We start from the raw sequence: 57,671 nt of genomic DNA, 5'->3' as shown, positions 1-57,671 counted from the left end.
CCGGGCTCGGGAACCACGGCGGTGATGATCGGCGCACTGACCCTGTACAACATCACACCGGGCCCGCTGCTGTTCGAGCAACAACCGGACATCGTCTGGGGTCTGATCGCCTCGCTGTTCGTCGCCAACATCATGCTGGTGATCCTGAACATCCCGATGATCCGCCTCTTCACCCGCATCCTCGCAGTACCGAACTGGGCACTGGTGCCGGTGATCGCGATCATCACCGCGATCGGCGTATACGCCGTGCACGCCACCACCTTCGACCTGTTCCTGATGGTCGGCATCGGCATCATGGGCTACATCCTGCGCAAGCTGGACTTCCCGCTTTCGCCGATCCTGCTCGGGTTCATCCTCGGCGGCCTGATGGAGCAAAACCTGCGCCGCGCGCTGTCGATCTCCAACGGTGAACTGGGCATCCTCTGGTCGAGCCCCATCAGCATGGGTGTGTGGGTACTGGTGGTGTGCATGTTGGCCCTGCCGCTGGTGCGCATCTGGCGTAAACGCAGCCTGCAGCGTCGGGCCATGGCCGATGCCTGATCGGCAGTTCCCTCTGTTCTGGGCAACCGGGCTGGTCGGGCTTGCTGGTGGCTTTCTCGCCAGCACGATCGGCTGGCCTTTGCCATGGATGGTCGGCTCGTTGCTGGCGATCATCCTGGTGCGCTGCCTGACGCCCTGGCAGCTCGCGGAAATCCCTAATGGCCGCAAGGGCGGGCAATGCATCATCGGCATCGGCATCGGCCTGCACTTCACGCCGGCGGTGGTCGAGCAGGTCAGCAGCCATTTTGCCTTGATCTTCTTCGGCGCACTGCTCACCACGCTGTCCAGCGTGATTGGGGTCTGGATGCTGCGCCGCACCGGCGAGGACCGGGCGACGGCGTTCTTCGCCAGTATGCCGGGCGGCTCCGGGGAAATGGTCAACCTCGGCGCACGCAACGGAGCCGTGCTCAGCCAGGTCGCTGCGGCGCAGAGCCTGCGGGTGCTGGCCGTGGTGCTGGTGGTGCCGGCGCTGTTCAAGTTCCTGCAGGGGGATGGCATACCGCTCAATCATGCCGGCAGCGTGAGCTGGAGTTGGCTGGCCCTGATCGTGCCACTGAGCATCTTGGCAGGCCTGGCCTGGCAGCGCTTACGTCAACCTAACCCCTGGTTGTTCGGGCCATTGTTGGTCGCGGCAACAGTCAGCCTGGCGGGCAATCTGCAAATCGCCCTGCCCAACGGCGCCAGTCAGATCGGCCAATGGCTGATCGGCAGCGGCCTGGCTTGCCACTTCAACCGTGCGTTCTTCCGCCGGGCACCGTCGTTTCTCGGACGCACATTGATTGCCACGGCGCTGTGCATGCTTATTGCCGGAAGTGCGGCGTGGGCCTTGAGCGTGATGACCGGGCTGGATTTGCGGTCATTGACGCTGGGGATGATGCCCGGTGGGATTGCCGAGATGAGCTTGACGGCCGAGACCTTGCAGCTGTCGGTGCCACTGGTGACGGCCTTGCAGGTGATGCGCCTGCTGATGGTGCTGTTCCTGGCAGAGCCGTTGTTCAGATTGTGGAAGACTTGAGCGCGCCCGGGCCTCATCGCCGGCAAGCCGGCTCCTGTGCGGAGCGCGTCGCCTCTGTAGCAGCCGGCGATGACCCTGTTCAAAGTGGCGGCAATGCCCAGTTGATCGGCACCAACCCCCGCTGCTCGAGGAAGCTGTTGGCCCGACTGAAATGCCCACACCCAAAGAAACCGCGATAGGCCGACAACGGCGACGGATGCACCGACTTGAGCACCAGATGCTTGGTACCGTCGATCAGCTTCTGCTTGCTCTGGGCATGCGCGCCCCACAGCAGGAACACCACATTCGGGCACTGCTCGCTCACCACCTGAATGATGCGGTCGGTGAAGAACTCCCAGCCTTTCTTGGCATGCGAAGCCGCGTTCGCACGCTCCACGGTCATGGTGGTGTTGAGCAGCAGCACGCCCTGCTCGGCCCAGCTTTGCAGATAGCCGTGATCAGGGATGGCGATGTTCAGGTCGCGTTGCAGTTCCTTGTAGATGTTGACCAGTGACGGTGGTGTCGGCACGCCCGGCTGCACCGAGAAACACAGACCATGGGCCTGGCCTGGGCCGTGGTAAGGATCCTGGCCGAGAATGACCACTTTGACCTGCTCCAGCGGGGTGGAGTTGAGCGCATTGAAGATCAGCGGCCCCGGTGGGTAGATTTCCTTGCCGGCCGCGTACTCCTGGCGCAGGAACTCGCGCAGCTGGTGCATGTAGGGCTGGTCGAATTCGCCACGCAATGCGGCTTTCCAGCTGGGTTCGAGTTTGATGCGATCGTCGTCAGTCATGGGGCCATCCGTAAACAATGGCGCGACACTAGGTAAGCCGCCCCCCCTTGTCAATCAGTCCGACCGGCGACCGGCATGATCGGCAAGGCAAGCCATACTTGTGCGATGACCTGTACGAGGTAGCACATGTCCATTCATTGCGAGGTACTCACCGGCGCCGACGGCGCCCGTATCGGCATTGCCACGCTGGATGCCCCCAAGGCGCTCAATGCCCTCAATCTACCGATGATCGAGGTGTTGGCTGAACACCTGCATGCCTGGGCCCACGACCCTGGCGTAGTCTGCGTATTGCTGCGCGGCAGCGGGCCCAAGGCGTTCTGCGCAGGAGGCGACGTGCGGGCGCTGGCCCAAGCCTGCCGCGAACACCCAGGCAGCGTCCCACCACTGGCAGCGACCTTCTTCGCCGCCGAGTACAGCCTCGACTACATGCTGCACACCTACCCCAAACCCCTGCTGTGCTGGGGCCACGGCCATGTGCTCGGCGGCGGCATGGGGCTGCTGCAGGGCGCCGGGGTACGTATCGTGACACCCAGCAGCCGCCTGGCGATGCCGGAAATCAGCATCGGGCTTTATCCGGATGTCGGCGCCAGCTGGTTCCTCGCCCGTCTGCCGGGCAGGTTGGGGCTGTTCCTGGGGCTGACCGGCGCACCGATCAACGCCCGCGACGCGATTGACCTGGGGTTGGCCGACCGCTTCTTGGGCGAACACCAGCAAGAAGCCTTGATCGAGGAGCTGCTGCAACTGAATTGGCAGGAACAGACCGAACTGCAACTGAACAGTCTGCTCAAGGCCGAACAGCATCGAGCCTGTGCCGAGTTACCCGAGGCGCAGTGGTTGCCGCGCCGACGAATGATCGACGAGTTGCTCGACGTGGCCGACCCCGCGAGTGCCTGGCGTGCGCTTGAGGGTCTGAAACAGCATTCGGACCCACTGCTGGCCGAAGCAGGCCAACGCCTGCACGAAGGCTGCCCGCTGACCGCGCATCTGGTGTGGGAACAAATTCGGCGCGCGCGGCATCTTTCCTTGGCCCAGGTTTTCCAGATGGAATACACCATGAGCCTCAACTGCTGCCGGCACCCAGAGTTCAGCGAAGGCGTACGTGCCCGTCTGCTGGACAAGGACAACCAGCCACACTGGCACTGGCCAGACATCGCACAGGTGCCCTTGGCGGTGGTCGAGGCACATTTCGCCAAAGTGTGGGAAGGCCGGCATCCATTGGCCGACCTGGCCTAGCACCCTGGTGTTCGGGGCTGCAGTGCAGCCCCTGCAGCAAGCGATGGAGCTGAATCACCGTTGCCAGTTGCGGTCCCCTCCGCGGCCACGGTCCGGCCGCCGGTCACGGTCACCGTGTCCGTTCGAATGCCACCGCTCGTTCTGGTAACGCTTGCTGTCATTGCGGTAGTCGTGACGATCGCGGTCACGCCCATCGTCATAGCGCTGGCGATGGCCATAGTCGAAGCGAGGGTTACCATGCCACTGGTTCACACCCGGACGGGGATGAGGCCTGTAGTACGGTGCAGGCGCTGGCCGGTAATAGCGTGGCGCTGGCTGATAGTAGTAGCGCGGTTGTGGCGTTACATAGTAGCGGTCATAACGGTAGTACCCCGGCGACACGTAGCGATCGGAGGAGTAGTAATCCGAGCGGTAATAGCCCCCACTCTCGTAGTAGGGCACGCAGGCGGACGTCATCAGGCCCAGCAGGGCGATCAGCAGAATTCGATAGGACATGGCGGCCTCCTGGACCGCAGGGGTGCCCGAACAGCGGCGCTGGCGAGCGTCGACGAGAAGCGATCGTCGACAACCAATAAGACCGTCCAGTCGGGGTGCAGTGCCATTTTCGCAACAAATTGAAACAGGTCCGAGTACCCCCAAAAAAGATGCAGTCATTTCTCGGGCATCTCACTAGAATGGGCAGCTCGGCACACATCACGGGACGATCATGCCTCCACGCTCCGCCCTGTTTTCACAGCGCTCGCTGATCCTCACCCTGCTGGTGCTGCTGGCCTGCGGCTTCCTGGCCACCTCGCTGCTCAGCTACTACTCCTCGCGTAGCGCCATCCATGACGGAATCGTCCATACCGAACTGCCGCTGACGTCCGACACGGTCTACTCGGAAATCCAGAAAGACCTCATTCGCCCTGTACTGATCGCCTCGATGATGGCCCAGGACACCTTCCTGCGCGACTGGGTGCTGGCCGGCGAACAGGACACCCGGCGCATCACCCGTTACCTGGGCGAAGTCATGGGCAAGCAGGACACCTGCACCTCGTTCTTCGTCTCCGACCGCAGCCTCACTTACTACCAGGCCAAAGGCGTACTCAAGCAAGTCCAGCCCGGCACCTGGCGCGATGAATGGTATTTCCGCCTGCGCGAGCTCAAGGCCCCTTACGAGATCAACGTCGACCTGGACATGGCCAACCAGGACAGCCTGACGGTGTTCATCAACTATCGCGTGCTGGACTACCAGCAACGCTTCATCGGCGCGGCAGGTGTGGGGCTCAGCGTGGCGTCGGTGGTCAAGCTGATCGACAACTACCAACGGCGCTATCAGCGCTCGGTGTTCTTCACCGATGCCCAAGGCAAGATCCTGCTGACCGGCTCCGATGGCGGTCCTCATGGCTTGCGCGTCGGACAGATGCTCGGCGACAGCGGCGACTTCGCCGCGCTGCTGGCGCAAGCCGCGGTGCCTGACGAAGGCAGCCACGAATATCAGGATGGCGCTGGACACAGTCACTTCCTCAACGTGCGCAAACTGCCTGAGCTGGACTGGTACCTCCTGGTGGACAAGCGCGAGACCGGCACGCTGGACCGCGTCCGCCATGCTCTTTACCTGAATTTGGCGATCTGCGCGATGATCACCCTGGTGGTGCTGTCGTTGCTCAATGCAATGCTCCAGCGGCACCAGGCCAGCACGACCGCGTTGGCCACGCTCGACAGCCTTACCGGCCTGCCCAATCGACGCAGTTTCGACCTACTGGCCGCCCAGGCATTGCTGGAAGCCCAGCGTGACCGGGCGCCACTGGTGGCGCTGCTGATCGACCTGGACCACTTCAAGGCGCTCAACGACACCCACGGCCACCTGGCAGGCGACGAAGTGTTGCGCCAGTTCGCCCAGGTGCTGCAAGGCAGCCTGCGCCAGTCGGATATAATCTGCCGCTGGGGCGGTGAGGAGTTCATCGTGTTGCTGCGCGAGGCCAACGGTCGCCAAGCCATCGAAGTGGCCGAGAAGATCCGCCGACGCACCGAACAATTGACGTTCACCTACGAAGACCAACCGCTACGCCTGACCACCAGTATCGGCCTGGGCAACCTTCAGCCGGGCGACACCGTCCATACCCTGCTGACCCGCGCCGACCGAGCGCTTTACCGTGCCAAGCAGGCCGGTCGCAACCGCGTCTGCACTGAAATCCCCGGATCCGACCATGAATGACAAGCAGCACTGCCCCGCCTGTGGCGCCCCCAACCAGTGCACCTTGGCCGATCCACGCAGCGCCACCCAGGCTTGCTGGTGCTTTGGCGTGGCCATCGACCCCGCCGTGCTCCAGGCCCTGCCCGCCGAGCTGCGCGACAAGGCCTGCCTGTGTCCACGCTGTGCCGGTGTTCTGGCACAACTCGAAGCAGCGCCCGACTCGCCAACGCGCTAGACTGCCCCCCCGCTGTTATCCCTGCCGTGCCTCATGCGACTTGACCGTTTCCTCGCCAATCTCCCCGACTACAACCGTCAGCAGGTGCGACGACTGCTGGCACAACGACGTGTGCGAGTGAATGGCGAGGTGGCGCATGACCCACTGCTGGAAGTGAACGACTTCAGCCGCATCGAAGTGGACGACAAGTTGCTTCAGGCAGGCTACCCGGCTCGCTACCTGATGCTGCACAAGCCCACCGGTTGCGTCAGCGCCACACAGGACCCTCGGCACCGCACGGTGCTGGACCTGCTACCCGCCGAGCAGCGAGACGGCCTGCACATCGCCGGACGCCTGGACTACAACACCACCGGCCTGATGATCCTGACCAATGACGGCCAATGGTCGAGACGACTCACCCAGCCCAGGACCAAACTGCCCAAACGCTACCTGGTCGAGACCGAGGACGAGATCGGCGACCACTATGTCGCCAGGTTCCGGGAAGGCTTCTACTTCGCCTTCGAAAACCTCACCACCCTGCCTGCCCAACTGGACATCCTCGGCCCGCGGCAGGCCCGGCTGGCAATCGTCGAAGGACGTTACCACCAGGTCAAGCGCATGTTCGGGCACTTCGACAACAAGGTCGTGGGGCTGCACCGGGAAAGCATGGGCCCGATTCAACTGGACCCAGCCCTTGAGCCAGGGGCGTTCAGGGCGCTGACAGCCGAGGAAATCGCCTCGGTCTAGCTCACCTTCCAGGGCCACGAAAAGCGGCGAAGGCGGGAGCCGGCGTGCCGACCAAGGCCCCCCGGCAGGCGGCAGATGATCGACACACGACCGTCCAGCGGCCAACGTCACATTTTTCCCTGAACGGCACTTGCGGGATCCCGCACCTGCTGCTTGAATCCAAATCGTCAGTCTGCATGTGACTTGCTAGTCACACACGCAGTCCAAGACGCCTTTTGCCGGCCACCCAGGGCCTCGATGCCTTGGGGCACGGCGAATCGCCCGCGAAAAACAATACCGTCGACACACGTGCCAAGGATCGACACAGGGCCCCCGGTTTCTCTTCAGGCGTATGCCTACCTGTCATAAAGAACGTGCACCCTAGGTGACGCGAATACCCTTTTTGCGCCAGGAGTCGAAGACATGAGGCCAGAAATTGCTGTACTTGATATTCAAGGTCAGTATCGGGTTTACACGGAGTTCTATCGCGCGGAAGCGGCCGAAAAAACGATCATCCTGATCAACGGGTCGCTGGCCACTACGGCCTCGTTCGCCCAGACGGTGCGCAACCTGCACCCGCAATTCAACGTGGTGCTGTACGACCAGCCCTATGCAGGCAAGTCCAAGCCCCACAACCGCCAGGAGCGCCTGATCACCAAGGAGACCGAAGCGCACATTCTTCTTGAGCTGATCGAGCACTTCCGCGCCGACCACGTAATGTCGTTCTCCTGGGGTGGCGCCTGTACCCTGCTGGCGCTGGCGCACCAGCCGCGACTGGTGAAGAAAGCGGTGGTCAGCTCGTTCTCGCCAATCATCAACGAAGCGATGCGCGACTACCTGGAGCGCGGATGCCAGTACCTGGCTGCCTGCGACCGCTACCAGGTGGGCAACCTGGTCAACGACACCATTGGCAAGCACCTGCCGTCGCTGTTCAAGCGCTTCAACTACCGGCATGTCAGCAGCCTGGACAGCCACGAGTACGCACAGATGCACTTCCACATCAATCAAGTGCTGCAACACGACCTGGAGCGTGCACTGAAAGCTGCGGTCAACATCGACATTCCGGTGCTGTTCATCAACGGTGATCGCGACGAGTACACCACCGCCGAGGATGCCCGGCACTTCAGCCAGCACGTTGGCAAGAGCCACTTCAGCGTGATCCGCGATGCTGGCCACTTCCTCGACATGGAGCACAAGGCCGCCTGCGAGGAAACCCGTGATGTCGTGCTGGGCTTCCTCAAGCCAACCGTGCGTGAAACCCGTCAACGCTTCAACTTCGTCCCGGGGCAACATGCACTGGCCATCTGAGCGCATCGGCGTCCCGTAGCCGTTCACCCGCAGGCTATGGGTCGCCGACAGCTTTTTTATAACTTGGGCTTCTCAAGGAAGGAGGGTTCTGGTAAAAAGTCGACCGTCTACGCGGGTATAGTTTAATGGTAGAACAGTAGCTTCCCAAGCTTCCGACGAGGGTTCGATTCCCTCTACCCGCTCCACATCGCATTCCCGCATGACGTTCCAGCAACGTCATCGCTGTCAGAAGGAGCCTCGGCTCCTTTTTTCGTTTCTGCCTTTTCCTTGATCTGGCCCTATGGCCATGTGCCACCCATTCGGCTTGAATTCCCGCCGCACTATTCACTTGCCGGCAAAGCAATTTGCCAGGCATATGTTCCATGGACTCGTGAAACATTTCGAAAGGACCGCGTATGTTTCTTTCCCGCTGGTTGCCGGGCCTGGCCAACCTGCTGCATTACCGCCGTGACTGGTTCCACGCCGACCTGCAGGCAGGCCTGTCCGTGGCGGCGATCCAGATTCCCATCGCCATTGCCTACGCGCAAATCGTCGGCCTGCCCCCCCAATACGGTCTGTATGCCTGCGTACTGCCAATGATGGTCTATGCCCTGGTCGGCAGCTCGCGCCAACTGATGGTCGGCCCCGATGCTGCCACCTGCGCAATGATCGCAGGCGCCGTGGCGCCGTTGGCGATGGGTGATCCGCAACGCATCGCCGAACTTTCGGTGATCGTTACGGTGCTGGTGGGGGTCATGCTGATCGGCGCAGGGCTTGCCCGGGCCGGATTCATCGCCAGCTTCTTCTCCCGGCCCATTCTGATCGGCTACCTCAACGGCATCGGCCTGAGCCTGATCGCTGGGCAAATGTCGAAGGTGGTTGGCTTCAAGATCGAAGGTGACGGTTTCATTCTCAGCCTGATCAACTTTGCCCAGCGCTTGGGCGAGATCCATTGGCTGACGCTGATCATTGGCATCGCCGCCTTGGGCCTGTTGGTGTGGCTGCCAAGACGCCACCCGCGCCTACCGGCGGCACTGGTCACCGTTGCACTGTTCACCTTGGTGGTCGGCCTGTTCGGTCTGGACCGCTTCGGGGTGGCCATCCTCGGTCCGGTGCCGGCCGGCATTCCCCAGTTGGCCTGGCCACAGAGCAACCTGGCGGAAACCAAAAGCTTGCTGCGCGACGCCCTGGGTATCGCCACCGTCAGCTTCTGCAGCGCCATGCTCACCGCACGCAGTTTCGCCGCACGCCACGGCTACGCGATCAACGCCAACCATGAGTTCGTGGCCCTTGGCGTGAGCAACCTGGCCGCTGGTATTTCCCAAGGCTTTGCCATCAGCGGCGCGGACTCGCGTACGGCGGTCAATGACATGGTCGGTGGCAAGAGCCAACTGGTGGGCATCATCGCCGCCCTGGTGATTGCGCTGATACTGCTGTTTTTCACCGCCCCCATGGCCTGGATTCCACAGGCCGCGCTCGGAGCCGTGCTGCTGATGGCCGGCTGGGGGCTGATCGACATCAAGTCCCTTGAGCATATCAAACGCCTGAGCCGCTTCGAGTTCTGGTTGTGTTTGTTGACCACCGTCGGCGTACTGAGCCTGGGCGTACTGCCAGGCATCGTCTTCGCAGTGACCCTTGCGATCCTGCGCTTGCTGTACAGCATCTACCAACCCACCGACGCCGTGCTGGGCTGGCTGCCAGGAACAGAAGGCCAGGTCGACATCCGCCTCCACAAGGAAGCCCGCACCGTGCCGGGCCTGGTGGTGTACCGTTTCGATGACGCGATCCTGTTCTTCAACGCCGACTACTTCAAGATGCGCCTGCTCGAAGCGGTGCAAAGCCAGGCCGAGCCCAAGGCCGTACTGTTCGACGCCGAAGCGGTGACCCGTATCGATGTCAGCGGCATCGCCGCCCTGCGCGAAGTGCGCGATACCCTCTCGGCCCAGGGCATCCACTTCGCCATCGCCCGTGCCCGTGGCACGTTCCTGCGCATGCTGGTGCGCTCCGGTATGGCGCGGGAAATGGAAGACAAGCTGCTGTTCGGCTCGGTTCGCGCGGGGATAAGGGCGTATCGGTTATGGCGCAACAGGAGCCGGAACCCGCAACGGAACCCTGCTCCCGAGTGATTGCCAGCAGGCCACAGGCGGGGGTCGCTACTTCATGGCTGGGGCGGCGTCCAGAGGGCGAGCAAGCTGTGTGGCGTGTGCCCTTTGGGTAGCCAGCCACCCTCGCCTTGCCCGACATGCTAAAGTCGCCCCGCCCCGCTCCACCGAATGGACCTTCGCATGCCTGCACTCGACGCCCACCTCGCCACCTGGCCCGACCTCCACCAACGCCACCGCTGCGACGCCCTGCTGCTGGGCAATGGTGCCAGCCGTGCACTGTGGAAACCGTTCGGCTACTTTTCGCTGTTCGAACAAGCCCAGCGTGCCGGACGCAAGAAAGGCCTTGCTGTCAGCGACCAAGCCCTGTTCAAGTCCCTGGGCACGGAGATGTTCGAGACGGTACTCAGCACCCTCAACCATACCGTACGTGCCAATGCTGCGTTGGCGATCAACTCCACTGCCCCCCTGAACCGCTATTACTCGATCAAGGAAGCACTGATCCACGCCGTGCGCACCGTGCACCTGCCCTGGTCGCTGATGCCGGCGAGCACATTGACAACCATCAACCAGGCCTTGCGACAGTACCGCAGCGTCTATACCAGCAACTACGACCTGATTCTGCCGTGGGCTCTGCAGCACGCCCCACAGGGATTCGCCACGCTGTTCGACGAACAAGGCTTCTTCGACCTGCGCCGCACCCGCTGCGAAGGCACCCGGGTCATGCACCTGCACGGCGGGATGCACCTGCTCAAGCTGCCTGACGGCTCCACCCGCCAGCGCAGTGCCGAATGCGCTGAACTGCTCGATGGCTTCGCCGTGAACATTCCGGGGGAGGTGCCACTGTTCGTCAATGAAGAACGCAGCGACGAAAAACTGCGCGCCATCCGCAACTCCGACTACCTCGGCTGGTGCCTGACGCAGCTGGCGCAGGAAAGCCAGGGCCTGTGCCTGTTCGGACAACACCTGGACAGCACAGACGGGCATTTGCTCGAAGCCATTCGCCATGCCCGACCGGCCTACCTGGCGATCGCCATCCGACCATTGAGTGACGCTTCGGTAATCAACCAGAAGCAACACTTCATGGACAGGTTCGGTGACTTGCCTGGAACGGGAGTGCACTTCTTCGATGCGAGCAGCCACCCGTTGGGGCTGGCGGAGTTGGCCATCGAGGTACCGAGCGGGCGCAGTTGAGGGGTCAGCGAGCGATCAGGCCGTCGGCGGCGAGCAACGTCTCCAGGCAATGCTCCTGCACCCCATAGAACGCCTTGAGCTGCGAGATTTTCTCCAGCAATGCGCCATTGTCCACCGGCTGTCGACGCTTGACCGCCAGAATCATCTTGTTCTTGTTGGTGTGCTCCAGCGAAATGAATTCGAACACCTTGGTTTCATAGCCGCAGGCTTCCAGGTACAGCGCGCGCAGGCTGTCGGTCAGCATCTCGGCCTGCTGCCCCAGGTGCAGGCCGTATTGCAGCATCGGCTGTAGCAGCCCTGGACTGTGCAACTGTGGGCGGATCTGCTTGTGGCAGCATGGCGAGCACATGATGATCGCGGCGTTGCAGCGAATACCGGTGTGGATGGCGTAGTCAGTGGCGATGTCGCAAGCATGCAGGGCAATCATTACTTCGATGGCCTCTGGCACCACACTGCGAACATCACCACACTGGAACTCAAGGCCAGGATGCTCCAGGCGCGAAGCCGCTGCATTGCACAGGTCGACCATGTCCTGACGCAACTCGACGCCCGTCACCTGGGCTTCACGGCCAAGCGTGTTGCGCAGGTAATCATGCATGGCGAAGGTCAGGTAGCCCTTCCCCGAACCGAAGTCGGCCACCCGCAGCACTTGCTCGGCCGGCACCGGGGCATTGGCCAGCGCATGGTCGAAAACTTCGATGAACTTGTTGATCTGCTTCCATTTGCGCGACATGGAAGGGATCAGCGCACCCTGTGCATCAGTTACCCCCAGATCACGCAGAAACGGCCGGGACAGCTCCAGGTAACGCTTCTTCTCGCGGTCGTGCCCCGTGCTCACTGACGTTTCGCGGAGGGCTTGGGCGCCATGGCGCTGCAACATTGGCTTGCCCTTCTTGCTGAAGGTCAGCTGCACTTCGCCGTCAGCGTCGAACAGATGGGCATTGCGAAAACTCTCCGGCAGCAGCTCGGCGACCAGCGTCAGGGCCTGGTCCAATGACAGGTTGCGGGTGATATCGCGGGTCTGGTGGCGGTACACCAGCGACAGGTTGGGCTGCCCTTTGACTTGCACTGGCTTGGCCATGATCCGCTGCAAGGTCTGGTCGGCCCCCACATGGCGGGCCAGCACCAGCTTGACCAGGGTATTGCCGTGCATGGCAGCGCCCAGCAGCTCAAGGAACTGGGCACGCGCATCCGGCGCGGGTGAAGCGAAAGTACGAGCAGACATGGAAAACGGGTGCCTCGAATAGCGGGAAGCGCGCAGCGCAATGCGCGCATTCTACCGTGCCACGACAACCCAGTGGGAGCCGATCAGTCGAGGACCACCAAGCGGTTGGGCAGCTCGTTGCGGGCGTGGGTCGATGGCAGGTGTTCGCTCAGCAATTCGCCACAAGCCTCGATGCACTCGACGAAGCCTTGCAAGGTATGCCCCTGGCGCACGTGTTCGGCAAAGCGGGCGACGATGGCAGCTCTGGCAGCAGCGTCCAGGTGCTGGCTGACGCCTCGATCGACCAGTATTTCGACATGCTGCTCGGCCTCGCTGACGAAAATCAGCACACCAGTGCCGCCCGCCGTGCGTTGCAGGTTCTGCTCGCGAAACTGCTGGCGAGCCAGGCGCGACGCCCGCCAGCGGCGCAGCGCCTGTGGAATCAACCATCCCGCCAGGCGTGGGCTGCGCAAGAGCAGGCACAAGCCGACGAAGAGCAACACATTGGCGACCAGGAGCCCGCGCATGCCCGGCCAGCCAGACAACCATTGCAGCAGGCCGGGCACGGCCAATGCCAGCACGGCGGCCCAGAATAGCGGTAGATAAGCGTAGTCATCGGCGCGGCGCGCCAGCACGGTGACCAGTTCGGCATCGGTGCGCTTTTCGGCACGGGCGATGGCCTCGGCGATTCGGCGCCGGTCATATTCGTTGAGGAGGGTCATGCCTTGGCGCTCTCGATCGTTCTTATAGTTGTCGTCCCGGCACATAGGTGCTCATCCGCGGCTTGCATATTCAGGCATAATTCGCCGCTGGACGTGATCCTTGCAAACTGTACAACAATAGCCGCCTGAAAACTTCGGCCGCGCGCGTATCGCCCCCTGGATACGGCAGAGGCCTCGACAATGGAATTGATGATGAAACTGTCTTTGCTGGGCCTGGCCTTGGGCCTTGCCAGTCAGGCGGCCCTCGCCGCCCCCACCGCTCCCCCCCTCGAGGACAAGCAGGCGTTCATCAACCATCTGATCAGCCAGATGACCGAAGCCGAAAAGATCGGCCAGCTGCGCCTGATCAGCATCGGCCCGGAAATGCCCCGCGACAAGATCCGCGAGGAGATCGCCGCCGGCCGTATCGGCGGTACCTTCAACTCCCGTACCGGCGCCGAGAACCGCCCGATGCAGGACGCGGCCATGCGCAGCCGCCTGAAGATCCCGATGTTCTTCGCCTACGACGTCATTCATGGCAACCGCACCATCTTCCCGATCGGCCTGGGCATGGCCGCGACCTGGGACATGGACGCCATAGCCAAGGTCGGCCGCACTTCGGCCATCGAAGCCTCGGCGGACGCCCTGGACATGACCTTCGCCCCAATGGTCGATATCGCCCGCGACCCACGCTGGGGACGCACCAGCGAGGGCTTTGGTGAAGACACCTACCTGACCTCGCGGATCGGCCAGGTAATGGTCCAGTCCTTCCAGGGCAACAGCCCGGCCAACCCCGACAGCATCATGGCCATCGTCAAGCACTTCGCCCTGTACGGTGCAGTGGAAGGCGGACGCGACTACAACACGGTCGATATGAGCCTGCCGAAGATGTACAACGACTACCTGCCCCCCTACCGTGCGGCACTGGATGCCGGCGCGGGCGGGGTGATGGTGGCGCTGAACTCGATCAACGGCGTGCCAGCCACTTCCAACACCTGGTTGATGAATGACCTGTTGCGCAAGGAGTGGGGCTTCAAGGGCGTGACCATCAGCGACCACGGTGCCATTCAGGAGTTGATCCGCCATGGCGTGGCCCGCGATGGCCGCGAGGCGGCGAAACTGGCGATCAAGGCCGGCATCGACATGAGCATGAACGACACGCTGTATGGCCAGGAGCTGCCCGGGCTGCTCAAGACGGGTGAAGTGACCCAGGCCGAACTGGACCAGGCGGTTCGCGAAGTGCTCGGGGCGAAGTACGACATGGGCCTGTTCAAGGACCCGTACGTGCGGATCGGCAAGGCAGAGAACGATCCCAAGGAACCCTACGCCGATGCGCGTCTGCATCGCGAGGCGGCCCGGGATGTCGCACGCCGCAGCCTGGTATTGCTGGAAAACCGCCACCAGACCCTGCCGCTGAAAAAGTCCGGCACCATCGCCCTGGTCGGGCCGTTGGCCGACGCCCCGATCGACATGATGGGCAGCTGGGCCGCCGACGGCAAACCGGTGCACTCGGTGACCGTACGCGAGGGCTTGCGCCGCGCCGTGGAAGGCAAGGCCAAACTGGTCTATGCCAAAGGTTCCAACGTCACCGGCGACAAGGCGATCTTCGACTACCTGAACTTCCTCAACTTCGATGCGCCAGAGATCGTCGACGACCCACGCCCTGCTGCCGTGCTGATCGATGAGGCCGTCAAGGCCGCCCAGCAGTCCGATGTGGTGGTTGCGGTGGTCGGCGAATCCCGCGGGATGTCCCACGAATCGTCGAGCCGCACCACCCTTGAAATCCCCGCCAGCCAGCGTGAGCTGATCAAGGCGCTCAAGGCCACCGGCAAACCGCTGGTGCTGGTGCTGATGAACGGTCGTCCGCTGTCGATTGGCTGGGAACGCGAACAGGCCGACGCCATTCTGGAAACCTGGTTCGCCGGAACCGAAGGCGGCAACGCCATCGCTGATGTGCTGTTCGGCGACTACAACCCGTCGGGCAAGCTGGCCATTACCTTCCCGCGTTCGGTCGGGCAGATTCCGATGCACTACAACCACACCCGCATTGGCCGGCCTTTCACGCCGGGCAAACCGGGCAACTACACCTCGCAGTACTTCGAGGAACCCAATGGCCCGCTGTACCCCTTCGGCTACGGTCTGAGCTACAGCAGCTTCGAGCTGTCCGGCTTTACCCTGTCGAAGAAAGACCTCAAGCGCGGCGACACGCTGGAAGCCAAGGTGACCGTGAAGAACACCGGCAAGCGCGACGGCGAAACGGTCGTGCAGCTGTACCTGCAGGATGTTTCGGCGTCCATGAGCCGACCGGTCAAGGAGCTGAAGAACTTCCAGAAACTGATGCTCAAGGCTGGTGAGTCGCGAACGCTCACCTTCCGCATCAGTGAAGACGACCTGAAGTTCTACAATGGCCAACTGCAGCGGGTCGCCGAGCCAGGGGAATTCAACGTCCAGGTCGGGCTCGATTCCGAGGCGGTGCAACAGAAGCGTTTCGAATTGCTGTAAGCAGCTTGCCCTATCGCCGGTAAACCGGCTCCTACAAGGACATGATAATCCCTGTAGGAGCCGGCTTGCCGGCGAGAAGGCCTCAACCATCGTTCACCGGACCGCCCCATGCCATTTTCCTTTCGCGCCCTGCGTCTGGGGCTGATCATCCTGCTGATTCTGGTGGGCACCTCGCTCAGCGCAGGCTGGGCCATGCACCAGGCCAAGCGCCAGGCAATGGAGGACGATGCCCGCCGCGCCAGCCAACAGTTGGGGCTCTACGCCAATGCCCTGCACACCCTGATCGAGCGCTATCGCGCCCTGCCCGCGGTACTGGCGCTGGACCCGGAGTTCGTCGAGGCCTTGCGCGGCCCGGTCGACGAGGCGAAGCAAAACGCCCTGAGCCGCAAGCTTGAGCGAATAAACGGCGCAGCCAACTCTTCGACACTGGAATTGCTGGACCGAACCGGCCTGGCCATCGCAGCCAGCAACTGGCGCCTGCCAACCACCTATGTCGGCTCCAACTATGCCTTTCGGCCCTACTTCAAACAGACCCGCAGCGAAGGCAGCGGCCGCTTCTACGCCGTTGGGGTGACCAGCGGCGTACCCGGGTACTTTCTTGCCAGCGCGGTGACCGACGAACACGGGCGCTTCCTCGGCGCCATGGTGGTCAAGCTCGAATTCCCCGAGCTGGAACGCGAATGGCGCCAGGGCAGCGACGTGTTGCTGGTCAGCGACGCCCGTGGCATCACATTCATCGCCAACCAGGACGGCTGGCGCTACCGCGAGCTGCAACCGCTCAGTGCCGCCGACCGTGCGGAGCTCGCCGAAACCCGCCAGTACGACAAGCAGCCCCTGGTGCCCTTGCAGCACCATGTACTCACCCGTTTCGCCAGCAATAGCCACCTGACCCGTGTACAAGGCCCGGACGGTCCGGCCGACTACCTGTGGGAAAGCCTGCCGCTGCAGAGCGAGGACTGGACCTTGCACCTGCTGCGCAAACCGCAGGTCGCCGCCGACGGCCGTAATGCAGCGTTGGGCGCCGCGGCGGTGTGGCTAAGCCTGGTGTTCGCCGCCTTGTTCGTCAGCCAGCGCTTGCGCCTGGCACGCCTGCGCCAGCGCAGCCGCGAAGAGCTAAAGCGCCTGGTCGAGGAGCGCACCCGTGAACTGCGCACGGCCCAGGAAGGCTTGGTGCAGTCGGCCAAGCTCGCCGCCCTGGGACAGATGTCGGCGGCCCTGGCCCACGAGATCAACCAGCCGCTGACCACCCAGCGCATGCAACTGGAAACCCTGCGCCTGCTGCTCGACCATGGCCGCTACGACGATGCCCGCAAGGCGCTGGAGCCGCTGGAACAGATGCTCACTCGCATGGCGGCGTTGACCAGCCACCTCAAGACCTTTGCCCGCAACAGCCCGGTCGGGCTGCGCGAGCGCCTGGACCTGGCCAATGTGGTCGACCAGGCGCTGCACCTGCTCGACACCCGCATCCGCAACGAAGGGGTCGAAGTCGCCTTGTACCTGGCGCGCCCGGCCTGGGTACGGGGCGATGCCATCCGCCTGGAGCAGGTGCTGATCAACCTGTTGCACAACGCCCTGGACGCCATGGCCGACAAGCGCTACAAACGCCTGGAGATCCGCATCGAAGCCGATGACGAGCAGTGGCGCCTGAGCGTTCTGGACTCTGGAGGCGGCATCGCAGAGGCTGACCTTGGCAAAGTCTTCGATCCCTTCTTCACCACCAAACCGGTCGGTGAAGGGCTGGGCCTTGGCCTGGCGATTTCCTACGGTATCGTGCATGAGGCCGGTGGCCAGTTGCAGGCCCAGAACCTGCCTGGCGGTGCCCGTCTCAGCCTCACCCTGCCCCGCGACCTGGAACCTGTATGTTGAATTCAGTGATCGTCGTCGATGATGAAGCCAGCATTCGCACGGCGGTAGAGCAATGGCTCAGCCTGTCCGGCTTCACCGTGCAGCTGTTCGCCCGCGCCGAAGACTGCCTGGCCCAGCTGCCAGCGCACTTTCCCGGCGTGATCATCAGCGATGTGCGCATGCCTGGCATGGATGGCCTGCAGTTGCTTGGCAATCTGCACGCGCAAGACCCCGACCTGCCGGTAATCCTGCTGACTGGCCATGGAGATGTGCCCATGGCCGTGGAGGCCATGCGCAACGGTGCCTACGACTTCCTGGAAAAACCCTTCACCCCGCAACACCTGCTGGGCAGCCTGCGCCGGGCCCTGGAAAAACGTCAGCTGGTTCTGGAAAACCGCCACCTGCACCTACAGGCTGACCTGAAGTTGCGCCTTGAGTCCACGTTGCTGGGCATGTCCCAGGGTCTGCAGCAGTTACGTCGGCAAGTGCTCGACTTGGCGAGTCTCCCGGTCAATGTGTTGATTCGCGGCGAAACCGGCAGCGGCAAGGAGCGCGTGGCGCGCTGCCTGCATGACTTCGGTCCGCGAGCGGACAAACCATTCGTCGCGCTCAACTGCGCGGCGATTCCCGAGTCGCTGTTCGAAGCGGAGCTGTTCGGCCATGAGAGCGGCGCCTTCACCGGGGCCCAAGGCAAACGCATCGGCAAACTGGAATACGCCAACGGCGGCACGGTATTCCTCGACGAAATCGAAAGCATGCCGTTGGCCCAGCAAGCCAAACTGCTGCGGGTGATCCAAGAGCAGAAGCTGGAACGCCTGGGAGCGAACAAGAGCATCGATGTCGACCTGCGCATCGTCGCCGCGACCAAGCCCGACCTGCTCGAAGAAGCCCGCGCCGGCCGTTTTCGCGAAGACCTCGCCTACCGCCTGAATGTGGCTGAACTGCGTCTGGCGCCGTTGCGTGAACGGCGTGAAGACCTACCGCTGCTGTTCGAGCATTTCGCCCGTGCGGCCGCTGAAAAATTGGGACGGACCGTGCCGCCGTTGTCGGGGCCTCAGTTGGCGCAGTTACTGTCCCATGACTGGCCGGGCAACGTGCGCGAACTGGCCAACGCAGCAGAACGCCATGCCCTGGGGTTGGGTTCAGCGAACATCGAAGTGAGTCCTGCCGGACAGTCGCTGGTCGAGCAGATGGAGGCTTTCGAGGCACAGTGCCTGCGCGCAGCGTTGCGCCAGCACAAGGGCGAAATCAAGGCGGTGATGGAGGCCTTGCAACTGCCACGGCGAACGCTGAACGAGAAGATGCAGCGGCATGGGTTGGTGCGCGAGGACTTTCTGCAATAGGCGGAAACTTGCCTAACCAGCGCTAGAGATAGGCGGAAATCCGCTTATCGGCATGTCCGGACTGCTCAGCTTTGCAGCCCATCGCCGGCACGCCAGCGCCTGCTGGGATTGCGGCAAGGCCAGTCTGCGCAAGGGCTGGCCGGTAGATGACAGGCATGCGGCGCCCTCGAATGGATCGTCCCGCACTCATTTGGCACACCTTCTGCAAAACCCTTCTCAAGCTGCGCTTTGGCGCGCTCCACAAAAACAACGAGAAGGTATCCCTGATGGATAACGCCACCTCCCTGCCCGCCGGGGCGGCCATTGCGCCCGCCGCGGAAAAAACCACCGCCAGCCGCCTGAAGTCGATCTTCAGTGGATCCATCGGCAACATGGTCGAATGGTACGACTGGTACGTCTACGCTGCATTCTCGCTGTACTTCGCCAAAGCCTTCTTCCCTGCTGGCGACTCCACCGCTCAATTGCTCAATACCGCTGCGATCTTCGCCGTGGGCTTCCTCATGCGCCCGATCGGCGGCTGGCTGATGGGGCTGTATGCAGACCGCAAAGGCCGCAAGGCCGCGCTGATGGCCTCGGTGCTGCTGATGTGCGCCGGCTCCCTGGTCATCGCCCTGACCCCCGGCTACGAAACCATCGGCGTCGCTGCACCGATCCTGCTGGTGATCGCCCGCCTCATGCAAGGCCTGTCGGTCGGTGGTGAATACGGCACCTCGGCCACCTACCTCAGCGAGATGGCCAGCAAGGACCGCCGTGGCTTCTTCTCCAGCTTCCAATACGTGACGCTGATTTCCGGCCAGCTGATTGCCCTGGCGGTGCTGATCGTCCTGCAACAGACCCTGACGACCGAGCAGCTGTATGCCTGGGGCTGGCGCGTACCGTTCGTGATCGGGGCGCTGTGCGCGGTGGTCGCGCTGTGGCTGCGCCGTGGCATGGAAGAAACCGCCTCTTTCAGCAAGAAGGAAAAGTCCAAGGAAAGCCTGATGCGCACCCTGATGCGCCACCCCAAGGAACTGATGACCGTGGTCGGCCTGACCATGGGCGGCACCCTGGCCTTCTACACCTATACCACCTACATGCAGAAGTACCTGGTCAACACCGTGGGCATGAGCATCAGTGATTCGACCACCATCTCGGCGGCCACCCTGTTCCTGTTCATGTGCCTGCAACCGGTGATCGGGGGCCTGTCCGACAAGATCGGCCGTCGTCCGATCCTGATCGCCTTCGGTGTCCTCGGCACCCTGTTCACCGTGCCGATCCTCAGCACCTTGCACACCATCCAGACTTGGTGGGGCGCGTTCTTCCTGATCATGGCCGCGCTGATCATCGTCAGCGGCTACACCTCGATCAACGCGGTGGTCAAGGCAGAGCTGTTCCCAACCGAAATCCGTGCCCTGGGTGTCGGCCTGCCCTACGCCCTGACCGTATCGGTATTCGGCGGTACCGCCGAATATGTCGCCCTGTGGTTCAAGAGCGTGGGCATGGAAACCGGCTTCTACTGGTATGTCACCGGCTGCATCGCATGCTCACTGCTGGTGTACGCAACCATGAAGGACACCCGCAAGCATTCGCGCATCACCACTGACTGATCCTGAGTTTGCGCCGTTGAGAAAGGGGCGCTCCGTTGCACGGAGCGCCCCTTCTTCATTGCGATCGACACTGCAATTGCGGGATAACAGACCGTTCAGGACATCTCCAACACCTGACGCGGCTCACGACGCTGGTAATAGGTCGCCATCAGCACCAGCACCAGCAGCAAACCGCCCAGCACAGCCGAAGAGCCAATGGTGCCAAAGTCCAGCCCACCCTTCTCGTAAGGTTTGGTCAGGAAGTCGCCAAGGGTCGCGCCGAACGGTCGAGTCAGGACGAAAGCGACCCAGAACAGCACCACGCCCGGGATACGCGTCCAGTAGCGCGCCAGCACCACCAGGCCGATGGTAGTGCCAATCAACAGAGCCCCCCCTGCAAAGCCCAACCCCGAATCATCGGCCAGGTAATCACCCAACGCGGTGCCCAAGGTGTTGGAAAACAGGATCGCCACCCAATAGAACAGCTCGCCAGCACGATTCCTGATGCGGGTAACGTCCAGCGGGTTTCCGCTCAAACGCCAGGCCAGGAAGGTCAACAGCAGAATGCCGATCAACAACGCTGAGCCGGCGGCATACCCCAGACCCAGAGTACGGTCCATGAAGTCGGACAGGGTGGTGCCAGCGGTGCTGGTGGAGAGGATCACCAACCAGTACAGCATCGGGTGGTAGCGGCGCGAGAACAACTGGCCCGACAGGGTCAGCAGGAACACGCAGATCAGCAACACCGAGCTGAGCGCGTAGCCGATGTTCAGAGTCATCGACAGCAGGTCGCCAGCGGTCTCGCCAAGGGTGGTGGCGCAGATCTTCATGACCCAGAAGGCCAAGGTGATTTGCGGAAGTTTATTCATTGTTTACCGCTCCAGATTGGGGTGCGGCGATGGTGATGAGCAAAGCCTGAAAAATCGGTTGGCGACGTATGAAAAAAGCGTTGGCCAGGCGATGGAGCGGAATTTTTTCTGTCTTAACCCCCCATTAATTTCACTCCCCCATGCTTTCCATAGCGCGAAAAGCCTCAGACGCCCGAGGAATTCCCCATATCTGAATGCTGAGACTTTGCATTGGGGCGGTCACTTAGGCGCACCAATACATCTATTAATTCGATTTTTATACGCTATTTTTTGCGCTTTTTAATCAAATTAATCGGAGTAGCATTAAACCCATAGAAACAAACAACCTCTCAAAACCCACGGAGCAACGATCATGAAAAACAAAATCATCCTGACCCTGGCCCTCAGCGTTTTCGCAGCAGGCGCCTTCGCCGAAGATGGCTACGACCGCACCAACAGCCACACCTTCGCCGCAGTACAGAGCCAGTCGGCTACTTATGCCGAAGACGGTTACGACCGCACCAACGCGCAACGCTTCGCCGAAGACGGCTTCGACCGCACCAACGGCCAACGCTTCGCCGAAGACGGCTTTGACCGCACCAACGGCCAACGCTTCGCCGAAGATGGCTTCGACCGCACCAACGGCCAACGCTTCGCCGAAGACGGCTTCGACCGCACCAACGGCCAACGCTTCGCCGAAGACGGCTTCGACCGCACCAACGGCCAACGCTTCGCCGAAGACGGCTTCGACCGCACCAACGGCCAACGCTTCGCCGAAGACGGTTACGACCGCACCAACGCTAACCGCATCAGCTGATACCTGATGTGAGCCAACCAGCCCGGCTTCGGCCGGGCTTGATCATTTTCAGGGGAGCAAAGGATTGGCACACTAGGACTCTCGTCCCCCCAGAGGTAGGGCCAGCAAGCCCACTACAGATGTATTACTACGAACCTAGCAAAGGCCACGGCCTGCCCCACGACCCGTTCAACGCCATCGTCGGCCCCCGCCCCATCGGCTGGATTTCCTCGCAAGACAGCGAAGGTCAGCTGAACCTGGCGCCCTATAGTTTCTTCAACGCCTTCAACTACATTCCGCCAATCATCGGTTTCTGCAGTGTCGGGCGCAAAGACAGCCTGAACAACATCGAGCAGACCGGGGAATTCGTCTGGAACCTCGCCACCCGCCCCCTGGCCGAAGCCATGAACCAGAGCTGCGCCGCGGTGCCCGCGCAAGTGAACGAGTTCGAATTGAGCAACCTCACAGCAGCGCCATCGCGCATCGTCAACGTGCCCCGGGTAGGCGAAAGCCCCGTGGCTTTCGAGTGCAAGGTCAGCCAGATCGTCCAGCTCAAACGAGCTGACCAGGAACGGGTGCCCAGCTGGTTGATTCTTGGCGAGGTGGTGGCGGTGCATATCGCCGAGCATTTGCTCAAGGATGGCATCTACGATACCGCTGCCGCCGAACCGATCCTGCGTGGCGGTGGCCCGGCGGACTACTTCGAGCTGGGCAACCTGTTCAAGATGGTCAGGCCCCAGGCAAACGGCTGATCACCAGATCAGTTCGCCTTCTTCGCTGACACCCTGCAGGCGCGCCAGCTCGGCGCAGGCGGCCTCATCGGCCGCCACGGCGCTCTTGAACACCTCGCCGTCCAGCACCTTATGAAAACGTGGGGCACCGCCCATGCCCAGGGCCTTGATGGCGATGGCGGCGTTGTAGCCACCGCCTTGCACCGGGACCATTGCCGAAACCGCTTCGAAATGCGGGAACTCTCTACGTGCCATGTTGCAATCCGCGTCGTTGATCGAAGGCCGGCATCTTACCTCAAGCTTGCCCACTTGAGCCCTGTCGCCCTCCGCCGGCTGCACACACCCTGCACAAGGTGGTTTACCGACGATCAGCCCGCGCACGATCAATCGAACGTATGCAAATCCAGGCTGCTGACCACCTGGGCCTGCACCAGTTCGCCGAACAATTCCAAGGTAGGCGAGGCAAAATACCCAGTCATCGCTTGTTGGTCCCGCCAACTGCCGCTGAGCAGCCACAGGTCGCCATCGGCCTGCGAACGCTGCACGGTGAAGCTCAAGCAGCCCGGTGCGCGCAGCGAAGGCTCGAGCAGATCACGCAGACGGGCGCCCAGCTCTGCCGAACGACCACTGCTTGCACGGATGAAAGCCAAATGGGTGACCGGTTGTCGTAGGGTCATTGCACGATCTCCTTGAAGCGGACAGACAAAAAAGCCAGGCTGCCAAGGTTAGGGCGTCGCACACGCGTCACGTTAGGCCATTACTGCACATCGATTGCCTGATCCTGCAGCGCGGCAGGATCAGGCAATCGATGTGCAGGTTTCGACTAGCGCCCGTCATTGCCCAAACCTATGCTGCGTCGGTCAGCAGAGGAAAGCCACCATGACCACCGCCACGTCCATCGACCCGACCTTGGAACTGCAACGTCAGGAACTGGCCGATCTGATCCGCCGCCACGCCGGCGACCCATATGGGCCGGCCTCGGCCATCGATGACCTGTACCTGGTCAGTTATCGGGAAAACATCCGCTCCGTGCCCACGTTGGCACAACCAGCGTTGTGCATTCTGGCGCAGGGCAGCAAGAGCCTGTTTCTGGGTGACGAGCAGTATGCCTACGACCCTCTGCATTACATGGTGGTGTCGGTGACCTTGCCGATCAGTGGCGTCAAGCTCGATGCGAGCCCGGAGAACCCTAGCCTGGGGTTGCGCCTTGACCTTGACCCGGCCGAGATCAGCCAGCTGATTGCCGAAAGCGGACCGATGCTGGTGCCCAACCTGCCTTCGGGCCGCGGCCTGTATGTGGAAAGGACCGATGCGCAGTTGCTCGATGCCTTGCTGCGGCTGGTCCGACTGCTGGACACACCGCGAGACATTGCCATGCTGGCCCCCTTGATCCGCCGCGAGATTCTCTACCGCCTGCTGCGAGGGCCACAGGGCTATCGGCTGTACGAGATTGCGCTGGCGAACAGCCAGACCCATCGGGTCTGCCAGGCGATCACCTGGCTCAACCAGAACTTCCAGTTGCCGCTGCGCATCGAGGATCTGGCCCGAGAGGTCAACCTCAGCACTTCGACCCTGCACCACCGGTTCAAGGCCGTGACCTCCATGAGCCCCTTGCAGTATCAGAAGCAACTGCGCCTGCAGGAGGCACGAAGGCTGATGCTCAACGATGGCCTGGAGGCGGCGGTGGCGGGGTACCGGGTGGGCTATGAAAGCCCATCCCAGTTCAGCCGGGAATACAGCCGCCTGTATGGCGCGCCACCGATCCGCGATGTGGCCCGGCTGCGTGCCAGTGCCGGTTGATTGCCGCTCCACAGGCGCCGTGGCTGTATAAAACTCAGCCGCGAACCGCCGACTGCCACTGGTTCTGATCCACCTGGATCAACGTCGGCCCCTGGCGCTCCACGGCATGCCCCAATGCCTCCTGCAGTTGGGCGACATCGGCCACATGCTCCGCCGCAGCGCCCAATGCCCGAGCCACACCCAGGAAATCCGGGGTGTGGATGTCCACGCCGACCGGTTCGATGGCACGGTTGACCATGTACTTCTTGATTTCCTCGTAGCCCTGATTGTTCCACAGCAGGACAATCAGCGGGACCTGGGCCTCCACCGCGCTGGCCAGTTCCGGCAAGGTGAACTGCAGCCCACCATCGCCGATCAGGCACACCGCCGGGGCGCGCTCAGCCACCGCTTCGGCGCTACCCAGCCATGCGCCCATGGCGGCCGGCAGGGCGTAACCGAGGGTGCCATAGCCGGTCGAGGCGTTGAACCAGCGACGTGGCTGGTCCATGTCCAGGGTCAGGTTGCCGGTGTACACCGGCTGGGTCGAATCCCCAACCAGAATGGCGTTGGGCAGCCGGTCCAGGATGCTACGCAGCAGCCGGGTCTGGCTCAAAGTCGGTTGGTCCCAGCCGGCCGACAGCGTTTGGCGCAGGCGCGCTACCCGCGCCACACCCCAGTCCTCGGCACGCGCCGGCTGCGGTTGTGCTTGCAAGGCGTTGAGCAGATCATGGGCCGCCAGCTCTGCATCGGCCACCAGCGCCAGCGCCGGCAGATAATTGCGCACGGTCTGGTCGGGGTCGATATCGATGCGCAGCAGGCAGCCAGGGATTTCGAAACCACCCTTGAACGTCACGTCGTAGTCGGTTTCGGCCAGCTCAGTACCAATGGCCAGCACCACGTCGGCCTCTGCCACCAGGGCGCGCGTCGCCACAAGCGACTGGGTCGAACCCATTTGCAGCGGATGGTCGGACGGCAACAGGCCCTTGGCATTGATGGTCAGCGCCACCGGAGCCTGCAGATGCTCGGCCAGACGCACCAGAACCGCACCCGCAGCCAAGGCGCCACCACCGGCCAGAATCAGCGGCCGGCGTGCATTGGCCAGGCGTTCGGCCATCGCCGCCACGGCTTGCGCAGCGGCGCCGGCCCGATGACTGCGTACCACGCGTGCGGGCAGCAAGTGATCGGCCGGCTCGACCAGAACGTCCAGGGGAATCTCGATATGCACGGGACGCGGACGCCCGCTGTCGAACACGGCAAACGCTCGGGCCAGCACGTGCGGCAGGTCATCGGCGCTCATCAGCGTGTGCGAGAAGGCCGCCACGCCCCCCACCAATGCTGCCTGGTTCGGCAACTCATGCAACTTGCCGCGCCCGCCGCCCAGTTGATCGCGCGATTGCACGCTGGAAATCACCAGCATCGGGATCGAGTCGGCATAGGCCTGGCCCATCGCGGTGGTGATGTTGGTCATGCCCGGGCCGGTGATGATGAAACACACCCCTGGCTTGCCGCGAGTACGGGCATAGCCATCAGCCATGAACCCAGCACCTTGCTCGTGCCGCGGGGTGACATGCCGGATGGTGGAGCCCGCCAAGCCCCGGTAAAGCTCCACGGTGTGGACGCCGGGTATGCCGAAGACATGGTCCACACCATAGCCTTCAAGGAGTTCGACCAGTACTTCGCCGCAGGTTGCCATGGAATTCACCTTGGATCTTGTTGGGTATCTGTGCCCATTGGACCCAAGCCATGGCTATCGCCACAAGGCAAAAAAACACATACTAGCCATGTCCTTTAATCATGGCTCGCCGCGATGAAACGCCTTCCGCCCCTGTCCGCCCTGCACACGTTCCTGGTGACAGCGCAGCACTGCAACTTCACCCGTGCGGCGCAACAGTTGCACATCACCCAAGGTGCCGTAAGCCGGCAGATTGCCGGGCTCGAGGAACATCTGGGCTATACCCTGTTCCAGCGCCAGGCCCGGGGGCTGAGCCTGACCCGTGAAGGCCAGGACTGGCTGCCACGGGTGCAGCAGGTATTCGCCCTGATCGAGCATGGCGTGCGCGAAGTGAGCGGGCGCAATGCCACGTTGCAGCTCAAGGCACCGACCTGCGTGATGCGCTGGCTACTGCCGCGCCTGATGGAATGGCAGGCCTTGCGCCCCGACATACCGGTGGAGTTGACCACGACCGTGCAACACGGGGTGGATTTCCGTCGCGAAGGCTTTGACGCCGCCGTGGTCTACGGCAGTCTGCCGAACCATGGGCTGCGGGTGCGCAAGCTGTTCGACGAGCAACTGACCCCGGTCTGCGCGCCATCGCTACTGGAAGGGCCCGTGCCGCTGCGCCAGATCGAAGACCTGGCGCGTCACATGCTGCTGCACCCTTCGCGCGACGAGCATGACTGGCGGCTATGGCTGCAGGCTGCCGGGGCAACCTTCGACCCACAAGGCCCGAAACAACATTTCGAGACGCTGGACATGGCGATGGCCATGGCCTCCCAGGGCACCGGCGTGGCCATTGGCGATTGGGCGCTGATTGGCGACGACCTGCGCAGCGGACGCCTGTGCATGCCATTCGGGGTCAAGGTCACGACCGGCAAAGGCTACTATCTGGTCAGCCAGGCCAAGAGCCTGCCAGCGGGCTTGATCGAATTGCTGGACTGGCTGGAGCAACGCGCCCATCAGTGAACCAGCCCCCCTGTAGAGGCCGGCTTGTCGGAACTCGAAGCCGACTCAATAGCCAACGGTGAACCGCTGCCGCGAATGCGCTGGTTTTTCCAATTCATCGATCAGGGCGATGGCGAAATCAGCGAAAGTGATCCAGCTCTTGCCGTCTTTGCCGATCAACAGATGATCCTTGCCAAGCGTGTAATGGCCCGTGCGCTCTCCTTCGACGAATTCCGCCGAAGGCGACAGGAAGGTCCAGTCCAGCGCTTGTTCCTGGCGCAAAGCATCCAGGAAACGAACCCCTGCACTGGCCTCGGCCTTGTACGCCTCGGGGAAGTCAGGACTGTCGATCACCCGCTGGCCGGACGGTAGCAGCAGACTGCCGGCGCCGCCTACCACCAGCAGTCGCTTTACCCCAGCGCGCTTGACCGGCTCGATAACCGCCTGCGGTTCGAGGGTCGAGAAGTGCGCTGCACTCAGCACTGCGTCCACGTCCGCAACGGCCGCCTGCAAGGCTGCGCTGTCCTTGGCATCCAACGCCTTGACCGTGACACCTGCACGCCCTTGCAAGCGCGAGGGGTCGCGGGCAATCGCGACGACGCTATGACCACGGCGCAGGGCTTCCTCCAGCAACTGGCCGCCAGCCCGGCCGGTGGCACCGATGATTGCGATCTTGCTCATGAACAACACTCCCTTCGTTAAGGTGTTTACCACTTCGATCGCCAAGGCAGCGGCGACAACATGCTCATCAGCTTAGTTGCCCGCTCCATTACGAAAAATGCGATGCTGGGACATAGTTTGTTTCTGAAATCGAGCAAATCATGGACCGTCTGAACGCCATGCGCGTCTTCGTCACCGTCGTCGACCTGGGAAGCCAATCGGCGGCGGCGGATCAGCTGCAATTATCGCGACCGGTGGTTTCGCGGTATCTGGCAGCGCTGGAGGACTGGGTCGGCGCGCGCCTCATGCAACGCACCACACGCAAGCTGAGCCTGACCGCCGCCGGCCAGCAAACCCTGCCCCGCTGTCGCCAATTGCTGGAGTTGGCCGGCGAGCTGGAAACAGCCGTGCGCCAGCCGGATGATGCACCGCGTGGTGAGCTGCGCGTCAGCGTCAGCACGTCGTTCGCACAGGCACAACTGGTGGCCGCGATCGCCGATTACGTGCAGCGCTACCCAGGGGTGAAGGTTGACCTGCAGGTACTGGACCGCACCGTGAATCTGGTCGATGAACGCATCGACCTGGCGATTCGTACCAGTAACGACCTTGACCCGAACCTGATCGCCCGACGCTTGACCGTGTGCCGTTCGGTGGTGTGCGCTTCACCAGCCTACTTGCGCCAGCACGGAACGCCACAGCGGGTCGAGGATTTGAGCCGGCACAACTGCCTGACCCACGCCTACTTCGGGCACGACCTGTGGCAATTCGATGTGCAGGGCCAACAGATCGCGGTCCCCGTCGCAGGCAATATCACCGCCAACGAGGCCATGACCCTGCAGACGGCGACGCTGGCCAACGCGGGTATCGCAATGTTGCCAAGCTACCTGGCTGCCGCGGCGCTGCGCAGTGGAGAGTTGGTTCGCGTGCTACCAGAGGCACAACCGCAAGCGCTGAGCCTGAACGCGGTGTACACCTCGCGCAAGCACATGCCAGCAACCTTGCGCAGCATGCTGGATTTTCTGTCTCAACGTTTTCAGGCGGAACCAGAATGGGACCAGGGCTGGCCCTGACAAGCCGTCCCGACTGACCTATGCTCAGGTGTATCACCTGTTGCCGGGACTGGAGGTGAGCATCATGGGCATCAAAACCAGAAGAATCGCCCTTGTGGTAATGCTGCTGGCCGTAGCGGGTGTTTACGGCTCGGCTTGCTGGCGGGTAGAGCTGCTTCGCAGCCAACCCCACTCAGCAGCCAGTTGCCAGCATGAGCACTGCGTGCCTCAGAGTGCAACCTTGAGCGCCGTGCGTTGACCTCGGCGCCACGCGCCGGTCACTCCTCGACGCTCATGTACTCCTTGGCCCAGCGGATGTAGTCCTCGGGCTGGGTGTAAGTGTGCGAGAGCTCGGTCGCACTGAGGTTCTCCGACTTGTTCTGTTGGCCCCGTTGCAGGCGCAAGCAGTCGTAGGTGGCCTTGATCGCGGCAAAGTAGGCGGCATGGCCATCGACCACCACACGCACGCCCAGGCGGGCCAGGCGCTCGTCGTCGCGCAGGTTCGGGTTGCCGTAGGTCACCAGCATCATCGGCACGTTCAGGTGCTCGCCAATCTGCTCGAGCTGCTCGAAGTCCTTCACGCCCACCATGCAAATGCCGTCGGCACCGGCCTTCTGGTAGCTCTGGGTGCGCACGATGATTTCTTCGGTGCTCAGCACCCCTGCGTTGGTACGGGCAATGATCGCCATCGACGAATCGACTCGGGCCTCAAGGGCCGCACGGATCTTGCCGACACCTTCCTCGACCGAGATCAGGTCGGTGGACTTGCGGCTGAACTGGGCCGGCAGCAAGGTGTCTTCGATGGTCAGGCCGGCGACACCGGCGCGCTCCAGTTCGATGACCGTACGCATGACATTGAGCGCGTTGCCGTAGCCATGGTCGGCATCGGCAAGCACCGGTAACTGGGCCACACGGCCAATACGGGTAGCTTGCTCGGCGAATTCGCTCAGGGTGATCAGGGCGAAGTCCGGGGCGGCCAGCACCTGGAGCGAGGCCACCGAGCCACCGAGAATGCCCACTTCGAAGCCCAGGTCAGCGGCAATGCGCGCCGACATCGGGTCGAACACGGACGCGGTGTGATAGCAGGAACCTGAAGCGAGCAGCTCGCGGAAGGCAATACGCAGATCTTTATGGGAAGCCTTGGGCATGATCACTCCGCAATAACGTGAAATTGAACGGTTGCTACCGACCCCTGAATCGGGTCTACCTGACCTGTTCCAACCGTCGCCATCTGGGCGGTCATGCTCGACATGCAGGCAGAGGAATAAAAGGTATGGGATACAGCGACGAGAAAATCCGGCATTTGCAGTTCGCACCAAGCTGGGGCAAGCCCCGGATTTCAGCCTCTGCGGCTCAGCCAAGATAGCACGCAGCCATGCAGCTCTGGATGAATGCGCCAATGCCGATCTTGCATAGGGGATGCAGATAGTACATAGGGAGCTACCTAACTCGGGTTACAATCCGGGAATTCGCACCCGCCCATCGCGGGCAACTCCGCTCTCACAGGAAACACGCCGCTTTCGCTGACGACGGCGCCCCTGTCACCGAGATAGAGCCACTGCCCAAAGCCAAGACAAGGTAAGCCCCGTGACCGCCGCCCTGCCCCCCGCCGTTTTGCGCAACGTACTCACCGCGTTGATGCTGGCCATCTTCCTCGGCGCCCTCGACCAGACCATCGTTGCCATCTCACTGCCTGCCATCTCGGCACAGTTCAACGACGTCGGCCTGTTGGCGTGGGTCATCTCCGGCTACATGGTGGCCATGACCGTGGCCGTACCGATCTACGGCAAGCTCGGCGACCTGTATGGGCGCCGCCGCATGATTCTGACCGGCATCGGCCTGTTCACCCTGGCCTCGGTCGCCTGTGCCCTGGCCCAGGACATGCAGCAACTGGTGCTCGCCCGGGTGCTGCAAGGGATCGGCGCCGGCGGCATGGTATCGGTGAGCCAGGCCATCATCGGCGACTTCGTGCCCCCTCGGGAGCGAGGTCGCTACCAGGGGTATTTCAGCAGCATGTACGCCCTGGCCAGCGTGGCCGGGCCCGTGGTCGGCGGCTGGCTCACCGAATACCTGTCCTGGCGCTGGGTGTTCTGGATCAACCTGCCGCTGGGCCTTTTCGCGCTATGGGCGATCCACCGCGCCCTGCGCGACATGCCGGTCAGGCGTCGCGAGGCGCGGGTCGATTATCTGGGCGCGGTGCTGTTGATTCTTGGCCTGGGCAGCCTGTTGCTGGGCATCACACTGGTCGGCCAGGGCGAGGGCTGGACAGCCGCTCCGGTACTGGCCCTTTTGGCCAGCGCCGCCCTCGGCTTGGCCCTGTTCGTGGCGCACGAGCGGCGCTGCCGCGAACCACTGCTGCCCATGGACCTGTTCGGTAATCGCGTCGCGGTGCTGTGTTGGTGCGTGATTTTCTTCGCCAGTTTCCAGTCGATCTCGCTGACCATGCTCATGCCGCTGCGTTTCCAGGGCATCACCGGTGCCGGCGCCGACAGCGCCGCACTGCACCTGTTGCCACTCGCCATGGGGCTGCCCGTGGGCGCCTTCACCGGCGGGCGCTTGACCAGCTTCACCGGCCGCTACAAACCACAGATCCTGGCCGGTGCGCTGCTGATGCCGGTAGCGATCTTCGCCATGGCCATCACTCCGCCACAATCCAGCCTGCTCAGTGGCCTCTTCATGCTGCTGACCGGGATCGCTTGCGGGTTGCAGTTCCCAACCTCGCTGGTGGGCACGCAGAGCGCGGTGAACATCAAGGATATCGGTGTAGCCACCAGCACCACCAACCTGTTCCGCTCGCTCGGCGGAGCCATGGGCGTGGCGTGCATGTCCAGCTTCCTGCTGGCCTTGCTGCACCAGGGCGGCTTCGAATTATTGGGCAACCCACTGCTGGGGAGCCTGCAGGCCGGGGAGGCAGACGCGCAGACCCAGGCGCGATTGCTTGAGACGTTCCGCCAGCTATTGATGGGAAGTGCGCTGGCCGCGGTGTTAGGGTTGCTGGCGGCGATTGCGTTGCCTGATCGGCAGTTGCGGGGACGGTAAGCCAGGCTCGCCCAGTTAATCCCCCCTTAATACATGGGGGAAACACTTCATCACAATCCTTAACAAAGTGTCATTTGCGCAGCGCCGGGCTCAAGCGCAGCATATCCAGCCCGGTGTCGACCCATTGTTCGGCATCGCGCAGCAGGTCGAAACTGTCCGGCAGCAAAAGCCAGCGCCCGATCAAGCCATCGACATAGGCGAACAGTGCGATGGCAGCGCGTTCTGCATCCAGTTCGGCAGGCAACTGGCCCCGGCGCACTGCATTGGCCAGTGCCAAGGTAATGCCCTCGTGGCAGTCCAGCACCGCGCCCTGGCGCTGCTGGCGAATTTCACACATGTCATCGGTGAACTCGCACTTGTGATGCAGGATTTCATTGATACGCCGGGTTCTGGCGTCGAGCACCAGCTGGTTGAACACTTGCAGCAGCAGCTTGCGCATGCAGCCGAGCGGGTCTACTTCGTCCTCGCTTTCACTGGCACGCGCCAAGTGGTCATGGGTTTCGTGCAGGCTGTCCAGCAGCGCCTGAACCAGCTCGGCCTTATTATTGAAATGCCAGTAGATCGCCCCCCGGGTTACGCCCGCCAGTTCAGCGATGTCGGCCAGGGTGGTTCGCGCAACTCCGCGCTTGTAGAAGGCCTTTTCCGCGGCTTCGATAATCTGGGCGCGGGTTTCCTGGGCTTCTTCTTTGGTTCGACGGACCATGGCAGTACAACCTCATTTGGGCCCGAACGCGTGTCGCGGACGGGGAAACCACCGGAGCTGCCTCTGCAGGGCACCTTCCGTACAGGCTAATCAAGGGCTGTGGCAGTAGCCGAGTACCACCCAGCGGTATTTACAAACAACCGTGAATGTAAGTATATTCGTTAGTAAGCTATTTATCCACCGGATAGATTTTTTTCTGACAAGACTCTTCCATTACTCTTGAGCGTCTCCCTGCTCTAGCGACCCGAGGATCCTCATGCAATTCAAGCCAGCCGTTACCGCTCTGGTTTCCGCCGTCGCCCTGGCAACCCTGCTCAGTGGCTGTAAGAAAGAAGAAGCAGCGCCCGCAGCGCAGGCTCCTCTGGTCGGCGTCGTAACCATCCAGCCACAAGCCTTCACCCTCACCTCGGAACTGCCGGGGCGTACCAGTGCCTATCGGGTCGCCGAAGTGCGTCCGCAGGTCAATGGCATCATTCTCAAACGCCTGTTCAAGGAAGGCAGCGACGTCAAGGAAGGCCAGCAGCTCTACCAGATCGACCCGGCCGTCTACGAAGCCAACCTGGCCAATGCCCAGGCCAACCTGCAGGCGACCCGCTCGCTGGCCGAGCGCTACAAGCAGCTGATCGACGAACAGGCTGTCTCCAAGCAGGAATACGACGATGCCAATGCCAAACGATTGCAGGCCGAGGCTTCCCTCAAGAGCGCCCAGATCGACCTGCGCTACACCAAGGTACTGGCGCCGATCAGCGGCCGTATCGGTCGCTCCTCGGTGACCGAAGGCGCCCTGGTGAGCAATGGCCAGAGCAATGCCATGGCGACGATCCAGCAACTCGACCCGATCTACGTCGATGTCACCCAGTCCACTGCCGAGCTGCTCAAGCTGCGCCGTGACCTGGAGAGCGGCCAGCTGCAGAAGGCCGGCAACAATGCCGCCAAGGTGCAACTGGTGCTGGAGGACGGCAGCCTGTTCAAGCAGGAAGGTCGCCTGGAGTTCTCCGAAGTCGCGGTCGACGAGACCACCGGTTCGGTCACCCTGCGCGCCATTTTCCCCAACCCTGAACACACCTTGCTGCCAGGCATGTTCGTACATGCCCGCTTGCAGGCCGGGGTCAACAGCAACGCCATCCTGGCCCCGCAGCAGGGTGTGACCCGCGACCTCAAGGGTGCGCCGACCGCACTGGTGGTCAATCAGGAAAACAAAGTCGAGCTGCGCCAGCTCAAGGCCAGCCGGACCCTGGGTAGCGACTGGCTGATCGAGGAAGGTTTGAACCCTGGCGACCGCCTGATCACCGAAGGGCTGCAGTATGTGCGTCCGGGTGTCGAGGTCAAGGTCAGCGAAGCCACCAACGTCAAGAAGCCGGCCGGCCAAGCCCAGGCCAGCACGGCCAAAGCAGACGCCAAAGCGGAGTAAACCATGTCGAAGTTCTTTATCGATCGCCCGATCTTCGCCTGGGTGATCGCCTTGGTGATCATGCTGGTCGGCGCCTTGTCGATCCTGAAGCTGCCGATCAACCAGTATCCCAGCATCGCGCCGCCGGCCATCGCCATCGCCGTGACCTACCCGGGCGCTTCGGCGCAGACCGTGCAGGACACCGTGGTGCAGGTCATCGAGCAGCAGCTCAACGGTATCGACAACCTGCGTTATGTGTCGTCGGAAAGTAACTCCGACGGCAGCATGACCATTACCGCTACCTTCGAGCAGGGCACCAACCCCGACACCGCGCAGGTCCAGGTACAGAACAAGCTGAACCTGGCCACCCCGCTGCTGCCGCAAGAAGTGCAGCAACAGGGCATCCGCGTTACCAAGGCAGTGAAAAACTTCCTGTTGGTGATCGGTCTGGTGTCCGAAGACGGCAGCATGACCAAGGACGACCTGGCCAACTACATCGTCTCCAACATGCAGGACCCGATCTCTCGGACTGCCGGTGTAGGTGACTTCCAGGTGTTCGGTGCCCAGTACGCCATGCGTATCTGGCTCGATCCGGCCAAGCTCAACAAGTTCCAGCTGACTCCGGTCGATGTGAAGACCGCCGTCAGCGCGCAGAACATCCAGGTATCCTCCGGCCAGCTCGGTGGCCTGCCTGCCCTGCCTGGCAACCAGCTCAACGCCACCATCATCGGCAAGACCCGCCTGCAGACCGCCGAACAGTTCGAGAAGATTCTGCTCAAGGTCAACAGCGACGGTTCCCAGGTCCGCCTGGGCGATGTGGCGACCGTTGGCCTCGGCGGCGAAAACTACGCCGTCAGCGCCCAGTTCAACGGCAAGCCGGCGTCGGGTCTGGCGGTCAAGCTGGCCACCGGCGCCAACGCCCTGGACACTGCCAAGGCCCTGCGCAAGACCATCAGCGACCTGGAGCCGTTCTTCCCGCCGGGCGTGAAGGCTGTGTTCCCGTATGACACCACCCCAGTGGTGACCGAGTCGATCAGCGGGGTTATCCATACCCTGATCGAAGCGGTGGTCCTGGTGTTCCTGGTGATGTACCTGTTCCTGCAGAACTTCCGCGCCACCGTCATCACCACCATGACCGTGCCGGTGGTGTTGCTGGGTACCTTCGGTATCCTGGCCGCCGCAGGCTTCAGCATCAACACCCTGACCATGTTCGCCATGGTACTGGCCATCGGCCTGTTGGTGGATGATGCCATCGTCGTAGTGGAAAACGTCGAGCGGGTAATGTCCGAGGAGGGCCTGCCGCCCAAGGAAGCGACCAAGCGTTCCATGCAACAGATCCAGGGTGCCCTGGTGGGTATCGCCCTGGTGCTGTCGGCTGTACTGCTACCGATGGCCTTCTTCGGCGGCTCCACCGGTGTGATCTACCGCCAGTTCTCCATCACCATCGTCTCGGCCATGGGCCTGTCGGTGCTGGTAGCCCTGATCTTCACCCCGGCCCTGTGCGCCACCATGCTCAAGCCGCTGAAGAAAGGCGAACACCATGTGGCCAAGCGCGGCTTCTTCGGCTGGTTCAACCGCAACTTCGACCGCAGCGTACAAGGCTACGAGCGCAGCGTCGGTGCCATCCTGCGCAACAAACTGCCGTTTTTGCTCGCCTACGCCCTGATCGTGGTCGGCATGATCTGGCTGTTCGCCCGCATTCCAACGGCATTCCTGCCTGAGGAAGACCAGGGTGTACTGTTCGCCCAGGTGCAGACGCCAGCAGGTTCCAGCGCCGAGCGCACCCAGGTTGTGATCGACCAGATGCGTGAATACCTGCTCAAGGACGAGTCCGAAACCGTTGCCTCGGTCTTTACCGTGAACGGCTTCAACTTCGCCGGTCGTGGCCAGAGTTCGGGCATGGCATTCATCATGCTCAAGCCGTGGGACGAGCGCTCGAAGGAGAACAGCGTGTTTGCCCTGGCACAACGCGCCCAGCAGCACTTCTTCAGCTTCCGCGATGCCATGGTGTTCGCCTTCGCACCGCCCGCGGTGCTCGAACTGGGTAACGCCACCGGCTTCGACGTGTTCCTGCAGGACCGCGCCGGCGTCGGCCATACCAAGCTGATGGAGGCGCGCAACCAGTTCCTGGCCAAGGCCGCGCAAAGCAAGATCCTCAGCGCGGTACGCCCGAACGGCCTGAACGACGAGCCGCAGTACCTGCTGACAGTCGATGACGAACGTGCCAGCGCGCTGGGCGTGACCATCGCCGACATCAACAGCACCCTGTCGATCGCCCTGGGTGCCAGCTACGTCAACGACTTCATCGACCGTGGCCGGGTCAAGAAGGTCTACATCCAGGGCGAGCCAAGCTCGCGGATGAGCCCGGAAGACCTGCAGAAGTGGTACGTGCGCAACGCTGCAGGCGAGATGGTGCCGTTCTCGTCCTTCGCCAAAGGCGAATGGAGCTACGGTTCGCCGAAGCTGTCGCGCTACAACGGCGTGGAAGCGGTCGAGATCCTCGGTGCCCCGGCGCCGGGCTACAGTACCGGTGAAGCCATGGCCGAGGTCGAGCGCATCGTTGGCGAACTGCCGTCCGGTATCGGTTACTCGTGGACCGGCATGTCCTACGAGGAAAAACTCTCCGGCTCGCAGATGCCAGCACTGTTCGCCCTCTCGGTTCTGTTCGTGTTCCTGTGCCTGGCAGCGCTGTACGAAAGCTGGTCGATCCCGATCGCCGTCGTGTTGGTCGTACCGCTGGGTATCATCGGTGCGCTGATCGCCACCAGTCTGCGCGGCTTGTCGAACGACGTGTACTTCCTCGTGGGCCTGTTGACCACCATCGGCCTGGCGGCGAAGAACGCGATCCTGATCGTCGAGTTCGCCAAGGAACTGCACGAGCAGGGCCGCAGCCTATACGATGCGGCGATCGAGGCGTGCCGTATGCGTCTGCGTCCGATCATCATGACCTCGCTGGCGTTCATCCTCGGCGTGGTACCGTTGACCATCGCCAGCGGCGCGGGCGCCGGCAGCCAGCACGCCATCGGCACGGGCGTGATCGGCGGCATGATCAGTGCGACCGTACTGGCCATCTTCTGGGTACCGCTATTCTTCGTCGCAGTGTCGTCGCTGTTCGGCAGCAAAGAACCGAAACAAGACGCCACCCCTGAAACTCCACGTTATGAGGCTGGGCAATGACCAAGTCTTTATTGACCCTGGCGGTAACCGCTTTCATTCTCGGCGGCTGCTCGCTGATCCCTGACTACCAGCCCCCGGAATCTCCGGTGGCAGCGCAGTGGCCGCAAGGCCCTGCGTACTCGCCTACCCAATCGGCCGAGGTAGCCGCCGCCGAGCAGGGCTGGCGCCAGTTCTTCCACGACCCGGCACTGCAGCGATTGATTCAGACCTCCCTGGAGAACAACCGCGACCTGCGCGTGGCGGCGCTGAACATCGACGCCTACCGCGCGCAATACCGCATCCAGCGGGCCGACCTGTTCCCAGCGGTTTCGGCCACTGGCAGCGGCAGCCGCCAGCGGGTGCCGGCGAACATGTCGACCACCGGTGAAGCCGGGATCAACAGCCAGTACTCGGCTACGCTGGGTGTCAGCGCCTACGAACTGGACCTGTTCGGTCGAGTGCGCAGCCTGACCGAGCAGGCCCTGGAAACCTACCTGTCCAGCGAGCAGGCACGTCGCTCCACGCAGATCGCCCTGGTGGCCAGCGTGGCCAATGCCTACTACACCTGGCAGGCCGACCAGGCGCTACTCAAGCTCACCGAAGAGACCCTCAAGACCTACGAGGAAAGCTACAACCTGACTCGCCGCAGCAACGAAGTCGGTGTGGCTTCCGCGCTCGATGTCAGCCAGGCACGCACCGCCGTGGAAGGCGCCCGGGTCAAGTACTCGCAGTACCAGCGCCTGGTCGCCCAGGACGTCAACAGCCTGGCGGTGCTGCTCGGCACCAGCATTCCGGCCGACCTGCCTAAGCCGCTGGAGCTCAATGCCGACCAGCTGGCCGAGGTACCGGCCGGCCTGCCATCGGACATCCTCCAGCGCCGTCCGGACATCCAGGAAGCCGAGCACCTGCTCAAGGCCGCCAACGCCAACATCGGCGCGGCTCGGGCCGCGTTCTTCCCGAGTATCAGCCTGACCGCCAACGCAGGCAGCCTAAGCCCGGACATGGGTCACCTGTTCTCGGGCGGCCAAGGCACCTGGCTGTTCCAGCCGCAGATCAACCTGCCGATCTTCAACGCCGGCAGCCTGAAGGCCAGCCTGGACTACTCCAAGATCCAGAAGGACATCAACGTCGCCAAGTACGAAAAGACCATCCAGACCGCCTTCCAGGAAGTCTCCGATGGCCTGGCGGCGCGCAAGACCTTCGAAGAGCAGTTGCAGGCACAGCGTGACCTGGTGCAGGCGAACCAGGATTACTACCGCCTGGCCGAGCGTCGCTACCGTATCGGTATCGACAGCAACCTGACCTTCCTCGATGCCCAGCGCAACCTGTTCAGCGCCCAGCAAGCCCTGATCAGCGACCGCCTCTCGCAGCTGACCAGCGAGGTCAACCTGTACAAGGCTCTGGGTGGGGGCTGGTACGAGCAGACCGGACAAGCCAACCAGCAAGCTTCGGTGGAAACACCGAAAAGCTGAGTCGACAGCTAAAACATCAAGCCCACCTTCGCGGTGGGCTTTTTGTTGCGACCTGGCCGTATCGACCCCATCGACTGCGGACAATTAACCAGCTGGAACATTCCGTTCGATTATCGCCCGCTTCCGTTTGCGACCAATTGCCCCACCCTCCCCCGATTCAGCACCATCTGCCCCGAAACGCTGCACACGTTCATCAGAAAAAAGACCCGCCCCTGCACACGTGTCCCTGCAGCGCGCCGGTTCGCCCCATAAAAACAAGAGATTGACAACAGATGAGCACTTCGTACCCCGCACGCCAGCTGCTGCCCGGCCTGTTGGCCATGTCCTGCGCCTTCCCTGTTCTGGCCGCCGAAGGCGGTTTCGTGGAGGATGCCAAGGCCACACTTAACCTGCGTAACTTCTACATCAATCGCAATTTCGTCGACTCGGCCCACCCACAAGCGAAGGCCGAAGAGTGGACGCAAAGCTTCATCCTCGACGCCCGTTCCGGTTTCACCCAGGGCACCGTAGGCTTTGGCGTCGATGTATTAGGCCTGTACTCGGTCAAGCTCGATGGCGGCAAAGGCACCACCAACACCCACCTGCTCCCGGTTCATGACGATGGTCGCCCTGCCGATGATTTCGGCCGTCTGGGCGTGGCGCTCAAAGCCAAGCTTTCGCAAACCGAACTGAAGGTCGGCGAGTGGATGCCGGTGCTGCCGATCCTGCGTTCGGACGATGGCCGTTCGCTGCCGCAAACCTTCCGCGGCGGCCAGATCACCTCCAAGGAAATCGACGGCCTGACCCTGTATGCCGGCCAGTTCCGTGGCAACAGCCCACGCAACGACGCCAGCATGGAAGACATGTCGCTCAACGGCCGCGCCGCCTTCACCTCGGATCGCTTCAATTTCGGCGGGGGTGAGTACACCTTCAACGACAAGCGCACGATGATTGGCTTGTGGGATGCCCAGCTCAAGGACATCTACCGCCAGCAATACATCAACCTGGTGCACAGCCAGCCACTGGGTGACTGGACCCTGGGCGCCAACCTCGGCTACTTCATCGGCAAGGAAGACGGCGCCGAGCGCGCAGGCGAACTCGACAACCGCACCGCGTCGGCCATGCTCTCGGCCCGCTATAAGGGGCATACCTTCTACGTCGGCTTGCAGAAGGTCAGCGGTGACGACGCCTGGATGCGGGTCAACGGCACCAGTGGCGGCACCCTGGCCAACGACAGCTACAACTCCAGCTTCGACAATGCCAAGGAACGCTCGTGGCAGGTACGTCATGATTTCAGCTTCGCCACTGTCGGCGTGCCGGGTCTCACCTTGATGAACCGCTACATCAAGGGCGACAACGTTCACACCAGCAGCGTCGACGATGGCAAGGAATGGGCACGGGAGACCGAGCTGGCTTATGTGGTGCAGTCCGGCACCTTCAAGGACTTGTCGGTCAAATGGCGCAACTCCACCATGCGCCGCGATTTCAGCACCAACGCCTTCGATGAGAATCGGTTGATCGTCAGCTATCCGCTGAACCTGTTGTAAGCTGGCCTGGCCTCATCGCCCGGCGATGAGGCCACTACAGCACCCTTCCTCACTTGCGCTTCTACGGCCCCCGCCACCTCCCCTGCGCTGCCCTGCGCACCGCGATCGACCTGAATACGCCGGCGTACGCTACCGCCATTCGCTGAACTGATGATGCTATCGGTTGCGGGCTATCCTCAGTTATATCGGGAGCAGAACAGGCCCCCCAGGGAGGAACAACAATGAAAAACCTCGTCGACCACCTGAGCCAATACGCCAGCTACCACCGCGACCCACGCAACATCGCCACTCATTTCATCGGAATCCCGATGATCGTCGTGGCCGTGACCATCCTGCTGTCACGCCCCGGCTGGGACATTGCAGGCGCATGGCTGTCCCCGGCCATGCTGGCGGCGGCGGCATCGGCATGGTTCTACCTGCGCCTTGACCTGCGCCTGGGCCTGGTGATGGGGCTGTTGCTGGGGCTGTGCCTGTGGGTAGGCCAGGTGCTGGCGATGCAAAGCACCGCGCTGTGGCTCACAGCAGGAATCGGTGCCTTCGTGGTGGGCTGGATCATTCAGTTCGTCGGTCATTACTACGAAGGCCGCAAGCCAGCATTCGTCGACGACATCAGCGGGCTGATCATCGGGCCCTTGTTCGTGGTGGCAGAAGCTGCATTCATGCTGGGACTGTGTCCGACGCTGAAGCAGGCGGTGGAGGCCAAGGCCGGCCCGGTGGCTATCCGGCAGAAGAAAGCGACCGTTTGATGGGACATTGCCGGTAACGCCAGCCCCCAACCTGCGGGGGCTGACGTGCCGGTGCCAGAGGCGGCAGCGACTGCACACTCAAGCCTGGCGCGACTCGACCCCCAGCTCATCCCACACCGACTCCGCCAGGTGGAAGGTGGCGTTGGCCGCCGGAATACCGCAGTAGATCGCACTCTGCATCAGTACTTCCTTGATCTCGTCGCGGGTCACACCATTGTTGGCCGCGGCGCGCAGGTGCAATTTCAGCTCATCGTTGCGGTTCATGCCGATCAGCATGGCGATGGTGATCAGGCTGCGGGTATGGCGCGGCAGGCCGGGGCGAGTCCAGATATCACCCCAGGCATGCCGGGTGATCATGTTCTGGAACTCGCTGTTGAAGTCATTGAGCTTTTCCAGGCTGCGGTCGACATGGGCGTCGCCAAGCACCGCCCGGCGCACTTGCATGCCGGCCTCGTAACGTTGTTTCTCATCCATTGCGCTACCCTCAGCGAGCCAGCAGGAAGTCGAGCACGCGGCGGCTGAACGCTTCGCCGATTTCGACGTTGGACAGGTGTGCCGCAGGGAACTCGGCGTAGGTGGCACCAATGATTCCAGCCTGCATGAAATGGCCATGCTCCGGGGTGGTCACCACATCTTCGGTACCCGCCACGATCAGCGTCGGCACCTGGATACGACCCAGTTGCTCACGGAAATCGGCATCGCGGACCGCGGCGCAGTTGGCTGCGTAACCTTGCGCGGAAGTCGTTGCGAGCATCTGGCAGATACGCTGGGCCTGCTCCGGCTGCGACTGGGCGAAGCCTGGGGTGAACCAGCGGGCGATGGAGGCGTCACGCAGGTCAGCCATGGCCTGCTGGCCACCTTTGAGCACGGTGTCGATGCGGGTGTTCCACACCTCGTCATTGGCGATCTTGGCGGCGGTATTGCACAGCGTCAGGCTGTGCAGGCGTGCACCGGCATTGATACCCAGCCACTGGCCGATCAGGCCGCCCATCGACAGGCCCACGAAATGCGCGTGCTCGATATCCAGACCATCGAGCAGCGCCAGCACGTCACGCCCCAGCTGTTCGATGCTGTAAGGGCCTTCGGTAACCAGCGACCCGCCATGGCCACGGGTGTCGTAGCGCAGCACCCGGAAGTGCTCGCTCCACAGCGGAATCTGGCTGTCCCACATGCCCAGGTCGGTGCCGAGCGAGTTGGACAGCACCAGCACCGGTGCGTCTTGCGGGCCGTCGAGTTGGTAGTTCAATACGCCATCGGCCAGTTGCAATTGCGCCACAGCGGTCTCCTTCAGGCAGTGAAACGTTGATGTTCGGCCACGGCACGCGCCACCCAGACGCGGGCTTGGCCAAGGTAATGGGCAGGATCGAGCAGGCGGTCCAGCTCTTCGGCGGACAGCTCGGCGCTGACCTGCGGCTCGTCACCGAGCACGGCGCGCAGGTGGCGCTGCTCGGCCACGGCACGCTGGCAGCATTGCTCCAGCAGGTGGTGGGCATGGTCACGGCCCAGGCGTTGGGCAAGCACGATACTCACGGCTTCGGCCAGCACCAGGCCTTGGGTCAGGTCGAGGTTGCGGCGCATGCGTTCACCATCGACTTCCATCCCCTCGGCAATCACCTGGGCCTGGCGCAGCGCGCCAGAGACCAGGCAGCAGATGTCTGGCAGGGTCTCCCATTCGGCATGCCACAGGCCAAGGCTGCGCTCGTGCTCTTGAGGCATGGCCGCGAACATGGTCGCCAGCAGGCCCGGCACACGAGTGGCAGCACCGATCAGTACCGCCGCGCCCACCGGATTACGCTTGTGCGGCATGGTCGAAGAGCCGCCCTTGCCCGGCGCGGAAGGCTCGAACACTTCCCCCGCCTCGGTCTGCATCAACAGGCTGATATCCCGCCCGAACTTGCCCAGGCTGCCAGCGATGAGGCCCAGCACCGAGGCGAATTCCACCAGGCGATCACGCTGGGTGTGCCAGGGTTGCTCAGGCAAGGTCAACTTGAGTTGTTCAGCCAGGGCCTCTGCGACCGGCATCGCTTTATTGCCCAAGGCCGCGAGGCTGCCGGACGCGCCACCGAACTGCAGCACCAGCAGACGCGGACGCAGCTCCTTGAGGCGCTGGCGGTGACGGGTCAGAGCACCGAGTACGCCGGCCAGCTTCATGCCCAGGGTCACCGGCGTGGCGTGCTGCAGCCAGGTGCGGCCCACCAGCGGGGTGTCGGCGTGCTGCAAAGCCTGGTGCGCGAGGGTCTCGGCAAGCTTGCCGAGGTCCGCTTCGATCATGTCGAGCGCATCGCGAAGTTGCAGGACCAAACCGGTGTCCATGGCATCCTGGCTGGTGGCGCCCAGGTGCACATAGCGCTCGGCTTCAGGCACACCACTGGCGATGACCTTGCCCAACGCCTTCACCAAGGGGATAGCCGAGTTGCCGGCAGTGGCGATGGCATCGGCCAAGGCGCGGGCATCGTAGCGCTCGGCGTGGCAGGCCGCCTCGATGGCGGCCACCGCACTGTGCGGTACCAGCCCGGCGCTGGCTTCGGCACGGGCCAAGGCGGCTTCGAAATCGAGCATGCCCTGCAGCCGGCCACGGTCGGAGAAAATCTCACGCATGGCCGGTGCGGTGAAATAAGCGTCGAACAGCAGATTGCTCATGCAACGTCCTTAATGATCGTGATGCAGGTACGCTGCCTGCTTCGGCAGTCGTAGGCTGAACAGGAAGGCAACTGCCATCATGGCCGTCACGTACCAGTAGAAGGTGTTCTCCATGCCCATGGTTTTCAAGCCCAGGGCAACGTATTCGGCGGAACCGCCGAACATGGCGTTGGCCACCGCATAGGCCAGGCCCACACCCAGCGCACGCACCTGCGGCGGGAACATTTCGGCCTTCACCAGGCCGCTGATCGAGGTGTAGAAACTGACGATGCACAGGGCCAGCGTCACCAGCACGAAGGCCACGAACGGGCTGGTCACGGTCTTGAGCGCCATCAGCAGCGGGACGGTGAACAGGGTGCCCAAAGCGCCGAACAGCAGCATCGAGTTACGTCGACCGATTCGGTCGGAGAGCATGCCGAAGAACGGCTGTAGGATCATGAACAGGAACAACGCGCCGGTCATCACGAAGCTTGCGCTCTTGGCGTTCATCCCCGCCGTGTTGACCAGGTATTTCTGCATGTACGTGGTGAAGGTATAGAAGATCAGCGAACCACCGGCGGTGTAGCCCAGCACGGTGATGAACGCTGCGGTGTGGTTGCGGAACAACCCAGCGATGGTACCGGCGTCTTTGTCCTTGCGGGTTTCGGCGCTGCTGGTTTCCTCCAGCGAACGGCGCAACATCAGCGAGACCAGGGCGGCAATGGCACCGACCACGAACGGAATGCGCCAGCCCCACGCACGCAGTTCATCCTCGCTCAGCAGTTGCTGCAGGATGACCACTACCAGCACCGCCAGCAGTTGGCCACCAATCAGCGTTACGTATTGGAACGAGGCGAAGAAACCACGCTGGCCTCGTAGCGCCACTTCACTCATGTAGGTGGCAGTGGTGCCGTATTCGCCACCCACCGACAGGCCCTGGATCAGGCGCGCGAGCAACAGCAGCGCCGGCGCCCAGGTGCCGATGCTGGCGTATGTGGGCAGGCAGGCGATCATCAACGAACCGGCGCACATCATCAGCACCGAAATCATCAGGGAGTTCTTGCGGCCATGACGATCGGCCAGGCGGCCAAAGATCCAGCCACCGATGGGCCGCATCAAAAAGCCGGCAGCGAACACGCCAGCGGTGTTCAGCAGCTGCACGGTGGGGTCATCGGAGGGAAAGAAAGCCGGCGCGAAGTAGATCGCGCAGAAGGCGTAGACGTAAAAGTCGAACCACTCCACCAGGTTGCCCGAAGAGGCACCGACAATGGCAAAGATGCGTTTACTGCGCTCTTCGCCGGTGTAATAGGCTGAGGTCATGGTGTGTTTACTCCTGGAGGGTCATAGGTATTCTAGACATACCTAGTAACACACTCGTTCCGCACGGAGGCTGGCAATTGGCCTTGTGTCGTAGCTACCGGCCCTATTGCCGGCAGGCCGGCACCCACAAGGATTGCGTGGTTCCCTGCAGGAGCCGACTTGCCGGCAATAGCGCCGGTACGGGTCAGACCCGTTCGATGGCCAGGGCGAGACCTTGGCCTACACCCACGCACATGGTCGCCAGGCCTTTACGCCCACCGCTCTTCTCCAACTGGTGAAGCGCAGTCAGGACCAGACGCGCACCACTCATGCCCAGCGGGTGGCCCAAGGCGATGGCGCCGCCATTGGGGTTGACCTGCGGCGCGTCATCGGCCACACCCAGCTCGCGCAGCACCGCCAGGCCTTGGCTGGCGAACGCTTCATTGAGCTCGATGACATCGAAGTCGCCAACCGCCACACCCAGACGCTCGGTGAGCTTGCGCACTGCCGGTACCGGGCCAATGCCCATGACACGGGGCGCCACACCGGCGCTGGCCATGCCGAGCACTCGAGCACGTGGGGTCAGGCCATGTTTCTTCACTGCCTCGGCCGACGCCAGGATCAGGGCTGCGGCGCCGTCGTTGACACCCGACGCGTTGCCAGCGGTGACGGTCTTGTCCGGGCCATTGACCGGTTTGAGCTTGGTCAGCGCTTCCAAGGTGGTCTCCGGACGCAGATGTTCATCCTGCTCGACCAGAGTCTCACCCTTCTTGTGGGTGATGCGGACGGGGACGATTTCCTCGGCGAAGAAGCCGGCAGCCTGGGCCGCTGCGGCCTTCTGCTGGCTACGCAAGGCGAACGCATCCTGGTCGGCACGCGATACCTGGTAGTCGTCGGCGACGTTGTCGGCGGTCTCGGGCATCGAGTCCACGCCGTACTGGCTCTTCATCAGCGGGTTGATGAAACGCCAGCCGATGGTGGTGTCTTCGAGCTTCATGTTGCGCGAGTAAGCGCTCTCGGCCTTACCCATGACGAACGGGGCACGCGACATCGACTCGACGCCGCCAGCAATGGCCAGCTCCATTTCGCCGCTGGCGATGGCGCGGAAGGCCGTGCCGATAGCGTCCATGCCCGAAGCACACAGACGGTTGAGGGTGACGCCGGGAATGCTCTCGGGCAGGCCCGCGAGCAGCAGCGCCATGCGCGCCACGTTGCGGTTGTCTTCGCCAGCCTGGTTGGCGCAGCCGAAGAACACCTCATCGACCTGGTCCCACTGTACCGACGGGTTGCGCTCGATCAGCGCCTTGAGCGGCACTGCGGCGAGGTCGTCGGCACGCACACCGGCCAGGGCACCGCCGAAGCGGCCGATCGGGGTGCGGATGGCGTCACAGATGAATACGTCACGCATCAGGCTTCTCCTGCCACCTGGCCATGGGCCACGGCGGTACGGGCTTCAAGGTCGCGCAGAGCGGTCAGTTCGACTTCGGTCGGTGCGCTGGTGGTCTGCACATCGTCGGCGAAACGGATCGCCCAGCCGGTGGCGGCAACGATCTGCTCGCGGGTGACGCCAGGGTGAATCGAGGTGACCACGAACTCGTTGGTGCCAGCTTCAGGCTCCATGATGCACAGGTCGGTGATGATCCCGACAGGGCCGTCACCTGGCAGGCCCAGGCGCTTGCGCGAATCGCCACCCTCGCCGTGACCGACCGAGGTGATGAAGTCCAGCTTGTCGACGAAGGCACGGGTCGACTGCTTGAGGATGATCAGTACTTGCTTGGCGGAACCTGCAATTTCCGGCGCGCCACCCGCACCCGGCAGACGGGTCTTGGGTGCATGGTAGTCACCCACCACGGTGGTGTTGATGTTGCCGAAGCGGTCCACCTGGGCGGCACCGAGGAAGCCCACGTCGATACGACCACCCTGCAGCCAGTAGCGGAAGATCTCGCCGGTCGGCACCACGGTATCGGCGGTTTCGGCCAGCTCGCCGTCACCGATCGACAGCGGCAGTACGCTCGGTTTGGCACCGATCGGGCCAGACTCGTAGATCAGCACCACGTCTGGCGAGGAGGTCAGCCGAGCCAGGTTGGCAGCCTTGGATGGCAGGCCAATGCCGACGAAGCAGACAGCGCCGTTGCGCAGGCGACGGGCAGCGGCGACGGTCATCATTTCAGAGGTGGAGTAGCTCATTGTGCAGCCTCCGAGGAGCTGGCCAGCTTGGCCTTGTATTCGTTGAAGTCAGCGGTGCCACGGATATAAGTGTCGATCCAGGCGCTGAACGACTCACGGTTGCGCGCAATCGGGTCCCAATCCTGGTAGAAGCGGTTGTCACGCTCGTAGTAACCATGGGCATAGGACGGGTGTGCGCCACCCGGTACCAGGCAGACTGCGCTCAGCGCCCAAGTCGGCAGGACACAGGCGTTCATCGGTGCCTGCAGGTCATCGACGATTTCTTCGACGGTGACGATGCAACGCTTGGCGGCCAGGGCGGCTTCTTTCTGGACGCCGAGGATGCCCCACAGCAACACGTTACCTTTACGGTCGGCCTTCTGCGCGTGAATCACGGTGACGTCCGGACGCACCGACGGTACCGCGGCGAGGACTTCGCCGGTGAACGGGCAGGTAACGCTCTTGATCAGCGGGTTGACCTTCGGCAGGTCGGAACCGGCGTAGGCACGCAGCACCGCGAATGGCAGGCCGGAAGCACCAGCGACGTAAGCGTTGGCGAGGTCGGCGTGGCTGTGCTCTTCGATTTCGATCGCGTGCGGCCACTGCTTCTCGACCGCGTCACGCAGACGGTGCAGCGAACCGACACCTGGGTTGCCGCCCCACGAGAAGATGATCTTCTTGGCGCAGCCGGCGCCGATCAGCTGGTCGTAGATCAGGTCCGGGGTCATGCGCACGAGGGTAAGGTCGCGCTTGCCCTGACGGATGATCTCGTGGCCAGCGGCGGTCGGGATCAGGTGGGTGAAGCCTTCGAGCGCGACGGTATCGCCGTCTTGAATGAACTGCTTCACAGCTTCGTGAAGCGGGAGGATTGCAGCCATGGGGAGACTCCTGGTCAGGGTGCTACGTTGAACTCAGATTAAGGAGACTGGTGGGTGGCTACAATCCGATAATCGACTATTTGTGCGGTTATCGAACAATTTGTTGCCAGGCTAACCTTCTGTCTCTCAAGACCTCATCGCCAGCAAGCCGGGCTCACGCGGGGCTTGCAACGCCCCGCAGACACCCGCTTGCCGGCCAGGATCAGGTCGCGTCCGCGTGGCTCACCCACCCTTTGACGATTACACCCACCGTCGCCAGCGCTGCGGGCACCAGCAAGGCAGTCAGTACCTGCTCGAAGCTCCAGCCCAGGCCCAGCAGGGTCGCACCGCTCCAGGCACCCAGAATCGCGCCGAAACGGCCGATGCCCAGCATCCACGAAACCCCGGTGGCACGGCCTTGGGTCGGGTAGAAGCGCGCCGCCAGCGAGGGCATCGCCGACTGCGCACCGTTCACGCACATACCTGCGATCAGCACCAGTGTGGCCAGCAAGGTAATGTTGCCCAGGCTCTGCCCCACTGCGTAGGCAAACACGCCGGCCAGCAGGTAGAAGATGCCAATGACCTTGTGCGGGTTGAAGCGGTCCATGGCCCAACCCACCCCGACCGCACTGAGCACGCCGCCGAACTGGAACAAAGCACCAATGAAGGCCGCCTGTTCCATGCTGGCACCGCTGTCACGCATCAGTGTGGGCAGCCAGCTGGTCAGCAGGTACACGATCACCAGGCCCATGAAATAGGTCAGCCACAGCAGCAAAGTGCCGACGCCATAGGTACCGGAGAAGATCACTGCAAACACGTTGCGAGCAGCTACCGCTTTTTGTTCGGGCACACTGAAGCTGGCCGCCTGAGCGATCACCGCAGGGGCGATCGGTGCCAGGGTCTTGCGCACTTTGTCGGTGCCCCGGTTGCGCACCACCAGAAAACGCGCCGACTCCGGCAGCCAGATCATCAGCACCAAGGCCAGCAGCAGAGGCAGCACACCACCCACCACCAGCAGACTGTGCCAGCCGTAGGCCGGGATCATCTTGGCGGAAATGAAACCACCACCCGCCATGCCCAGGTTGAAGCCACAGAACATGCTGGTCACCAGCAGCGACTTCAGGCGCTCGGGGGTGTACTCGGACAGCAAGGTGGTGGCGTTGGGCATGCCTGCCCCCAGACCCAGGCCGGTCAGGAAGCGCAGCACCAGCAACTGATCGACATTGGTGGCGTAGGCCGAAGCCAGGCTGAAGCCGCCGAACACCAGCACGGCCCCCACCAGTACACCTTTACGACCGAAGCGGTCAGCCAAAGGCCCCGAGCCGAGGGCCCCGAACACCATGCCGATAAGCGCCGCACTCATCACCGGGCCAAGGCTGGCGCGGTCGATGCCCCACTCCTGGGACAAGGCCGGCGCGATGAAACCCATGGCGGCTGTATCCAGGCCGTCAAGGAAGACAATAAGGAAGCAGAGGATCACCACCCGCCACTGAAAGCGGGACAGAGGCTGTTCATTGATGAACGACTGGACGTCGAGGCTGTTCCCGACAGATTGCGGTTGATTCATTGTTGTTATCCAGAATGATGGGCACGGACAAACCACTGCACGCGAGGCACGAGCAACGTATTCGAAAGTCGGTGGAGTGCGGCTGGAATCAGCCTGGATACGAGGGCACTGCGTGCGGGTGCGGCCGCAGCAGCGAAGCGACAGTGTTCATGATCAAGGTATCTCTCGTGTTGTTTTTGTTCGGTCGGCAAAGCCGACCGTTGCGAGAGACATTAATCAGCGCCTTGGGACTGCGCAATTGACCAGCAACGACACTGTGCGTTTATCGAACAGGAAACGCTGCCACGCCTCGCCTCAGCCAAAAAGCTGGTGGCACAGGTCTTGGCTGGCGGCCAACAGAATCGGCAGGAACCGCTGCTCCAGCTCGCTGCGACTGACGCGGCCCACGTGGGTGCTGACATTCAAGGCAGCCAGCACCTGACCCGATGCGTCATAGATGGGTACTGCAATCGATCGCAGCCCTTGTTCCAGCTCCTGATCCACCACACACCAGCCCTGGGCACGCACTTGCTGGATGCAGGCGAACAATGAATCGGGGTCATGCAATGTGCGACTGGTACGCGCCTTGAGGTCCGCCCGTTCCAGGTACTCCCTGAGGCTGGCGTCGTCCAGCGCAGCCAGCAGGATGCGGCCCATCGACGTGCAATAGGCCGGCAACCGCCCACCTACCGACAGATCGACCGAGATCAGCCGCTCGACCGTTGCCGAACGCGCGATATAAAGAATGTCGTCACCTTCGAGCGTGGCCATGTTGGCCGCCTCATGCAGTTGGTCACTGATGCGGTCCAGATAAGGCTGCGCCGAAACGGCCAGCGGCGTCGAAGACAGGTAGGCATGCCCAAGGGTGAGCACTTTGGGCAGCAATGAATACGTGCGCCCGTCGGTGGTCGCATACCCCAGCTTGATCAAGGTATGCAGGCAACGCCGAACGGCAGCCCGTGGAATCTCGGTACGGTGGCTGATCTGGGCGATGGTCAGGTGGCGCTTGCGCTCCTGGAACGCCTGGATCACTGCAAGTCCCCGCGCCAGTGAGGTCATGAAGTCAGGGTCGCCCGTGAACGCCTGGATCCGCTTGGCCGGTGAAGCCACGATCGGTGGTGCCAACGAGGGAGCGGCACCACGCACCGGCTCTGCGTGGGCAGACTCATTGACCAGGGTTTCATCGCTCATCGCACACCTCTAAAAAAATCGCTCGCTCGTGCGATTATCGAACGAACGGCCGATAATCGCAATTGACCGCTGACACTTTTGCTTATACCTTTCTCCTGCCACATGTGGCTTCTTTGGAGAGACTGGTCAGGTACCCACCGTAGAAGTCCCCAGGCAACGGCCTCGCCTCGCGCGAGGCCGTTTTTCATTATCCTCTTGCAACACCGACTTCCGCTTCTGTTGTTCCAACATCGAACCCCGGCACTTCGTGGCGAACGCGACAACAACTTGCATAGGCGATGTCAGTATTGGGTAAATAACCCTGTTCGACGAATTAACGGTTGCTATAATCGATTCTGCTGGCCCGGATCGAGACGCGGTCATGGACTTCACCGGGGTCATGCTTATCCAATCGCCAGCACTCAGGCTGCTGATTCACGCCTTCCGCTGTTCCATGCGCTTTCGGCGAATACCCAGAGCGTCGACAGGCGATACCCGCGTGGACGCAACGCACCTGGCAAACAACAAACAGGTAACCAACTCATTCAGGTATTACTGTGACGAAAGATGAACTGCGCGCGGAACTCGAGCGCCAGGCTGAACGTTACAAGGAAGTTTACGGCGGGGAAGTTACAACCTACGCCGCCCAACCGGACCCGGAACGCAAACCCTGGCGTAAACGAGCCACCGTGCAAGACCAAGCCTTCAGCCATGAACTGGAAAAGATGGAAAAGGAACTGCGCAGCGAGAAATCCTGAGCGTCCGATCCCTGGCATCCGCGCCGCAGGCTGAAAGGCCAGGGCGCGGGCGATCTTTACCGGGAGATCGGGGATGAAATGGAATTACACAAATTTCATACGACCGTTTGAACCGGGAGGCCGCACTGTTTTTTTTGATAATTTGCCGAAATTACAGGGTTTTCACGACTTTTAGGCGCCATTAATCTGCCTGGAATACGGCTTCGGCGTCCGAACCCAGGTCGAGAATGACTGCCATCGGTCAGCAGCAGGTGCATCGATTGCCAAGGTTTTCTGGCATAATCGCGCCCCCTTTGACCGCCAGACAACCTTCATGATCGATTTATTCAGCGGACTGGATGCCTGGGTGTTGGTGAGCTTGCTGCTCGCGCTGACATTCGTGCTCGCATTCGAGTTCATCAATGGCTTTCATGACACCGCCAACGCGGTAGCCACCGTCATCTATACCAAAGCCATGCCGCCGCACCTCGCCGTATTCTTCTCCGGCGTGTTCAACTTCCTCGGCGTTTTGCTCGGCGGAGTCGGGGTGGCCTATGCCATCGTGCACCTGCTGCCAGTCGAATTGCTGATCAATGTGAACACCGGGCATGGCCTGGCCATGGTTTTCTCGCTGTTGGCTGCGGCCATCACCTGGAACCTCGGCACCTGGTATTTCGGCATCCCCGCCTCCAGCTCGCACACGCTGATCGGCTCGATCCTCGGTGTGGGCCTGGCCAATGCCTTGATCAACGACATTCCGCTGGGTGACGGCGTCAACTGGCAGAAGGCGATCGACATCGCCATGTCCCTGGTGGTCTCGCCCATGGCGGGCTTCGCCGTGGCAGCCCTGGTCCTGATCGGACTGAAATGGTGGCGCCCGCTGTCGAAGATGCACAAGACGCCCGAGCAGCGTCGCAAGCTCGACGACAAGAAACACCCCCCCTTCTGGAACCGCCTGGTGCTGGTTATTTCGGCCATGGGCGTGAGCTTCGTGCACGGCTCCAACGACGGCCAGAAAGGCATTGGCCTGATCATGCTGGTCCTGATCGGTATCGTCCCGGCCAAATTCGTCCTCGACCTGAACAGCACGACCTACCAGATCGAGCGTACCCGCGACGCCACCCTGCACATGAGCCAGTTCTACCAGCGCAACGCCGCGACCCTGGGCGAATTCCTGGCGCTGGGCAAGGCCAAGGCCAGCGACCTGCCGGAACAGTTCAGCTGCAACCCCCAGCAGACCGAACCCACCATCGCGGCACTGCAGACCTCGCTGCAAGGCGTGACCGACTACCGCGACCTGAGCGCGGAAAAACGCGTGGAAGTACGTCGCTACCTGCTCTGCCTGGATGACACGGCCAAGAAGGTCGGCAAGCTGCCAGGCCTGGAAGCCCGTGAGAAGGCCGACCTGGAAAAACTGCGCAAGGACCTCACCGCCACCACCGAGTACGCTCCGTTCTGGGTGATCGTTGCCGTTGCGCTGGCATTGGGCCTGGGCACCATGGTCGGCTGGAAACGCGTGGTACTGACCGTTGGCGAGAAAATCGGCAAACAGGGCATGACCTACGCCCAAGGCATGTCGGCACAGATCACCGCAGCCTGCGCCATTGGTATGGCCAACGTGTTCAGCCTGCCGGTGTCGACCACCCACGTCCTGTCATCCGGCGTCGCCGGTACCATGGTCGCCAACAAGAGCGGCCTGCAGGGCGGTACCGTGAAAACCATCCTGCTGGCCTGGGTCCTGACCCTGCCGGCCTCGATGGGCCTCGCGGCCGGCCTGTTCTGGCTGGCGTCGAAAGCCATTGGCTAAGTGATACCGCACATGTGAAAGGGGCGCCTTCGGGCGCCCTTTTCATATCTGCTCCCCGCCCCTGCTTAGTAAGAGCGGGATTACCCGCGCAAGGGTCGGCGCAGGTTCACTACCGCTTCCTGCCTCCCAACAACGACCCCATCAACCCCCGCACCAGCTGGCGCCCCAACTGGTTGACCGCTTGCCGCACCGCCGACTTGATTGCCTGCCCTGCCGCACTCTGCAAGAACTCCCCGGCCTTGTCGGCAAAACTGTCTTCATCCACCTTAGGCACCGGCGCAGGCTCCACCGGCTCACCTTTGCGTTGACTCAACATCTCGTACGCCGACTCGCGGTCGACCGGCTTGTCATAGCGTCCTAGCAACGGTGAGCCGGCGATCAAGGCACTTCGCTCGGCTGCCGTGAGCGGCCCGATCCGCGACTGCGGCGGGGCGATCAGCACGCGCTGGACCATCGCTGGCGTGCCCTTCTCCTCCAGTGTTCCCACCAAGGCCTCGCCGATACCCAGCTCGGTCAGCACAGCCAAGGTATCGAACGCAGGATTCGGCCGAAAACCATCAGCCACCGCCCGTAGCGACTTCTGCTCCTTGGCGGTGAATGCCCGCAGACCATGCTGGATGCGCAATCCCAGTTGAGCCAGCACGGCATCCGGCAGATCGCCCGGTGACTGAGTGACGAAATAAACCCCCACTCCTTTTGAGCGAATCAGCCGCACCACCTGCTCCAGCCGGTCCTGCAAAGCCTTGGGCGTATCGTTGAACAACAAGTGGGCTTCATCGAAGAACAGCGCCAGCACAGGCTTGTCGGCATCCCCACGCTCCGGCAGTTGCTCGAACAGCTCAGCCAGCAGCCATAGCAGGAAGGTCGCATACACCTTCGGCGCCTCATGCACCAGGCGGCTGGCATCGAGCAGGTGAATGCGCCCACGCCCGTCGTGGTCAGGGCGCAGCAGATCTTCGAGCTGCAAGGCTGGCTCGCCGAACAGGGCCTCGGCGCCTTGCTGCTCCAAGGTGGCCAGCCGACGCAACAGTGCCTGGGTCGAGGCGCCAGTCATCAGAGCGCTGTCTTCGCCGAGCAATTGTGGGTTGTCCTTCAAATGCCCTAGCAGAGCCTTGAGGTCCTTCAGATCCAGCAGCAACAGGCCTTCGCGGTCCGCCACCTTGAACGCGGCATACAGCGCGGCCTGTTGGCTGTCGGTCAGTTCAAGCAAGTTGCCCAGCAACAGCGGCCCCATTTCGCTGAGGGTGGTACGCAGCGGGTGACCGGACTGGCCAGCGATATCCCAGAGGCTGGTCGGATAAGCCTGTGGCGTGTGTCCCAACCAGGGCATGCCGGCAATCCGCTCGGCTACCTTGCCTTGCGGGGCCCCCATCGCCCCCAGGCCACACAGGTCACCTTTGACATCGGCCGCGAATACCGCCACCCCCGCATCGCTGAAAGCTTCCGCAAGGTGCTGAAGTGTGACGGTTTTACCCGTCCCCGTGGCCCCGGCGACCAAACCATGACGGTTGGCCAGGCGCATGGCTTGGGTGACGGGCTGGCCATCCAAACCTGCGCCGACAACTAATTGCGAAGAATCCGACATGTTCTCTCTTCCTCTACTCAAGCTTCACCCTGAATCGGCCGATACACCCATGTGATATTCGCCTTCAAAGCAGGAACAACCGAAAAAGGACTTTCCGGGATGTTGCACTGTTTGACTGCTGTATTCGTGCGAACGCCCGATAAAAACCTTAGCGGAACCGATTACGCCATGAACAAAAGCCTTCGTTTCAGCCATAAGATCCTATTGGCAGCCTCACTGATCGTGATACTCGCCTTCAGTTTGTTCACCCTCTACAACGATTACCTCCAGCGTAATGCGATCCGGGAAAATCTGGAGAATTATCTGGCTGAAATGGGCGAATCCACTTCGACCAACATTCGCAACCTGTTCGAAGGTCGCATAAAACTGGTGGAGAATCTGGCACAGAACATTGCCCAGGAACCCGCCAAGGCTGACACCTTGATGGGCCAGAATGCCCTGACCTCCAGCTTCCTGACCGTGTACCTGGGCAAGGTCGATGGTGGTTTCAGTGTCCGCCCCGACACCAAGATGCCCGATGGCTACGATCCACGTACCCGCCCTTGGTATAAGGACGGCATGAACGCCTCCGGCGTGACGCTTACCGAACCTTACATCGACATGGCCACCAACAAGATGGTCATCGGCATCATCAACAAGGTTTCCGGCTCCGTCGGCGTGGTCGGCGGCGACCTGGACCTCGATGGCCTGGTACGGATCGTCAACTCGCTGAACTTCGGCGGCATGGGTTATGCCTTCCTGGTCAACGATCAAGGCAAGATCCTGGTTCACCCGGACAAAGAGCTGGTGATGAAGTCGCTGTCGGACCTGTTCCCGCAAAAGACCCCCAAGCTGTCCGGTGAACTGACCGAAGTCGATACCGACGGTCAGGCGCGCTTGCTGACCTTCACGCCGATCAAAGGCCTGCCATCGGCCAACTGGTACATCGGCCTGTCGGTGGACAAGCAAAAAGCCTTCGCCATGCTGAGCACTTTCCGCACCTCGGCGGTCATCGCCACGGTCGTTGCCGTGGTGATCATCATCGGTCTGCTCGGCCTGCTGATCCGCGCACTCATGCAGCCGCTGCACACCATGACCCGAGCGATGGAAGACATCGCCGAAGGCGAAGGCGACCTGACCAAGCGGCTGAAAATCCACAGCCACGACGAGTTCGGTATTCTGGGTACCGCCTTCAACCGCTTCGTCGAGCGTATCCACAGCTCGATCCGCGAAGTGTCCTCGGCCACCGAGCAGGTCAATGAAGTAGCCCTTCGGGTCATCAGCGCATCGAACTCGTCGATGGCCAACTCCGACGAACAGTCCAACCGCACCAACAGCGTCGCCGCCGCCATCAACGAACTGGGTGCTGCCGCCCAGGAGATCGCTGGCAATGCGGCCCAAGCCTCGCAACACGCCAGCTCGGCTCGCCTGCTGGCCGAGGAAGGCCAGCAAGTAGTGGAGCGCAACATCGAGGCGATGAACCGCCTGTCCGACCTGATCGTCAGCTCCAGCGCGCACATCGAGACCCTCAACAGCAAGACCGTCAACATCGGCCAGATTCTCGAAGTCATCACCAGTATCTCCCAGCAGACCAACCTGCTGGCACTCAACGCCGCGATCGAGGCTGCCCGCGCCGGCGAGGCTGGCCGAGGCTTTGCCGTGGTAGCCGATGAAGTGCGCAACCTGGCCCACCGCACGCAGGAATCGGCGCAGCAGGTCCAGACCATGATCGAGGAACTGCAGATCGGTGCCCGCGAATCGGTGGAGACCATGGGCCAAAGCCAGCGCCACAGCCAGGACAGCATGGAGATCGCCAACCAGGCCGGCGAGCGTCTGGACAGCGTGACCGTGCGCATCGGCGAGATCGACGGCATGAACCAGTCGGTGGCCACCGCCACCGAGGAACAGACCGCCGTGGTCGATTCGATCAACATGGACATCAACGAAATCAACATGCTCAACCAGGAAGGCGTCGAAAACCTCCAGGCCACCCTGCGTGCATGCTCTGACCTGGAGCAGCAAGCGAGCCGCCTCAAGCATCTGGTCGGCACGTTCCGCATCTGACCGCACGCCACAGGAGCAGGCAGTCCGCCTGCCTGCTCCTGTCGTTCGAAGCTATCCCGCCAAGCCCCCTACCCCGATCGAACAAACTATTCTTCAGGAAGGTCAACCTTTAGGCGCGTCATCGCCGGCCCGTTGCAGCCGGATGACAGACCCGAAGACGATCCCGGAGGGATGCTGATCGTGCACATTGCTGACATCACCATGTTCTACGCCCCGGCCAGCGGCGGCGTACGTACCTATCTTGATGCCAAACACCATCGACTCGACGCCATTGCAGGCGTGCGCCACAGTCTCTTGATCCCCGGCGCCAGCGCCAGCCACGACAACGGCATCTATCAGGTGCCCGCTCCTCCCCTGCCGTTTGGCAACGGCTACCGCTTCCCGGTGCGCCTGGCCCCTTGGTGCAACGTGCTTCGCCGCCTCAAGCCCGACCTGATCGAGGTGGGCGACCCCTACCTGACCGCCTGGGCAGCCCTGGAAGCGCGGCGCAAGCTCAACGTGCCGGTGATCGGTTTCTATCATTCCGATCTCCCCTTGCTGGTCAGCAATCGGATGGGCAACTGGTTCACCCCCAATGTCGAAGCCTATGTCAGCAAGCTGTATGGCAACTTCGACCGGGTGCTGGCTCCCAGCCAAGTCATGGCCGACAAACTGCGCCGCCTGGGGGTTAAACAAGTTCATGTGCAGCCTCTGGGCGTCGACCTGTCGACCTTCCACCCTGGGCACCGCGATCCGCATCTGAAAGCCAGACTGAGGATTCCCGACACCAGCCGCCTGCTGATCTACGCAGGTCGCGGTTCGCGGGAGAAGAACCTGCCCGTTCTGCTCGACTGCATAGAGCGCCTGGGCCGACCGTATCACCTGTT

At 62.4% G+C, this 57,671-nt stretch carries 49 protein-coding genes, 1 tRNA gene and 1 pseudogene (2 of these 51 only partly in view); 30 read left to right on the top strand and 21 right to left on the bottom strand.

Annotated features, from left to right (window positions below):
* Positions 1–540, top strand: partial view of a tripartite tricarboxylate transporter permease gene (locus IF103_RS05095; RefSeq protein ID WP_023378951.1) — the final stretch only. The gene continues 975 nt to the left of window position 1, outside the view; the window shows 540 of its 1,515 coding nt (coding positions 976–1,515); its start codon lies off the left edge, out of view; the stop codon is at positions 538–540.
* Positions 533–1,555, top strand: coding sequence for an AbrB family transcriptional regulator (locus tag IF103_RS05090; RefSeq protein WP_202675912.1), 1,023 nt, complete (start codon positions 533–535; stop codon positions 1,553–1,555). Before IF103_RS05095 ends, IF103_RS05090 begins: the two co-directional genes overlap by 8 nt.
* Before the next feature lie 79 nt (positions 1,556–1,634).
* On the opposite strand, the gene ung is transcribed toward IF103_RS05090, so the two are convergent.
* Positions 1,635–2,327, bottom strand: coding sequence for a uracil-DNA glycosylase (ung, locus tag IF103_RS05085; RefSeq protein ID WP_023378949.1), 693 nt, complete (start codon positions 2,325–2,327; stop codon positions 1,635–1,637).
* Between the two features lie 126 nt (positions 2,328–2,453).
* Here ung and dspII point away from each other — a divergent pair, with 126 nt between their 5' ends.
* Positions 2,454–3,560, top strand: coding sequence for an enoyl-CoA hydratase/isomerase DspII (gene dspII / locus IF103_RS05080; RefSeq protein ID WP_023378948.1), 1,107 nt, complete (start codon positions 2,454–2,456; stop codon positions 3,558–3,560).
* Positions 3,561–3,614: 54 nt separating this feature from the next.
* Here dspII and IF103_RS05075 read toward each other — a convergent pair whose 3' ends face one another.
* Positions 3,615–4,055: a hypothetical protein gene (locus IF103_RS05075; protein ID WP_023378947.1), complete on the bottom strand. Its 441-nt coding sequence runs from the start codon at positions 4,053–4,055 to the stop codon at positions 3,615–3,617.
* A gap of 211 nt (positions 4,056–4,266) precedes the next feature.
* Between IF103_RS05075 and IF103_RS05070 the strand changes: the two genes are divergently transcribed.
* The 7 genes from IF103_RS05070 to IF103_RS05040 all read left to right on the top strand — a co-directional run bounded on the left by IF103_RS05070 (position 4,267) and on the right by IF103_RS05040 (position 11,259).
* Complete coding sequence (locus IF103_RS05070; RefSeq protein WP_023378946.1) at positions 4,267–5,757, top strand: sensor domain-containing diguanylate cyclase; 1,491 nt, start codon at positions 4,267–4,269, stop codon at positions 5,755–5,757.
* Positions 5,750–5,971, top strand: a complete 222-nt coding sequence (locus IF103_RS05065) for a cysteine-rich CWC family protein (protein ID WP_023378945.1) — start codon at positions 5,750–5,752, stop codon at positions 5,969–5,971. Before IF103_RS05070 ends, IF103_RS05065 begins: the two co-directional genes overlap by 8 nt.
* 33 nt (positions 5,972–6,004) lie before the next feature.
* Complete coding sequence (locus IF103_RS05060) at positions 6,005–6,697, top strand: pseudouridine synthase (protein WP_023378944.1); 693 nt, start codon at positions 6,005–6,007, stop codon at positions 6,695–6,697.
* 402 nt (positions 6,698–7,099) lie between these two features.
* On the top strand, positions 7,100–7,984 hold the full coding sequence (locus IF103_RS05055) for an alpha/beta fold hydrolase (RefSeq protein WP_023378943.1): 885 nt from the start codon (positions 7,100–7,102) through the stop codon (positions 7,982–7,984).
* 111 nt (positions 7,985–8,095) lie between these two features.
* A tRNA-Gly gene (locus IF103_RS05050) sits at positions 8,096–8,169 on the top strand.
* 210 nt (positions 8,170–8,379) lie between these two features.
* Positions 8,380–10,089: a SulP family inorganic anion transporter gene (locus IF103_RS05045; protein ID WP_202675911.1), complete on the top strand. Its 1,710-nt coding sequence runs from the start codon at positions 8,380–8,382 to the stop codon at positions 10,087–10,089.
* A gap of 159 nt (positions 10,090–10,248) precedes the next feature.
* Complete coding sequence (locus IF103_RS05040) at positions 10,249–11,259, top strand: DUF4917 family protein (protein ID WP_023378941.1); 1,011 nt, start codon at positions 10,249–10,251, stop codon at positions 11,257–11,259.
* Between the two features lie 4 nt (positions 11,260–11,263).
* On the opposite strand, the gene IF103_RS05035 is transcribed toward IF103_RS05040, so the two are convergent.
* Both IF103_RS05035 and IF103_RS05030 read right to left on the bottom strand, forming a co-directional pair.
* Entirely contained in the window at positions 11,264–12,484 is a 1,221-nt protein-coding gene (locus IF103_RS05035) for a class I SAM-dependent methyltransferase (RefSeq protein WP_023378940.1), read from the bottom strand.
* 83 nt (positions 12,485–12,567) lie between these two features.
* The gene (locus IF103_RS05030) at positions 12,568–13,185 is read right to left on the bottom strand and encodes a TPM domain-containing protein (RefSeq protein WP_023378939.1); all 618 of its coding nucleotides are present in this window, start codon (positions 13,183–13,185) and stop codon (positions 12,568–12,570) included.
* A 189-nt stretch (positions 13,186–13,374) separates the two neighbouring features.
* On the opposite strand from IF103_RS05030, the gene bglX reads away from it, so the two are divergent.
* From bglX to IF103_RS05010, 4 genes are all read left to right on the top strand, one after another.
* Complete coding sequence (gene bglX, locus IF103_RS05025; RefSeq protein WP_023378938.1) at positions 13,375–15,666, top strand: beta-glucosidase BglX; 2,292 nt, start codon at positions 13,375–13,377, stop codon at positions 15,664–15,666.
* A 108-nt stretch (positions 15,667–15,774) separates the two neighbouring features.
* Complete coding sequence (locus IF103_RS05020) at positions 15,775–17,532, top strand: sensor histidine kinase (RefSeq protein WP_023378937.1); 1,758 nt, start codon at positions 15,775–15,777, stop codon at positions 17,530–17,532.
* On the top strand, positions 17,526–18,854 hold the full coding sequence (gene mifR, locus IF103_RS05015) for a two-component system response regulator MifR (RefSeq protein ID WP_023378936.1): 1,329 nt from the start codon (positions 17,526–17,528) through the stop codon (positions 18,852–18,854). The genes IF103_RS05020 and mifR overlap by 7 nt, the downstream gene beginning before the upstream one ends.
* Before the next feature lie 266 nt (positions 18,855–19,120).
* Positions 19,121–20,440 carry an MFS transporter gene (locus IF103_RS05010; protein WP_023378935.1) on the top strand — a complete coding sequence of 440 codons (1,320 nt, stop codon included), beginning with the start codon at positions 19,121–19,123 and terminating at the stop codon, positions 20,438–20,440.
* 95 nt (positions 20,441–20,535) lie between these two features.
* Here the strand turns inward: IF103_RS05010 and IF103_RS05005 are convergent, their stop codons facing one another.
* Positions 20,536–21,288, bottom strand: a complete 753-nt coding sequence (locus IF103_RS05005; RefSeq protein WP_023378934.1) for a COG4705 family protein — start codon at positions 21,286–21,288, stop codon at positions 20,536–20,538.
* A gap of 352 nt (positions 21,289–21,640) precedes the next feature.
* Here IF103_RS05005 and IF103_RS05000 point away from each other — a divergent pair, with 352 nt between their 5' ends.
* Positions 21,641–22,084, top strand: a complete 444-nt coding sequence (locus IF103_RS05000) for a heme utilization protein (RefSeq protein WP_202675910.1) — start codon at positions 21,641–21,643, stop codon at positions 22,082–22,084.
* Positions 22,085–22,203: 119 nt separating this feature from the next.
* Positions 22,204–22,815 carry a flavin reductase family protein gene (locus IF103_RS04995; protein ID WP_023378932.1) on the top strand — a complete coding sequence of 204 codons (612 nt, stop codon included), beginning with the start codon at positions 22,204–22,206 and terminating at the stop codon, positions 22,813–22,815.
* Here the strand turns inward: IF103_RS04995 and IF103_RS04990 are convergent, their stop codons facing one another.
* Complete coding sequence (locus tag IF103_RS04990) at positions 22,816–23,049, bottom strand: hypothetical protein (protein ID WP_027908108.1); 234 nt, start codon at positions 23,047–23,049, stop codon at positions 22,816–22,818. It abuts the gene before it with no gap.
* Between the two features lie 128 nt (positions 23,050–23,177).
* Positions 23,178–23,471 (bottom strand): antibiotic biosynthesis monooxygenase family protein, encoded by a 294-nt coding sequence (locus IF103_RS04985; protein WP_023378930.1) that lies wholly within the window; start codon positions 23,469–23,471, stop codon positions 23,178–23,180.
* Between the two features lie 202 nt (positions 23,472–23,673).
* Between IF103_RS04985 and IF103_RS04980 the strand changes: the two genes are divergently transcribed.
* Positions 23,674–24,594, top strand: a complete 921-nt coding sequence (locus IF103_RS04980; protein WP_023378929.1) for an AraC family transcriptional regulator — start codon at positions 23,674–23,676, stop codon at positions 24,592–24,594.
* 34 nt (positions 24,595–24,628) lie between these two features.
* Here IF103_RS04980 and IF103_RS04975 read toward each other — a convergent pair whose 3' ends face one another.
* Positions 24,629–26,266 carry a 5-guanidino-2-oxopentanoate decarboxylase gene (locus IF103_RS04975; RefSeq protein WP_202675909.1) on the bottom strand — a complete coding sequence of 546 codons (1,638 nt, stop codon included), beginning with the start codon at positions 26,264–26,266 and terminating at the stop codon, positions 24,629–24,631.
* 114 nt (positions 26,267–26,380) lie between these two features.
* On the opposite strand from IF103_RS04975, the gene IF103_RS04970 reads away from it, so the two are divergent.
* Positions 26,381–27,256, top strand: a complete 876-nt coding sequence (locus IF103_RS04970) for a LysR substrate-binding domain-containing protein (protein WP_202675908.1) — start codon at positions 26,381–26,383, stop codon at positions 27,254–27,256.
* A 45-nt stretch (positions 27,257–27,301) separates the two neighbouring features.
* Here the strand turns inward: IF103_RS04970 and IF103_RS04965 are convergent, their stop codons facing one another.
* Positions 27,302–27,916 (bottom strand): NAD(P)-dependent oxidoreductase, encoded by a 615-nt coding sequence (locus tag IF103_RS04965; RefSeq protein WP_023378926.1) that lies wholly within the window; start codon positions 27,914–27,916, stop codon positions 27,302–27,304.
* Positions 27,917–28,056: 140 nt separating this feature from the next.
* Here IF103_RS04965 and IF103_RS04960 point away from each other — a divergent pair, with 140 nt between their 5' ends.
* Positions 28,057–28,965 carry a LysR family transcriptional regulator gene (locus IF103_RS04960; RefSeq protein WP_023378925.1) on the top strand — a complete coding sequence of 303 codons (909 nt, stop codon included), beginning with the start codon at positions 28,057–28,059 and terminating at the stop codon, positions 28,963–28,965.
* Positions 28,966–29,222: 257 nt separating this feature from the next.
* Here the strand turns inward: IF103_RS04960 and IF103_RS04955 are convergent, their stop codons facing one another.
* Positions 29,223–30,092, bottom strand: coding sequence for an oxaloacetate decarboxylase (locus IF103_RS04955; protein WP_023378924.1), 870 nt, complete (start codon positions 30,090–30,092; stop codon positions 29,223–29,225).
* Positions 30,093–30,531: 439 nt separating this feature from the next.
* On the opposite strand from IF103_RS04955, the gene IF103_RS04950 reads away from it, so the two are divergent.
* Positions 30,532–31,983, top strand: coding sequence for an MDR family MFS transporter (locus tag IF103_RS04950; RefSeq protein ID WP_023378923.1), 1,452 nt, complete (start codon positions 30,532–30,534; stop codon positions 31,981–31,983).
* A gap of 70 nt (positions 31,984–32,053) precedes the next feature.
* Here the strand turns inward: IF103_RS04950 and ttgR are convergent, their stop codons facing one another.
* Complete coding sequence (ttgR, locus tag IF103_RS04945) at positions 32,054–32,686, bottom strand: efflux transport transcriptional regulator TtgR (RefSeq protein ID WP_023378922.1); 633 nt, start codon at positions 32,684–32,686, stop codon at positions 32,054–32,056.
* A gap of 256 nt (positions 32,687–32,942) precedes the next feature.
* On the opposite strand from ttgR, the gene ttgA reads away from it, so the two are divergent.
* The 5 genes from ttgA (at position 32,943) to IF103_RS04920 (ending at position 40,976) form a co-directional block, all read left to right on the top strand.
* The gene (ttgA, locus tag IF103_RS04940; protein WP_023378921.1) at positions 32,943–34,097 is read left to right on the top strand and encodes a toluene efflux RND transporter periplasmic adaptor subunit TtgA; all 1,155 of its coding nucleotides are present in this window, start codon (positions 32,943–32,945) and stop codon (positions 34,095–34,097) included.
* 3 nt (positions 34,098–34,100) lie between these two features.
* Complete coding sequence (gene ttgB, locus IF103_RS04935; RefSeq protein WP_023378920.1) at positions 34,101–37,253, top strand: multidrug efflux RND transporter permease subunit TtgB; 3,153 nt, start codon at positions 34,101–34,103, stop codon at positions 37,251–37,253.
* On the top strand, positions 37,250–38,704 hold the full coding sequence (locus tag IF103_RS04930; RefSeq protein WP_027908105.1) for an AdeC/AdeK/OprM family multidrug efflux complex outer membrane factor: 1,455 nt from the start codon (positions 37,250–37,252) through the stop codon (positions 38,702–38,704). Before ttgB ends, IF103_RS04930 begins: the two co-directional genes overlap by 4 nt.
* A gap of 272 nt (positions 38,705–38,976) precedes the next feature.
* Entirely contained in the window at positions 38,977–40,230 is a 1,254-nt protein-coding gene (locus IF103_RS04925; RefSeq protein WP_023378917.1) for an OprD family porin, read from the top strand.
* A gap of 221 nt (positions 40,231–40,451) precedes the next feature.
* Positions 40,452–40,976, top strand: a complete 525-nt coding sequence (locus tag IF103_RS04920) for an Mpo1 family 2-hydroxy fatty acid dioxygenase (RefSeq protein WP_027908104.1) — start codon at positions 40,452–40,454, stop codon at positions 40,974–40,976.
* 78 nt (positions 40,977–41,054) lie between these two features.
* Here the strand turns inward: IF103_RS04920 and pcaC are convergent, their stop codons facing one another.
* The 9 genes from pcaC to pcaR all read right to left on the bottom strand — a co-directional run bounded on the left by pcaC (position 41,055) and on the right by pcaR (position 50,654).
* A complete protein-coding gene (gene pcaC / locus IF103_RS04915) occupies positions 41,055–41,450 on the bottom strand; it encodes a 4-carboxymuconolactone decarboxylase (protein ID WP_027908103.1) in 396 nt (131 codons plus the stop codon).
* Between the two features lie 10 nt (positions 41,451–41,460).
* Positions 41,461–42,252 (bottom strand): 3-oxoadipate enol-lactonase, encoded by a 792-nt coding sequence (pcaD, locus tag IF103_RS04910; RefSeq protein ID WP_023378914.1) that lies wholly within the window; start codon positions 42,250–42,252, stop codon positions 41,461–41,463.
* Positions 42,253–42,263: 11 nt separating this feature from the next.
* The gene (locus IF103_RS04905; protein ID WP_023378913.1) at positions 42,264–43,616 is read right to left on the bottom strand and encodes a 3-carboxy-cis,cis-muconate cycloisomerase; all 1,353 of its coding nucleotides are present in this window, start codon (positions 43,614–43,616) and stop codon (positions 42,264–42,266) included.
* A gap of 9 nt (positions 43,617–43,625) precedes the next feature.
* Entirely contained in the window at positions 43,626–44,915 is a 1,290-nt protein-coding gene (locus IF103_RS04900; protein ID WP_023378912.1) for an MFS family transporter, read from the bottom strand.
* 184 nt (positions 44,916–45,099) lie between these two features.
* The gene (gene pcaF / locus IF103_RS04895) at positions 45,100–46,305 is read right to left on the bottom strand and encodes a 3-oxoadipyl-CoA thiolase (protein WP_177325259.1); all 1,206 of its coding nucleotides are present in this window, start codon (positions 46,303–46,305) and stop codon (positions 45,100–45,102) included.
* Positions 46,302–47,081, bottom strand: a complete 780-nt coding sequence (locus IF103_RS04890; RefSeq protein ID WP_023378910.1) for a CoA-transferase subunit beta — start codon at positions 47,079–47,081, stop codon at positions 46,302–46,304. Before IF103_RS04890 ends, pcaF begins: the two co-directional genes overlap by 4 nt.
* On the bottom strand, positions 47,078–47,938 hold the full coding sequence (locus IF103_RS04885; RefSeq protein ID WP_027908101.1) for a CoA transferase subunit A: 861 nt from the start codon (positions 47,936–47,938) through the stop codon (positions 47,078–47,080). Before IF103_RS04885 ends, IF103_RS04890 begins: the two co-directional genes overlap by 4 nt.
* Positions 47,939–48,140: 202 nt before the next feature.
* Positions 48,141–49,484: a 4-hydroxybenzoate transporter PcaK gene (pcaK, locus tag IF103_RS04880; protein WP_023378908.1), complete on the bottom strand. Its 1,344-nt coding sequence runs from the start codon at positions 49,482–49,484 to the stop codon at positions 48,141–48,143.
* Between the two features lie 294 nt (positions 49,485–49,778).
* Positions 49,779–50,654, bottom strand: coding sequence for a pca regulon transcriptional regulator PcaR (gene pcaR, locus IF103_RS04875; RefSeq protein WP_238346466.1), 876 nt, complete (start codon positions 50,652–50,654; stop codon positions 49,779–49,781).
* A 536-nt stretch (positions 50,655–51,190) separates the two neighbouring features.
* Between pcaR and IF103_RS04870 the strand changes: the two genes are divergently transcribed.
* Both IF103_RS04870 and IF103_RS04865 read left to right on the top strand, forming a co-directional pair.
* Positions 51,191–51,391, top strand: coding sequence for a hypothetical protein (locus IF103_RS04870; RefSeq protein ID WP_023378905.1), 201 nt, complete (start codon positions 51,191–51,193; stop codon positions 51,389–51,391).
* 313 nt (positions 51,392–51,704) lie between these two features.
* Positions 51,705–53,177 (top strand): inorganic phosphate transporter, encoded by a 1,473-nt coding sequence (locus IF103_RS04865; RefSeq protein ID WP_023378904.1) that lies wholly within the window; start codon positions 51,705–51,707, stop codon positions 53,175–53,177.
* Positions 53,178–53,286: 109 nt separating this feature from the next.
* Here the strand turns inward: IF103_RS04865 and IF103_RS04860 are convergent, their stop codons facing one another.
* Entirely contained in the window at positions 53,287–54,762 is a 1,476-nt protein-coding gene (locus tag IF103_RS04860) for a helicase HerA-like domain-containing protein (protein WP_202675907.1), read from the bottom strand.
* 99 nt (positions 54,763–54,861) lie between these two features.
* Between IF103_RS04860 and IF103_RS25305 the strand changes: the two are divergent.
* The 3 genes and pseudogenes from IF103_RS25305 to gpgS all read left to right on the top strand — a co-directional run.
* Positions 54,862–55,899, top strand: a pseudogene (locus IF103_RS25305) (HAMP domain-containing protein); the annotation flags it as partial.
* 141 nt (positions 55,900–56,040) lie between these two features.
* Positions 56,041–56,805: a methyl-accepting chemotaxis protein gene (locus IF103_RS25300; RefSeq protein ID WP_374374736.1), complete on the top strand. Its 765-nt coding sequence runs from the start codon at positions 56,041–56,043 to the stop codon at positions 56,803–56,805.
* Positions 56,806–56,976: 171 nt separating this feature from the next.
* A protein-coding gene (gene gpgS / locus IF103_RS04850; protein ID WP_104882911.1) for an N-acetylglucosaminyl phosphatidylglycerol synthase crosses the window boundary here: on the top strand, positions 56,977–57,671 show its 5' portion. 427 nt of this gene lie beyond the right edge of the window; the window shows 695 of its 1,122 coding nt (coding positions 1–695); its start codon is at positions 56,977–56,979; its stop codon lies off the right edge, out of view.

It is taken from the genome of Pseudomonas sp. SK2 (assembly GCF_016772395.1).
Taxonomy (GTDB): domain Bacteria; phylum Pseudomonadota; class Gammaproteobacteria; order Pseudomonadales; family Pseudomonadaceae; genus Aquipseudomonas; species Aquipseudomonas taiwanensis.
This window is presented reverse-complemented; position numbering and strand designations above follow the sequence as displayed.

Bases quoted from the DNA above. Each gene is read 5' to 3' on its own strand.
- ttgR (WP_023378922.1), bottom strand. From the start codon at position 32,686: ATGGTCCGTCGAACCAAAGAAGAAGCCCAGGAAACCCGCGCCCAGATT.
- IF103_RS05005 (WP_023378934.1), bottom strand. From the start codon at position 21,288: ATGAATAAACTTCCGCAAATCACCTTGGCCTTCTGGGTCATGAAGATC.
- IF103_RS04905 (WP_023378913.1), bottom strand. From the start codon at position 43,616: ATGAGCAATCTGCTGTTCGACGCTTATTTCACCGCACCGGCCATGCGT.
- IF103_RS25300 (WP_374374736.1), top strand. From the start codon at position 56,041: ATGGCCAACTCCGACGAACAGTCCAACCGCACCAACAGCGTCGCCGCC.
- IF103_RS05040 (WP_023378941.1), top strand. From the start codon at position 10,249: ATGCCTGCACTCGACGCCCACCTCGCCACCTGGCCCGACCTCCACCAA.
- IF103_RS04955 (WP_023378924.1), bottom strand. From the start codon at position 30,092: ATGCCCAAGGCTTCCCATAAAGATCTGCGTATTGCCTTCCGCGAGCTG.
- IF103_RS04860 (WP_202675907.1), bottom strand. From the start codon at position 54,762: ATGTCGGATTCTTCGCAATTAGTTGTCGGCGCAGGTTTGGATGGCCAG.
- IF103_RS04960 (WP_023378925.1), top strand. From the start codon at position 28,057: ATGGACCGTCTGAACGCCATGCGCGTCTTCGTCACCGTCGTCGACCTG.
- IF103_RS05065 (WP_023378945.1), top strand. From the start codon at position 5,750: ATGAATGACAAGCAGCACTGCCCCGCCTGTGGCGCCCCCAACCAGTGC.
- IF103_RS04865 (WP_023378904.1), top strand. From the start codon at position 51,705: ATGATCGATTTATTCAGCGGACTGGATGCCTGGGTGTTGGTGAGCTTG.
- IF103_RS04980 (WP_023378929.1), top strand. From the start codon at position 23,674: ATGACCACCGCCACGTCCATCGACCCGACCTTGGAACTGCAACGTCAG.
- dspII (WP_023378948.1), top strand. From the start codon at position 2,454: ATGTCCATTCATTGCGAGGTACTCACCGGCGCCGACGGCGCCCGTATC.
- IF103_RS04900 (WP_023378912.1), bottom strand. From the start codon at position 44,915: ATGACCTCAGCCTATTACACCGGCGAAGAGCGCAGTAAACGCATCTTT.
- IF103_RS05020 (WP_023378937.1), top strand. From the start codon at position 15,775: ATGCCATTTTCCTTTCGCGCCCTGCGTCTGGGGCTGATCATCCTGCTG.
- pcaR (WP_238346466.1), bottom strand. From the start codon at position 50,654: ATGAGCGATGAAACCCTGGTCAATGAGTCTGCCCACGCAGAGCCGGTG.
- IF103_RS04930 (WP_027908105.1), top strand. From the start codon at position 37,250: ATGACCAAGTCTTTATTGACCCTGGCGGTAACCGCTTTCATTCTCGGC.
- IF103_RS05030 (WP_023378939.1), bottom strand. From the start codon at position 13,185: ATGACCCTCCTCAACGAATATGACCGGCGCCGAATCGCCGAGGCCATC.
- IF103_RS04985 (WP_023378930.1), bottom strand. From the start codon at position 23,471: ATGACCCTACGACAACCGGTCACCCATTTGGCTTTCATCCGTGCAAGC.
- IF103_RS04885 (WP_027908101.1), bottom strand. From the start codon at position 47,938: ATGGCTGCAATCCTCCCGCTTCACGAAGCTGTGAAGCAGTTCATTCAA.
- IF103_RS05010 (WP_023378935.1), top strand. From the start codon at position 19,121: ATGGATAACGCCACCTCCCTGCCCGCCGGGGCGGCCATTGCGCCCGCC.
- IF103_RS04925 (WP_023378917.1), top strand. From the start codon at position 38,977: ATGAGCACTTCGTACCCCGCACGCCAGCTGCTGCCCGGCCTGTTGGCC.
- IF103_RS05090 (WP_202675912.1), top strand. From the start codon at position 533: ATGCCTGATCGGCAGTTCCCTCTGTTCTGGGCAACCGGGCTGGTCGGG.
- IF103_RS04890 (WP_023378910.1), bottom strand. From the start codon at position 47,081: ATGAGCTACTCCACCTCTGAAATGATGACCGTCGCCGCTGCCCGTCGC.
- IF103_RS05070 (WP_023378946.1), top strand. From the start codon at position 4,267: ATGCCTCCACGCTCCGCCCTGTTTTCACAGCGCTCGCTGATCCTCACC.
- IF103_RS05075 (WP_023378947.1), bottom strand. From the start codon at position 4,055: ATGTCCTATCGAATTCTGCTGATCGCCCTGCTGGGCCTGATGACGTCC.
- IF103_RS05060 (WP_023378944.1), top strand. From the start codon at position 6,005: ATGCGACTTGACCGTTTCCTCGCCAATCTCCCCGACTACAACCGTCAG.
- bglX (WP_023378938.1), top strand. From the start codon at position 13,375: ATGATGAAACTGTCTTTGCTGGGCCTGGCCTTGGGCCTTGCCAGTCAG.
- ung (WP_023378949.1), bottom strand. From the start codon at position 2,327: ATGACTGACGACGATCGCATCAAACTCGAACCCAGCTGGAAAGCCGCA.
- IF103_RS04970 (WP_202675908.1), top strand. From the start codon at position 26,381: ATGAAACGCCTTCCGCCCCTGTCCGCCCTGCACACGTTCCTGGTGACA.
- IF103_RS05045 (WP_202675911.1), top strand. From the start codon at position 8,380: ATGTTTCTTTCCCGCTGGTTGCCGGGCCTGGCCAACCTGCTGCATTAC.
- pcaC (WP_027908103.1), bottom strand. From the start codon at position 41,450: ATGGATGAGAAACAACGTTACGAGGCCGGCATGCAAGTGCGCCGGGCG.
- IF103_RS04995 (WP_023378932.1), top strand. From the start codon at position 22,204: ATGTATTACTACGAACCTAGCAAAGGCCACGGCCTGCCCCACGACCCG.
- ttgA (WP_023378921.1), top strand. From the start codon at position 32,943: ATGCAATTCAAGCCAGCCGTTACCGCTCTGGTTTCCGCCGTCGCCCTG.
- IF103_RS05055 (WP_023378943.1), top strand. From the start codon at position 7,100: ATGAGGCCAGAAATTGCTGTACTTGATATTCAAGGTCAGTATCGGGTT.
- IF103_RS05000 (WP_202675910.1), top strand. From the start codon at position 21,641: ATGAAAAACAAAATCATCCTGACCCTGGCCCTCAGCGTTTTCGCAGCA.
- IF103_RS04990 (WP_027908108.1), bottom strand. From the start codon at position 23,049: ATGGCACGTAGAGAGTTCCCGCATTTCGAAGCGGTTTCGGCAATGGTC.
- mifR (WP_023378936.1), top strand. From the start codon at position 17,526: ATGTTGAATTCAGTGATCGTCGTCGATGATGAAGCCAGCATTCGCACG.
- pcaK (WP_023378908.1), bottom strand. From the start codon at position 49,484: ATGAATCAACCGCAATCTGTCGGGAACAGCCTCGACGTCCAGTCGTTC.
- IF103_RS04920 (WP_027908104.1), top strand. From the start codon at position 40,452: ATGAAAAACCTCGTCGACCACCTGAGCCAATACGCCAGCTACCACCGC.
- IF103_RS04975 (WP_202675909.1), bottom strand. From the start codon at position 26,266: ATGGCAACCTGCGGCGAAGTACTGGTCGAACTCCTTGAAGGCTATGGT.
- ttgB (WP_023378920.1), top strand. From the start codon at position 34,101: ATGTCGAAGTTCTTTATCGATCGCCCGATCTTCGCCTGGGTGATCGCC.
- IF103_RS04965 (WP_023378926.1), bottom strand. From the start codon at position 27,916: ATGAGCAAGATCGCAATCATCGGTGCCACCGGCCGGGCTGGCGGCCAG.
- IF103_RS05035 (WP_023378940.1), bottom strand. From the start codon at position 12,484: ATGTCTGCTCGTACTTTCGCTTCACCCGCGCCGGATGCGCGTGCCCAG.